At 67.1% G+C, this 56,969-nt stretch carries 50 protein-coding genes, 1 pseudogene and 1 riboswitch; of the genes and pseudogenes, 20 read left to right on the top strand and 31 right to left on the bottom strand.

Annotated features, from left to right (window positions below):
• Positions 1-370 precede the first annotated feature (370 nt).
• Positions 371-574, top strand: a complete 204-nt coding sequence (locus JYG37_RS20655) for a cold-shock protein (protein ID WP_006483056.1) — start codon at positions 371-373, stop codon at positions 572-574.
• Positions 575-1,038: 464 nt separating this feature from the next.
• Positions 1,039-1,302 carry a translation initiation factor IF-1 gene (gene infA, locus JYG37_RS20650; protein ID WP_006483034.1) on the top strand — a complete coding sequence of 88 codons (264 nt, stop codon included), beginning with the start codon at positions 1,039-1,041 and terminating at the stop codon, positions 1,300-1,302.
• 245 nt (positions 1,303-1,547) lie between these two features.
• On the opposite strand, the gene JYG37_RS20645 is transcribed toward infA, so the two are convergent.
• Together JYG37_RS20645 and JYG37_RS20640 are read right to left on the bottom strand one after the other, a co-directional pair.
• Complete coding sequence (locus JYG37_RS20645; RefSeq protein WP_213346307.1) at positions 1,548-1,796, bottom strand: hypothetical protein; 249 nt, start codon at positions 1,794-1,796, stop codon at positions 1,548-1,550.
• 12 nt (positions 1,797-1,808) lie between these two features.
• On the bottom strand, positions 1,809-3,179 hold the full coding sequence (locus JYG37_RS20640) for an MFS transporter (RefSeq protein ID WP_124630216.1): 1,371 nt from the start codon (positions 3,177-3,179) through the stop codon (positions 1,809-1,811).
• A 749-nt stretch (positions 3,180-3,928) separates the two neighbouring features.
• Here JYG37_RS20640 and JYG37_RS20635 point away from each other — a divergent pair.
• The gene (locus JYG37_RS20635) at positions 3,929-4,177 is read left to right on the top strand and encodes a hypothetical protein (protein ID WP_050014104.1); all 249 of its coding nucleotides are present in this window, start codon (positions 3,929-3,931) and stop codon (positions 4,175-4,177) included.
• Positions 4,178-4,241: 64 nt separating this feature from the next.
• Here JYG37_RS20635 and JYG37_RS35015 read toward each other — a convergent pair whose 3' ends face one another.
• Positions 4,242-4,370 carry a hypothetical protein gene (locus tag JYG37_RS35015; protein ID WP_256975775.1) on the bottom strand — a complete coding sequence of 43 codons (129 nt, stop codon included), beginning with the start codon at positions 4,368-4,370 and terminating at the stop codon, positions 4,242-4,244.
• A gap of 26 nt (positions 4,371-4,396) precedes the next feature.
• Here JYG37_RS35015 and JYG37_RS20630 point away from each other — a divergent pair, with 26 nt between their 5' ends.
• The 5 genes from JYG37_RS20630 to JYG37_RS20610 all read left to right on the top strand — a co-directional run bounded on the left by JYG37_RS20630 (position 4,397) and on the right by JYG37_RS20610 (position 8,052).
• Entirely contained in the window at positions 4,397-4,696 is a 300-nt protein-coding gene (locus JYG37_RS20630; RefSeq protein ID WP_124630217.1) for a hypothetical protein, read from the top strand.
• A 167-nt stretch (positions 4,697-4,863) separates the two neighbouring features.
• Positions 4,864-5,508, top strand: coding sequence for a DUF1326 domain-containing protein (locus JYG37_RS20625; RefSeq protein ID WP_050014102.1), 645 nt, complete (start codon positions 4,864-4,866; stop codon positions 5,506-5,508).
• On the top strand, positions 5,505-6,296 hold the full coding sequence (locus JYG37_RS20620; RefSeq protein ID WP_050014101.1) for a DUF2182 domain-containing protein: 792 nt from the start codon (positions 5,505-5,507) through the stop codon (positions 6,294-6,296). The genes JYG37_RS20625 and JYG37_RS20620 overlap by 4 nt, the downstream gene beginning before the upstream one ends.
• 53 nt (positions 6,297-6,349) lie before the next feature.
• On the top strand, positions 6,350-6,697 hold the full coding sequence (locus JYG37_RS20615) for a copper-binding protein (RefSeq protein ID WP_050014173.1): 348 nt from the start codon (positions 6,350-6,352) through the stop codon (positions 6,695-6,697).
• A gap of 263 nt (positions 6,698-6,960) precedes the next feature.
• Entirely contained in the window at positions 6,961-8,052 is a 1,092-nt protein-coding gene (locus tag JYG37_RS20610; RefSeq protein ID WP_213346306.1) for a collagen-like triple helix repeat-containing protein, read from the top strand.
• Between the two features lie 111 nt (positions 8,053-8,163).
• On the opposite strand, the gene JYG37_RS20605 is transcribed toward JYG37_RS20610, so the two are convergent.
• Positions 8,164-8,625 carry an Lrp/AsnC family transcriptional regulator gene (locus JYG37_RS20605; protein ID WP_050014099.1) on the bottom strand — a complete coding sequence of 154 codons (462 nt, stop codon included), beginning with the start codon at positions 8,623-8,625 and terminating at the stop codon, positions 8,164-8,166.
• Positions 8,626-8,742: 117 nt separating this feature from the next.
• Between JYG37_RS20605 and JYG37_RS20600 the strand changes: the two genes are divergently transcribed.
• Positions 8,743-9,375: a LysE family translocator gene (locus JYG37_RS20600; protein ID WP_050014098.1), complete on the top strand. Its 633-nt coding sequence runs from the start codon at positions 8,743-8,745 to the stop codon at positions 9,373-9,375.
• 70 nt (positions 9,376-9,445) lie between these two features.
• Here JYG37_RS20600 and JYG37_RS20595 read toward each other — a convergent pair whose 3' ends face one another.
• The 7 genes from JYG37_RS20595 to JYG37_RS20565 all read right to left on the bottom strand — a co-directional run bounded on the left by JYG37_RS20595 (position 9,446) and on the right by JYG37_RS20565 (position 16,246).
• A complete protein-coding gene (locus JYG37_RS20595) occupies positions 9,446-9,790 on the bottom strand; it encodes a DUF6331 family protein (RefSeq protein ID WP_249746063.1) in 345 nt (114 codons plus the stop codon).
• Positions 9,791-9,796: 6 nt separating this feature from the next.
• Positions 9,797-10,798: an alpha/beta hydrolase gene (locus JYG37_RS20590; RefSeq protein ID WP_213346305.1), complete on the bottom strand. Its 1,002-nt coding sequence runs from the start codon at positions 10,796-10,798 to the stop codon at positions 9,797-9,799.
• Positions 10,799-10,820: 22 nt separating this feature from the next.
• Positions 10,821-11,372: a TetR/AcrR family transcriptional regulator gene (locus JYG37_RS20585; RefSeq protein WP_249746062.1), complete on the bottom strand. Its 552-nt coding sequence runs from the start codon at positions 11,370-11,372 to the stop codon at positions 10,821-10,823.
• Between the two features lie 128 nt (positions 11,373-11,500).
• Complete coding sequence (locus tag JYG37_RS20580) at positions 11,501-13,429, bottom strand: TonB-dependent receptor domain-containing protein (protein ID WP_124630221.1); 1,929 nt, start codon at positions 13,427-13,429, stop codon at positions 11,501-11,503.
• 217 nt (positions 13,430-13,646) lie between these two features.
• Positions 13,647-13,839: riboswitch (cobalamin riboswitch) on the bottom strand.
• A 223-nt stretch (positions 13,840-14,062) separates the two neighbouring features.
• Positions 14,063-15,037: a threo-3-hydroxy-L-aspartate ammonia-lyase gene (locus JYG37_RS20575; protein ID WP_050014094.1), complete on the bottom strand. Its 975-nt coding sequence runs from the start codon at positions 15,035-15,037 to the stop codon at positions 14,063-14,065.
• Between the two features lie 52 nt (positions 15,038-15,089).
• The gene (locus JYG37_RS20570; protein WP_050014093.1) at positions 15,090-15,728 is read right to left on the bottom strand and encodes a helix-turn-helix transcriptional regulator; all 639 of its coding nucleotides are present in this window, start codon (positions 15,726-15,728) and stop codon (positions 15,090-15,092) included.
• A complete protein-coding gene (locus JYG37_RS20565) occupies positions 15,725-16,246 on the bottom strand; it encodes a YbaK/prolyl-tRNA synthetase associated domain-containing protein (protein ID WP_050014092.1) in 522 nt (173 codons plus the stop codon). Before JYG37_RS20565 ends, JYG37_RS20570 begins: the two co-directional genes overlap by 4 nt.
• A gap of 401 nt (positions 16,247-16,647) precedes the next feature.
• On the opposite strand from JYG37_RS20565, the gene JYG37_RS20560 reads away from it, so the two are divergent.
• A complete protein-coding gene (locus JYG37_RS20560; protein WP_124639816.1) occupies positions 16,648-18,231 on the top strand; it encodes an isocitrate lyase in 1,584 nt (527 codons plus the stop codon).
• Between the two features lie 788 nt (positions 18,232-19,019).
• A complete protein-coding gene (locus JYG37_RS20555; protein WP_124593388.1) occupies positions 19,020-20,885 on the top strand; it encodes a phosphoenolpyruvate carboxykinase (GTP) in 1,866 nt (621 codons plus the stop codon).
• 98 nt (positions 20,886-20,983) lie between these two features.
• On the opposite strand, the gene JYG37_RS20550 is transcribed toward JYG37_RS20555, so the two are convergent.
• A complete protein-coding gene (locus tag JYG37_RS20550; protein WP_213346302.1) occupies positions 20,984-22,648 on the bottom strand; it encodes an acid phosphatase in 1,665 nt (554 codons plus the stop codon).
• 457 nt (positions 22,649-23,105) lie between these two features.
• Here JYG37_RS20550 and ftsH point away from each other — a divergent pair, with 457 nt between their 5' ends.
• A complete protein-coding gene (gene ftsH / locus JYG37_RS20545) occupies positions 23,106-25,082 on the top strand; it encodes an ATP-dependent zinc metalloprotease FtsH (protein ID WP_089489748.1) in 1,977 nt (658 codons plus the stop codon).
• A gap of 157 nt (positions 25,083-25,239) precedes the next feature.
• On the opposite strand, the gene otsA is transcribed toward ftsH, so the two are convergent.
• Together otsA and JYG37_RS20535 are read right to left on the bottom strand one after the other, a co-directional pair.
• Positions 25,240-26,646, bottom strand: a complete 1,407-nt coding sequence (gene otsA, locus JYG37_RS20540; protein ID WP_089489390.1) for an alpha,alpha-trehalose-phosphate synthase (UDP-forming) — start codon at positions 26,644-26,646, stop codon at positions 25,240-25,242.
• Positions 26,647-27,168: 522 nt separating this feature from the next.
• Positions 27,169-29,253 carry a TonB-dependent receptor gene (locus tag JYG37_RS20535; RefSeq protein WP_124650746.1) on the bottom strand — a complete coding sequence of 695 codons (2,085 nt, stop codon included), beginning with the start codon at positions 29,251-29,253 and terminating at the stop codon, positions 27,169-27,171.
• 383 nt (positions 29,254-29,636) lie between these two features.
• Here JYG37_RS20535 and adhP point away from each other — a divergent pair, with 383 nt between their 5' ends.
• Positions 29,637-30,665, top strand: coding sequence for an alcohol dehydrogenase AdhP (adhP, locus tag JYG37_RS20530; protein ID WP_050014086.1), 1,029 nt, complete (start codon positions 29,637-29,639; stop codon positions 30,663-30,665).
• A gap of 70 nt (positions 30,666-30,735) precedes the next feature.
• On the opposite strand, the gene JYG37_RS20525 is transcribed toward adhP, so the two are convergent.
• The 3 genes from JYG37_RS20525 to JYG37_RS20515 form a co-directional block, all read right to left on the bottom strand.
• A complete protein-coding gene (locus JYG37_RS20525; protein WP_050014085.1) occupies positions 30,736-32,181 on the bottom strand; it encodes an exo-alpha-sialidase in 1,446 nt (481 codons plus the stop codon).
• A gap of 453 nt (positions 32,182-32,634) precedes the next feature.
• The gene (locus JYG37_RS20520; protein ID WP_050014084.1) at positions 32,635-33,066 is read right to left on the bottom strand and encodes a MarR family winged helix-turn-helix transcriptional regulator; all 432 of its coding nucleotides are present in this window, start codon (positions 33,064-33,066) and stop codon (positions 32,635-32,637) included.
• Positions 33,063-33,980, bottom strand: a complete 918-nt coding sequence (locus JYG37_RS20515) for an alpha/beta hydrolase family protein (protein WP_050014083.1) — start codon at positions 33,978-33,980, stop codon at positions 33,063-33,065. The genes JYG37_RS20520 and JYG37_RS20515 overlap by 4 nt, the downstream gene beginning before the upstream one ends.
• 306 nt (positions 33,981-34,286) lie before the next feature.
• Here JYG37_RS20515 and JYG37_RS20510 point away from each other — a divergent pair, with 306 nt between their 5' ends.
• Positions 34,287-35,246 (top strand): ABC transporter substrate-binding protein, encoded by a 960-nt coding sequence (locus tag JYG37_RS20510; protein WP_050014082.1) that lies wholly within the window; start codon positions 34,287-34,289, stop codon positions 35,244-35,246.
• Between the two features lie 70 nt (positions 35,247-35,316).
• Positions 35,317-36,411 (top strand): LLM class flavin-dependent oxidoreductase, encoded by a 1,095-nt coding sequence (locus JYG37_RS20505; RefSeq protein WP_213346300.1) that lies wholly within the window; start codon positions 35,317-35,319, stop codon positions 36,409-36,411.
• Positions 36,412-36,481: 70 nt separating this feature from the next.
• Here the strand turns inward: JYG37_RS20505 and JYG37_RS20500 are convergent, their stop codons facing one another.
• The 6 genes from JYG37_RS20500 to JYG37_RS20475 form a co-directional block, all read right to left on the bottom strand.
• Positions 36,482-37,414: an ABC transporter substrate-binding protein gene (locus JYG37_RS20500; protein WP_213346298.1), complete on the bottom strand. Its 933-nt coding sequence runs from the start codon at positions 37,412-37,414 to the stop codon at positions 36,482-36,484.
• Positions 37,415-37,448: 34 nt separating this feature from the next.
• Positions 37,449-39,239, bottom strand: coding sequence for an amino acid ABC transporter permease/ATP-binding protein (locus JYG37_RS20495; RefSeq protein WP_080334267.1), 1,791 nt, complete (start codon positions 39,237-39,239; stop codon positions 37,449-37,451).
• A gap of 68 nt (positions 39,240-39,307) precedes the next feature.
• Positions 39,308-40,660 (bottom strand): LLM class flavin-dependent oxidoreductase, encoded by a 1,353-nt coding sequence (locus JYG37_RS20490; RefSeq protein ID WP_089489386.1) that lies wholly within the window; start codon positions 40,658-40,660, stop codon positions 39,308-39,310.
• 10 nt (positions 40,661-40,670) lie between these two features.
• Positions 40,671-41,720, bottom strand: coding sequence for an LLM class flavin-dependent oxidoreductase (locus JYG37_RS20485; protein WP_213346297.1), 1,050 nt, complete (start codon positions 41,718-41,720; stop codon positions 40,671-40,673).
• 46 nt (positions 41,721-41,766) lie between these two features.
• Positions 41,767-42,720 (bottom strand): ABC transporter substrate-binding protein, encoded by a 954-nt coding sequence (locus JYG37_RS20480; protein ID WP_050014077.1) that lies wholly within the window; start codon positions 42,718-42,720, stop codon positions 41,767-41,769.
• Positions 42,721-42,777: 57 nt separating this feature from the next.
• Positions 42,778-43,338: a GNAT family N-acetyltransferase gene (locus JYG37_RS20475; protein WP_124593377.1), complete on the bottom strand. Its 561-nt coding sequence runs from the start codon at positions 43,336-43,338 to the stop codon at positions 42,778-42,780.
• A 95-nt stretch (positions 43,339-43,433) separates the two neighbouring features.
• Here JYG37_RS20475 and JYG37_RS20470 point away from each other — a divergent pair, with 95 nt between their 5' ends.
• Positions 43,434-43,685, top strand: coding sequence for a hypothetical protein (locus JYG37_RS20470; protein ID WP_124557144.1), 252 nt, complete (start codon positions 43,434-43,436; stop codon positions 43,683-43,685).
• Between the two features lie 125 nt (positions 43,686-43,810).
• Here JYG37_RS20470 and JYG37_RS20465 read toward each other — a convergent pair whose 3' ends face one another.
• The 5 genes and pseudogenes from JYG37_RS20465 to JYG37_RS20445 form a co-directional block, all read right to left on the bottom strand.
• Positions 43,811-44,734, bottom strand: a complete 924-nt coding sequence (locus JYG37_RS20465; RefSeq protein ID WP_050014075.1) for a recombination-associated protein RdgC — start codon at positions 44,732-44,734, stop codon at positions 43,811-43,813.
• A 208-nt stretch (positions 44,735-44,942) separates the two neighbouring features.
• Positions 44,943-45,386, bottom strand: a complete 444-nt coding sequence (locus tag JYG37_RS20460; RefSeq protein ID WP_235356226.1) for a putative quinol monooxygenase — start codon at positions 45,384-45,386, stop codon at positions 44,943-44,945.
• Between the two features lie 100 nt (positions 45,387-45,486).
• A complete protein-coding gene (locus tag JYG37_RS20455; RefSeq protein ID WP_050014074.1) occupies positions 45,487-46,512 on the bottom strand; it encodes an aldo/keto reductase in 1,026 nt (341 codons plus the stop codon).
• 132 nt (positions 46,513-46,644) lie between these two features.
• Positions 46,645-46,944, bottom strand: coding sequence for a hypothetical protein (locus JYG37_RS20450; protein ID WP_050014073.1), 300 nt, complete (start codon positions 46,942-46,944; stop codon positions 46,645-46,647).
• A pseudogene (locus JYG37_RS20445) lies at positions 46,941-47,111 on the bottom strand (flavodoxin family protein); the annotation flags it as partial. The pseudogene JYG37_RS20445 and the gene JYG37_RS20450, both read right to left, overlap by 4 nt.
• A gap of 201 nt (positions 47,112-47,312) precedes the next feature.
• On the opposite strand from JYG37_RS20445, the gene JYG37_RS20440 reads away from it, so the two are divergent.
• The gene (locus tag JYG37_RS20440; protein ID WP_050014071.1) at positions 47,313-48,269 is read left to right on the top strand and encodes a LysR family transcriptional regulator; all 957 of its coding nucleotides are present in this window, start codon (positions 47,313-47,315) and stop codon (positions 48,267-48,269) included.
• Positions 48,270-48,433: 164 nt separating this feature from the next.
• Complete coding sequence (locus JYG37_RS20435) at positions 48,434-49,501, top strand: hypothetical protein (protein ID WP_502776037.1); 1,068 nt, start codon at positions 48,434-48,436, stop codon at positions 49,499-49,501.
• Between the two features lie 61 nt (positions 49,502-49,562).
• Here JYG37_RS20435 and JYG37_RS20430 read toward each other — a convergent pair whose 3' ends face one another.
• From JYG37_RS20430 to JYG37_RS20420, 3 genes are all read right to left on the bottom strand, one after another.
• On the bottom strand, positions 49,563-50,597 hold the full coding sequence (locus JYG37_RS20430; protein ID WP_213346296.1) for a succinylglutamate desuccinylase/aspartoacylase domain-containing protein: 1,035 nt from the start codon (positions 50,595-50,597) through the stop codon (positions 49,563-49,565).
• A 248-nt stretch (positions 50,598-50,845) separates the two neighbouring features.
• Positions 50,846-51,121 (bottom strand): hypothetical protein, encoded by a 276-nt coding sequence (locus tag JYG37_RS20425; RefSeq protein WP_050014069.1) that lies wholly within the window; start codon positions 51,119-51,121, stop codon positions 50,846-50,848.
• Between the two features lie 253 nt (positions 51,122-51,374).
• Positions 51,375-52,931 carry a sensor domain-containing diguanylate cyclase gene (locus tag JYG37_RS20420; protein WP_050014068.1) on the bottom strand — a complete coding sequence of 519 codons (1,557 nt, stop codon included), beginning with the start codon at positions 52,929-52,931 and terminating at the stop codon, positions 51,375-51,377.
• Between the two features lie 454 nt (positions 52,932-53,385).
• Here JYG37_RS20420 and JYG37_RS20415 point away from each other — a divergent pair, with 454 nt between their 5' ends.
• Complete coding sequence (locus tag JYG37_RS20415; RefSeq protein ID WP_213346295.1) at positions 53,386-56,262, top strand: xanthine dehydrogenase family protein molybdopterin-binding subunit; 2,877 nt, start codon at positions 53,386-53,388, stop codon at positions 56,260-56,262.
• The gene (locus JYG37_RS20410) at positions 56,259-56,927 is read left to right on the top strand and encodes a (2Fe-2S)-binding protein (RefSeq protein WP_176015729.1); all 669 of its coding nucleotides are present in this window, start codon (positions 56,259-56,261) and stop codon (positions 56,925-56,927) included. The genes JYG37_RS20415 and JYG37_RS20410 overlap by 4 nt, the downstream gene beginning before the upstream one ends.
• The last annotated feature ends 42 nt before the right edge of the window (positions 56,928-56,969 follow it).

The following is a 56,969-nucleotide window of genomic DNA, read 5'->3' as shown; positions in this document are numbered from 1 at the left end:
CGACGCATTCGCTGTTCGCGCCGGGCACCATGGCGCTGTAGACCGACATGCTGGGTTTGTGGTGGTGACACGAATCGGAGCCGCAGTAAAAGCGGGCGGTCAGCAAAGAACGAGGGATGCATTCAAACGGGCTGTGTCGACTCAAAACCTCCGTCATGGAACGCGTCCGAAGCGCTCGTGCTTGTGCGCCGCATCAAAATAACTTGACGAAACGTCCGGTACCGCGTAGTGTCCGAGACCGAAGTCATCAAGAAGTCCGATTGCTCATCATTGGCCGTACACCGTGCGGCAGTCGTTGGTCTCTCCCTCTTTGATTCTTTCTGTGCCCGTCGCGGGCGCATGTTCAATTATTTGTATTAAGGAAGTATTTGTGGATACCGGTACCGTCAAGTGGTTCAACGAAACCAAGGGCTTTGGTTTCATTTCCCCGGACAACGGCGGCGACGATCTGTTCGCCCATTTCTCCGAAATTCGCGGCACGGGCTTCAAGACCCTGGCCGAAGGCCAGAAGGTCAGCTTCGAAGTGAAGCGCGGCCCGAAGGGTCTGCAAGCGTCGAACATCACGCCGCAGTAAGCCGCATCGGCAGCGGTCGCCAAGCGGCGGCCGATGCCGAATGGAGTATCGCGCGGGCGCCGCATGACGGCGGCCTGTGCGTTCCGATGCGCACGACCGATGCATCGCGACATTCACGATGCATCGGTCGTGACGCCTCCCTCATCGCATGCGTGAACCGCATGCGACGCAACGCCCTCGCGAAGCGCACGTCGTTTCGCGAGCGCATCACCGCTTCAACGCATCAACCCGAGCAGACCGCCGCCATGCCGTAGCTGGCGCGGTCCCGACTTGCGCGGCGCTGCTGGCGCCGCAGCCACCGACCGCCCGAACGTCGCAACGCGCCGGGCTCCGATCGCAAGACAGGCCCGAGGCCCGTCTGAACGAACCGATCCCGGCTGCCTGCCGGCCGCCGTCCCGTTTGCGGGAGCGGCGCCGGGCAGTTGCCGCGGCCGCGGTCAATCACCTTGTCTGGAGGAATTGGTTTGGCAAAAGAAGAACTGCTGGAACTGGACGGAATCGTCGACGAAGTGCTGCCGGACAGCAAATACCGTGTCACGCTGGAAAACGGCGTCGTGGTCGGCGCGTACGCGTCGGGCCGCATGCGCAAGAACCACATCCGCATTCTCGCGGGCGATCGCGTGACGCTGGAACTGTCGGTGTACGACCTCACCAAGGGCCGCATCAACTTCCGGCACAAGGACGCGAATTCCCCGCGTCCGCCGCGAAGCGGGCAGCCGCGCCGCTAAGCGGCCAGGACCGGTGCGCAGCAACGCGCACCGATCGCCAACTGTCCGGCCCCGTGGCCGGACGAACCGGATGAACGGCGCACGGTGCGCCGTTCGTCGGTCGCCAGCGGCGCCATCGCGCCGCGGCGGCTACTTCTACCTCTCCCGCCTTTGCCGGCGCCGCGCGTGTTCCTCGCTCAGGCGGCCGCGTCCCGCAGGCAATCCTCGATCGCCATCGCGAAATACAGCGAACATTCCGGCATCGGTTACTGCCCGCCATTCGGTATCGTCACGAGCCGCGCGTTCGGATCGCATGCGACAAACGTCGCCTGCATCGCTGAAACCGCACGGGCCGACGACCGACCGTGCACGCTGCGACGCCGTTCGCCCGCGGCTTTACGCGCGGGCTGGCGTGGCAGTACATCGAGGAACTGATGCCGGCGCTGCTGCAGAGACGCGCCGAGCACCGGACGCGCAAGTGTGGCGGGAAGCATCGTCGAGCGAAGGGCGAGCATGCAGTTGACGCGTCATGCGGCCCGCTGCACGCTGACTGCCGATACCATTGCGCCCGTCAGTTGAACCACCGCGCCGGCGAACATCGCCACGCGCAGGCTGGCCGCGCCGCCGTGCGCGGCTGCGAACGCCGTGCCGAGCACCGCGATCCCGAGCGTCGCGCCGGTCATGCGTGCGACGTTGACGAGTGCGCTCGCGGTGCCCGAGCGCGCGGCGTCGACCGCGCCCACCGCGACGGTCATCAAAGGACCCGTCGCGACCCCCATCCCGAGCCCCGTCAATGCGAGCCCGATCTCCGCGCCGAGCAGACTCGACGAACCGGCCGATGCGCCGATCGCGACGAGTCCGCTCGCGATCACCGCGACGCCGCCGGCCGTCGCCGCCCGCGTGCCGACGCGCTCCGACAACCGCCCGGAGCACGGCGACACGGCGACGAACAGGAGCGCCATCGGCAGCAATGCGAGGCCCGCGCCGGTCGAATCGAGGCGGCCGGTGCTCTGCCACGTCAGCGGCAGCAGGAACAGCACGCCATACATCCCGAACGTCATGCCGGTGGTCGCCGCGATCGCGCCGCGAAACGCGCTGATCCGGAAAATGTCGAGCGGCACCAGCGCGGATTCGCCGTGGCGGCGCTCGATCGCGACGAACGCAACGAACGACGCAACCGCGACGCAACCGGCGATCGAACATGCGACCGGCGCCTCGCGGAACACGATCGCCGCATACGCGAGCGCGCCGAGCGCGAGTGCGCCCGTGACTTGCGCCGCGCCGTCGAAATGCCGGCCGTGCGGATCGGACGACTCGGGCACGGCCGGGATCGCGAGCAGCATCGCGGCGATGCTCAGCGGCACGACGACGAAAAAGATGCTGCGCCAGCCGAAGTGCCGGATCAGCACGCCGCCGAGCGTCGGCCCGATCGCCATCGCCACGCCGTTGCACGCGGCCCAGATGCCGAGCGCGCGGCCGCGTTCCACCGGGTCGCGCCACACGACCCGCACGATCGCGAGCGACGCCGGCAGCAACAACGCCGCGCCGACGCCGGCCAGCGCGCGTGCGGCGATCAGCACCGACACCGACGGCGCGAGTGCGCACAGCAGCGACGCGATGGTGAAGACGGCCGTGCCCGCCAGGAAGACGCGGCGGCGGCCGTACAGGTCGGCGAGCAGTCCGCCGGTCAGCAACAGCACCGCGTACGTGAGGTTGTAGCTGTCGACCACCCATTGCAATGCGCCGACACCGGCATGGAAATAGGCGCCGATCGCGCGTGTGGCGAGATTGACGACGGCCGTGTCGATCTGGGCGACGAGCACGGCGAGGCACAGCGTGAGCAGGGTCACGCCGCGGCGTTCGAGGGCATGGTCGGCGAGTTCTCCGGTATGGGCCATGGCGACGTTCCTCGGCAGGCGATCGTGTGACCTTAAGCGTGGCCTGCTGCCAGCGTGATGTCAGCAGGCGTGAGCATCAGGCAAGGGCATCGGGCGACGCAAACGTCATGCCCGCATGCATGCGCGGGCCGGCACGTCCCGCGCCCGCGGCAGCTTGAGCAGCACGTCGGCGTTCATGTCCTACGGGCTGCCGGCGAGCCGCTGACGGGTCCTGTTCGACGGGAATGTCGCATGCCGGCATCCGCACTTCGGTTCCGCGCGCGTCACGAACAGCAGGAACGACGAGCGGGCGCCCGCATGGCCGGGCGGTAGCGCATCGCGGTCGAGGCGGGTCGGCGCGTCCAATGATCGGCCCGACGAGATCGCCGGCGGCGTTCGGAATCGCGAGCACGTCAACGTCTGTGTCGATCCTCACCCGGTTGCATGCCACGTCGAACCGTTCCAGTGGCATTGTTGTCCGCGTACTGCGGCAGGGCGTCGCGGAGCCCATCGACTGCCACGAATACCGATGCGCACTTGCCGTCGAGCACACGGCCGGTTCTTCAGCGAATTCCTCGACGTTCTTGAGCGCGACCGGGTCGATCGAGCGCGACGACACCGTTGCGACGATTCCGCCGTGCGGCGCGACCGGCTGCATGCGCGATGCCGCGTACACCAGCGGTCGACACCGGATCGATTGCGTCACGCATCGCCATTGGCTTAAGATCGTCGGGAGACCATCCCACGACCATCCCACGCCTTCAGCGTCAATGAAAAAGAGCCTAAGCCTGCGGGTCGCCGTCATCGCGTCGGCGGTTGCCGTGTACAGCATCTACATGCACGTCCAGCAGTTGATCAGCGGCTGCATGTGGGTCAGGGGCCATCAGCGCTGCAGCTTCGAAAACAGCACGAATTTCCAGGGCTGGATGGATCTGGACCTGATGATCACTTGTTGCTGGGTCGCCGCGGCGGTGGTCGGGTGGATTTCCGTTGCGCAGGGCACGAAGAAACCGGGTTAGCCACGTCATGCAGGTGCTGCCCGATTGAACGGGCACGAAATACCGCTCGGCCGGATCGAATCCGTCAATCCGTGACAACGCGCATTCGCTGACGAGTGGAGACGGTGCGCTCGATGCATTCGCGCCCCAAACGAACGCTGATTCCGCTGCCGGCGGACGAGATCATGCTGATCTCCGGCGACAGGCGTTGCATCGCGCGCTGCGCGAGGGGAGGTTCCCGTGCAATTTCCAGCAGGATCGGTGGTCGCGCTCAGCTCGGCCGCGGCGACGATGTTCTCGATCGGCATGCTGTTTCTCGGCTACTGGGGATGGCACGAAGCATTGCCCTGGCGGTTCGGCGACTACGTCGTGATCGTTCCCGCGCTGGCCGGGTTCGCGTGCCTCGCCAGCGTGCCGTTTCTCGCGACGTCGCCGATGAAAATGCCCGACGACGAGTCGCGAATGTTCGTCGCGCGACGCGTGTTTCTGTGCGGCGCGGGCGCGGTGTGGTGTGCAATCGTCGTGTCGCTGTTCGTGTGAGAACGGGGTGACCGGACGGTTGCCGGCACAACCGCGCGAACCCATCCCGAAACGTCTTACGTGAGGCCGAAACCCGCGGTTTTCATGCTGTCGTTATCGCTTTGCTTTCCCCGGTCGCGTGCACTAGATTCGAAGCGTTCGTCCGTTTCCGAGCGCGAGGTGAAGCCATGACGCCGTGGGAGATTCAGGGCACCGAAATGATCAGTTGCAATTGCTCATACGGTTGCCCTTGCCAGTTCAATGCGTTGCCGACCAACGGCAGCTGCGAAGCGATGGGCGCGATTTCGATCGACCGCGGCCACTACGGCGACGTGGTGCTCGACGGCGTCAGGATCGCGGTGGTATTTCAATGGCCGGGTGCGGTTCACGAAGGGAAAGGCAAGTGCCAGCCGATCGTCGACGAGCGCGCGAGTCCGGCGCAGCGCGACGCCGTGCTGAAAATCATGACCGGTCAGGATACCGATCCATTCGCGACGATGTTCTCGGTGTATGCGTCGACGCTCGAGCACGCGTTCGATCCGATCTTCACGACGATCGATTTCGACGTTGATGTCGACGCGCGGCGGGGCCGGATTCACGTGGACGGTGTGTTCGATGCCGCCGGCGAACCGATCCGCAATCCGGTGACGGGAGACGAGCACCGTGTGCGGATCGACCTGCCGCACGGTTTCGAATACGAGCTGGCCGAGATCGGTTCGGGAACGGGGCGCTCGCAGGGCAACATCGAGCTGAATCTCGACGGAACCTATGCGCAATTCGCTCGGCTGCATCTGAACAACCACGGGCTGATCCGGCATCGCGTCGCGGCATGACGCCGGTCGATACATGGCTCGCGCGCGAGCGCGCCGTCACGCTGCTCGGCATGGCCGCGCTCGTCGGCCTGTGCTGGTTTTACCTGTGGACCGGCGCGGGAACCGGCATGTCGGCACGGGAGATGACGACCGTCGCGCTGTTTCCGCATCGGCTGGCGGATGGCATGGGCAGCATGGATCCGTCTCTGCCGACCGTGATCGCGATGTGGTGGGTGATGATGATCGCGATGATGACGCCTGGCGCCGCGCCGCTCGTGATGCTGTACCGGCGCGTGCTGCGGCAGCACGGCAACGGAGCGGCGGGATCGGCGTTCACGTCGGTGGCGCTGCTGGCCGGCTATCTGACGACATGGCTCGCGTTCTCGATCGGCGCGGCGTTGCTTCAGGCGCTGCTGCAGCCGGCCGGGCTGATCTCCGCGATGATGCTGTGGTCGAAGAGCGCACTCCTTTCCGCCATCGTGCTGGCGCTGGCCGGGCTCTATCAATTCTCGCCGCTGAAACGCGCGTGTCTGCGGCAATGCCGTGCGCCGGCGGCGTTCCTGGTTGCGCACTGGCGTCCGGGCGTTGCCGGCAGTTTCCTGCTGGGCGCGCGGCACGGTGTGGTTTGCGTGGGCTGCTGCTGGTTGCTGATGGCGCTGCTGTTCGTCGGCGGCGTAATGAATGTCGTGTGGATCGTCGCGTTGTCGCTGTTCGTGTTCGTGGAAAAGGTCGTGCCCGGCGGCGATCGTATCGGCCGCGTGCTGGGTGTCGTGCTGATTGCGTGGGCCGGTGTGACGTTGATCGTGTGATGCGCGGCACCGGCTGGCGGCAGAAACACGCCGGGTGCGACGGGAGACGCTCGATGAAGATCCGCTTTCACACTGTCGCCATGTCGTTTGCGATGGCGGTCATTGCAATGCCGGCGCTCGCGGGCGGCGACATGTCGGGCATGAATTCAGGCGATGCGAGCATGTTGGCGCAGGATTCGAAAATGACCGATGCCGAAGTCAAGGAAATCGACGCCGGGCGCAGGCGCGTGACGCTGAAGCATGGCGCGCTCGACAACATCGGGATGCCGCCGATGACGATGGCATTCAGGGCCGGCGACGCGGCGATGATCCCGTCGCTGCATGTAGGCGACAAGGTTCGGGTTCGGGTGGAAAACGTCAACGGCACACTGACGATCGTGAAGCTGGTGAAGCGACCGTGACGACGATCCGGCGTGCGCACGGGTGGGCACCGTCGGTTTTTCCCTTCTTGTGCTACGTAACGCAGGGCCGGTGTTACGTCAGTGTTATCGGAATGCCTGCCCGGGCTGAGCCGGGCAGCACGATCCGCATCCGATGCGCGCTTCCCCGCCGCGCGGCGTGGACGTCCATTGCAAGGCGACTGTGAAACTGTGAAGGAGGCCGATGGAAATGGCACGGTAGATGCTTGGTGGAGTGATCGGCTGAATAGCGAACGGGGGCTTCCATGCAAGATCACTTCATCACGGCGAATGTTGAACTCGCCGCCGTTGCCGCTGCGTGTGCACTAGCGGGCTGCGGCGGTGGGGACGTTACGGCACCGACGCCGGCAGGTAACACTATCGGGACGAGTACGAGCGGAACCAGCGGGACTAGCGGGACTAGCGGGACTAGTGGGACTAGCGGAACGAGCGGAACCAGCGGAACCAGCGGAACCAGCGGAACCAGCGGCACACCCGGCACGAACGGCATCATCAGTTCCGCCGGCGCAGTCGTGCTGGCCGCAGGGGCGACGCTCGGCGATGTGACGTTGCCCGGGGTCGGCAAGGCCGCGACGGCCGGGCCGGCCGACACGGTCACCGGCGTCGGCACGATCATCCGCGATACGACGAATGCCGTGAGCAACGGTATCGGCCAGATCGGCTTCACGCCGAACCCTGTCGGCGGGACGGTCGCGGGCCTCGGCACCCTCGTCGGCTCGACCGGCAACCCGGTCAACGGCCTCAGCGAAACGGTGAAGGCGCTCGGCGCCGGCCCGCTGTCGCCGCTCGCGCCGTTCGCGACGCCCGTCGGCGGCCTGCTCGACACGGTGGCCGGCGGCCTGAAGTCGGGCGGCGCCATGCTCGGCTCGGCGCTGTCGTCGGGCCCGGTCCAGCAGGCGACGCAAGCGATCAGCACCGCGATCACGCCGGTCGTGACGACGGCGGGCCAACTCACGCAGCAGGTCGGCACCGCAACCGGCCTCGGGCAGCCGGTCGCGGGCCTGCTCGGACAGGTCGGCGGGGCGATCACGTCGGCCGGATGGCAGGTGACGTCCACGTCGCCTCAGCCGATCGTCGGCGCTGCCGGCAGTCTCGTCCGGGCGGTCGGCAACACGGTGACCAATGCGGGCGGCCTCGTGAACCCGAGCGGCGCGAATGGCGCGGCGCCGATTGCCGGTCTGGTGACGAGCGTGGTCGGCGGCATCCCGGCGACCGTGCACAACGGCTCCGCGACCAGTACGAGCGGCGGCGGCTCGTCGCTGGGCGGTCTCTCCAATCCGCTCGCGCCAGTGACGTCGCTGGTGGGCGGCCTGCTCGGCGGCGTGGCCGGAAAATAGCCGGCCCGTACCGCGTCATACGGGAACCCGGCCGAATGACCAGGGAAGGACCGCCATCGGCGCTCACGGGTCCCGCCCGGGACCATCGGACAATCCCGAAACCGTGGCCCGCTACCTGCGCGTGTCGCCGGGCTTCGACGCCGGCCGCGCGAGCCCGCGCGCCGGCAGCGGCGTCGACATCACGATCGACGTGCGCGTTTCGCCGTACAGGTTGATGCGTTCGATCAGCTGTTCGAGATGGGCCATGCTGACGGCGACCAACCGCATCACGTACGAATCCGCGCCCGTCACGTGATGGCATTCGACGACTTCGGGAATCGTCTCCAGCAGCTTGAGGAACTTCGCTTTCGCCGGTTGCTGCACCGTGATGCCGATCAGCGCGCTCACCGGATAGCCGGCCGCGGACGGATTGATCCGCGCGGTGTAGCCTTCGACCACGCCGGCTGCTTCGAGCCGCTTCACGCGTTCCGTCACGGCCGGCACCGACAGGTGGACCTGGCGCGCGAGCTCCGTATAGCTGAGGCGTCCGTTGTCCTGCAACAGCGCCAGTATCTTCCAGTCCAGATCGTCCATCGCGGCGGGAGTTTTTAAGGTAGAGCCGCCATTTTTCCTCAAAAACCGTATTCAGCGGGGCGCGGATTTTCCCTACGATGCCTGTTCGAGCCACTGGATGTGGGAAAGGAGCAGGCGATGTTGTTCATCAAATCCGTCGTGATGGGGCTGTCGATCGCGGTGCCGGTCGGCCCGATCGGCATGCTGTGCATTCAGCGCAGCCTGAGCCGCGGCTTCCGGGCCGGATTCGCGACCGGCATCGGTGCCGCGTGCGCCGATGCGATTTACGGGCTGCTCGGCGCGCTGGGCGTCGCGGGCATCGTCACCGCGTTCCCGATGCTGACCGTCGGCCTGAAGATCGGCGGCGGCGCGTTTCTCGTGTGGCTCGCATGGACCATCGCGCGCCAGCCGCCGGCCGCACCGGTGGGGCAGCGCGAGTTGCCGCGTACGACCGTTCTGCGCGATTTCCTGACGACGTTCGGACTCACGCTGTCGAACCCGATGACGATCGTGTCGTTCGTCGGGATCTTCGCGGCGCTCGGCCCGTTGCCGGGGGCGCGGGAAGGCGCGATGTGGGCGACCGTCGCGTGGATGGTGGCCGGGGTGTTCGTCGGCTCGGCCACGTGGTGGCTGTGCCTGAGCAGCGCGACCGCCGCGCTGCGCGCGAAGCTGTCGTTCGCGTTCATGCACGGGCTGTCGCGCATGTCGGCAGCGGTCGTCGCGGTATTCGGCGCGATCCAGCTGGTCGCGGGCGTACGTGGCTTGATCTAGGCGCGCGGGGCAGCGCGGGTCGAGCGGATCGCGTCGACCGTCGTCCGGATATGGGCGAGCAGCTCGAGCATCACCGTTTTTCGGAAGTACTGGTTGATCGCATGCTGACGACGATATCGGACGGCAGCGCCTCGATCGCGTGCCGAACCGACAGCAGATCGTCGACGAGCCGTGTCAATGCGTCGGGTTCCCATGTGTCGAGCGCAACGGCGATGTCGTCCGGCCAGAGGCCGAGCGCATCGATGCCGCAGCATCCGGCGACACAGTGGATCTCCAGCGCGTCGATCAACGGCATGACGGCCGCCAGATGCGGATCGACGTCGATCGCCTGCGCGTGGCCGCCGGCAAGATCGCCGCAGGCGATCCAGCGATCCGGGCCGATGCCGATGTCGTTCTTGTGTGCGTTGCCGTTCATCTTCGCTCAATTCGATGCGTGCAAATGCAAGTGCGCATGCACGAAGCGCGCGATTTCCTGGCTCAGCTCGATATCCTCCGGCGCGCCCATGAACCCGCCGTGCGGCATCCCTTCGAATATGTGCAGTTCGGTCGGCACCTGTGCGCGGCGCAACGCGCGATGCAGCCGCACGGCGTTCGACAGGAACAGGTCGCGCGTGCCGCTCTGGATGAAGGTCGGCGGGAAGCCGGCCGCGAAATCGCCGAACAGCGGCGACAGATACGGATGGGCGAGATCGGCGCCGTTCGCGTAGAGCAGGTTGTTCGCCATCAGCGGCGCCGGCAGCACGACATCGACGAGCCGGTTGGTTTCGAAGCTGTCGCCGGATTCGGTCAGGTCGGCTTCCGGCGACAGCAGCACCAGCGCGGCCGGCAGCGGCAGGCCCTCGTCGCGGGCGCGCAGCACCATCGCGGCCGCGAGATTGCCGCCGGCCGAACGGCCGCCGATGACGACGTTTTCCGGTGCGTAGTGCTTCAGCACGTAGGCATAGGTCGCGACGCAGTCGTCGAGCGCGGCGGGATACGGATGCTCGGGCGGCATCCGGTAGTCGACGCCGTAGCATCGAATGCCGAGCCGGTCGGCCTGCATTTGCGCGCCGGCACGGCACGCGGCGCCGCCGCCGACGATCAGCGCACCGCCGTGCAGGTCGATGATTGCGCATGCGCCGGACAGCGCCGCTTCGGGTGTCGCGACGTGCACGTCCGCAGCGCCGACCCGGATCGTCTCGACGCCCGAACGCAACGAGCCGGCGAACTGCGCGACAGCGGTCGCGTAATGCGCGTCGGCGCTGACCTTCACGCGCATCCATGCGTCGATGTCGTCGACGGCCGGCATCGCGTGCAGCGCGTTCAGCGGCACGCCGTCGTCGCCGGTCAGGCGTTGCAGCGCGGCGCGCGCTTCATCGCTGATCGAGGTCGGGAAGGGAACGACACGGCTCGGCAGCACGACGCCGTCGGGTTTGTCTTTCATCGCTTGGGTTCCGTGCGGGGCGTCATGCGGGCGAAGGCCAGTGGCGCAGCGTCGCGTCGAGCGCATCGAGGCTGCGCGACCACGACGCGTCGGCATCCGGTGCGCTGTGCGAGAAGCCGCCGGCGTTTTCGAGCGTCACGTAGCCCATGAAGAAGCCGCCGAGCAGGCGGATCGCATGCGCGTGCTCGGCATCCGGCAGGTCGTAGCTGCGCAGCACCGCCGACGTCATCCTGACGAGCTGCCCGCCCGCGCTCGCGGCGGCGCGCTCGGCGCTCACCGGATGGCGCGCGGCGGCGAAGCGGCCCGGATGCGCCCGTGCGTAGTCGCGATAGACGTTCGCGAGCGCGGCCAGCGCATCTTTGCCGGTGCGGCCGGCCAGCGCGTCGGCGGCGCGATCGGCTAGTTCCTGCAGCGCGAACAGCGCGATGCGGCTCTTGAGATCGTCGAAGCTCGGGATATGGGAATACAGGCTCGCCAGCTTCACGTCGAAATGCCGCGCGAGCGCCGCGCCGGTGATCTGCTCGAAACCGGCTTCATCGGCGAGTTGCGCGCCGGCTTCGACGAGTTTGTCCACGGTAAGGCCGGCACGCGCCATGACGAATGCTATGAAGATTAGTCAAAAACCTAATTCTATTAGCTTTCGTCGCGATGTCAATTTCATGCGCGTGCCGGCGTGGCGCGTTGCGCCGATGCGTGGGGCCGTCAGAACGTATAACTGACCTTGCCGAACGCGGTACGCCCGAGCGTGTTGTAACCGTACGCGGTCATGTACTGCCGGTCGAACAGGTTCGACAGCGATGCCGACACCGTCAGGTGCGAATTGATCCGGTACGACGCGCGCAGGTTTACCGTCAGGTACGACGCCAGATACTGCCGGTTGGCCGGATCGTCGAACGTCGAGCCGCCGTACAGCAGCGACGCGCCCGTGCTCAGCGCATGCAGCTTCAGTTCGTCCCACGTGTGATCGACGTTCAGGCTGACCGTTTGCCGCGGCCGGCGGCTCAGCCACGTCCGGTTCGTTTCGTCCTGCGGATTCAGGATACCGACCGCGACGCTGATCGGCGTCGAGCGGCCGATCGTGCCCTTGTACGACAGGTCGATGCCGCGAATATGCGAGCGGCCGATGTTCATCGGCGAGAACGTCGCCGGGTTGTACGCGATCAGGTTGTTGACGCGCGTGTCGTAGATCGCTGCGGTGAACGTGCCGTACGCGGTGTTCGCGTCGAGCGCGGCCTCGACCGACGTGCTGCGTTCCGGGCTGAGGTTCGGGTTGCCGTAGCCGGGGTAGTACAGGTCGTTGAACGTCGGCAGCCGGAACGCGTTGCCGTACGACATGCGCGCCGTGTAGACCGGCGTGATCGCCCACGACAGTGCGGCGTTGCCGGTGTTCACCGCTTGCCCGGCGATGATCTCGTGACGGCCGGCGACGAACATCGTTACGCTGCCGAGCGTCGCCGATTGGTGCAGCGAGAACGCGGAATCGTTGCGCGTCGGCACGCCGCCGGGAATGTCGACCGGCAGGAACGCCTGTTCGCGCGTGAAGTCGTACGCGAGCTTCGATTCGCCCGACAACGGCAGGCCGAACAGGTGGAATCCGTGCTCCTGATGAGTCAGCGACGTCGACGTGCTGATCCGCTGCGAATTGATCTGGTCGGTCGCGAGGGCCGGGTCGTCCGCGTAGATGAACTGGCGGTCGTTCGCATAGCCGAACGACTGGTCGAACTGCGTATCGGGCGTGATGTCGAGATGGAACGCAACGCCCGTCGTCAACTGGTGGTCGAGCTCGCGATTCGCGTAGCCGCTGTTGTCGTAGGACAGATCGGAGCGGTGATACAGCGCGAACGTCGAGATCGACCAGTTGTCGCGCGCATAGCCGAGCCGCGCGTCGAGATCCTGCGCGTGATACGGATTGCGGCCGTCTTCGTGGCCGTAGAAGAACGGCCGCGTCGCATCGATGCCGGCCGTGTTGTAGTCGTGCAGCCCGAGCGAATAGGTGAGGCCGCCGAGCGCGGCCAGCGGCCCGGTCGACGGCACCGTTCCCGACGTGCGGAACTGCGTGTCGAACGTCTTGTTCGAGCCGCCGCCGGCCGACACGGTGGTCCGGTTCGGCTGGTTGGCGGCGCGGCGCGTGATGAGTTGCACGACGCCGCCCATCGCGTTGTTGCCGAACGACGCGGCGGCCGGGCCGGAGATCACCTCGACGCGCTCGAACGCTTCGGTCGGCAGGTCGGCCCACGGCGCGATTCCGGTGGTCGGCGAGCCGATCCGGATGCCGTCGATGAACACGGCGACCTGACTCGCCGACGAGCCGCGGATGCTGACCGACGCGGACGAGCCGGGCCCGCCGTTCTGCGCGACGGTCACGCCCGGCAGCGTCGCGAGCGCCTGCGTGATGCTCGGGTCGGCGGGCGACAGCCGGTCGAGGTCCTCGCGCGTGAGCACCTGGGTCGACGCATAGCGTCGGTCGAACGATTCGGGCAGGTGCCGCGTGTCGGTCACGCTGATCGTCGGCAGGTCCGCGCCGGGCGCGGGCGCGGCGGGCTGCGCGAGCGCCGTTTCGCCGGCCGCGTGGGCGAGCGGGGAAAGCAGCGCGGTGGCGGCGGACGTGGCGAGCAGGTGACGAATGTTCATGAGGCGGCGGGACGAGGCGTGTGACGTGTACGGCGATCGCGGGCGGAGGGCGGGCAGGTGGCGCATGCCGACGGCGCGTCGGTGCGACGCTTCGGGTCGGGAAGCGGATTCGGGAACGATGGACATCTGACGGATCCTGAGGTCGGGTCGTCCATGCAACGGGCGACCGCCGGGGGCGGTGCCGCGCGCATCGGGACACCCCGCCCGGTGCGGCTGCGTGGACCTCGGGTCGATGGCAGGTCTCCTGGCTCGCGGGTCCTCATCCGTGCAGGCCTTCCCGGTTTCCCAGTGGCATGCGGTGGCACGGATTCGCCGCTCACAGTTGCGGGGGCAGCCGCAGATTCGGGGCGTTGCCCCTGCTGCGTTCCCTTTTGATCCCGTCTCCGGGAACCATCAGCGCGCAAGGGTAATGGCGGGCGGTCAGGGACGTCAATCGTCCGGCCGCGCGCGGGTGCGAAAAAACGTCATTGCCCGGCGGCGGCTTTCCGAATCCTTTCGTTCGAGGGGCGCGGGCCGTGTTTCAGGTCTGAAGAAACGGCCGGATTCGAACGCGTCCGGTCGCGCCGGAACCGGCGGCCGTCGTTCCGAAGGCCGACGGCCGGCGCGTGTCGTTATCGATGCGTGCCGCGACGCTCAGGCCGGTGCCGACACCAGCGCGCAGAAGTTCTCGAGATCGACGTTGCCGCCGCTGATCACCACGCCGACGCGCTTGCCCTGCAGCGCATCCTTCATTCGGCGCACGGCGGCGAACGACAGGCAGCCGGTCGGCTCGACGACGAGCTTCATACGCGTGGCGAAGAAGCGCATGCAGTCGACGAGTTCCGCGTCCGTCGCGGTGAGGATGTCGTCGACGTCGCGACGCAGGATCGGGAACGTGAGGTTGCCGAGGTGCTGCGTCTGCGCACCGTCGGCGATCGTGCGCGGGGTGTCGATGTGCACGATCGTGCCGGACCGGAACGATTGCTGTGCATCGTTGCCGGCTTCGGGCTCGACGCCGTACAGCTTCGCGTGCGGCGACAGCGCACGGGTGGCGAGCGCGGTGCCCGACAGCAGCCCGCCGCCGCCGAGCGGCGTGAACACCGCGTCGAGCGGGCCGACTTCGTCGAACAGTTCCTTGGCCGCGGTGCCCTGGCCGGCGATCACGTCCGGGTGATCGTAGGGCGGCACCAGCGTGAGCCCGTGCTTCTCGGCGAGATCGCGCCCGATCTGCTCGCGATCCTCGGTGTAGCGATCGTAGGTCACGACGTTGCCGCCGTAGCCGCGCGTCGCGGCCATCTTCGCGGCCGGCGCGTCCTGCGGCATCACGATCGTCGCGGGAATGCCGAGCATGCGCGCCGACAGCGCGATCGCCTGCGCATGGTTGCCCGACGAGAACGCGACGACGCCGTGGCGCCGCTGTTCCGCGTTGAAGCGCGACAGCGCGTTGAACGCGCCGCGGAACTTGAAGGCGCCCATGCGCTGCAGGTTCTCGCACTTGAAGAACACCTGCGCGCCGAGCGCGTCGTCGATCGTCCGCGACGTCATCACCGGCGTGCGGTGCGCGTGGCCTTCGAGCCGGGTCGCGGCGGCGGCGACGTCGTCATACGTGGGGAGAGCGGGAGAGTTCATGGTTGCTGGAGGATTGAAAAGTCAGTCGACTGGAATGCGGGGGCGCACCGGGTCACTTCGCATCGTTGTAGACGGTGGCGCGAGACACGCCGAGATGCTGCGACACGATCTCCATCGCGCGGCGCACCTCGAGGAAGCCGTCGGCCTTCAGCGTCTGCATCAGCTCGCGGCGCTGGTCGGTCTTCAACTCGCGCGGCGTCGTCGCAAGGCGCGTCGCGAAGGCGTCGATGCGCTGCCGGATCGCGTCCGCGCCGGCCGGGTCGAGCGTGTCGACGACGGCTTCGCCGTCCGTGCGGCAGAACTGGTTCAGCATGCCCTGGAAGCCGCGGAACAACGTGACGTCGGCATTCAGGCACAGCGCGGCCACATAGCGCCCGGTCGAATCCTTGATGCCGATCGACGTGCTTTTCGCGGTGCGGCCGTCGGCGAAGCGGTTCGGGTAGTTCGCGAGCACCTGCGGGAAATCGTCGTCCGCGATGCGCGCGAGGCCGAGTTCGGTCGCGGGATCGCCGACCGCGCGTCCGGACAGGTTGTTGTGGATCGCGAGGATCGCGTGCTCCGGCGTGCGCAGGTCGTGCACGACGACCTCGGTGAACGGCGCGAACATCTCGCCGAGTCCTTCGGCGATGCGCTGCACCTGTTCGATCAGCGATGCCTGCTCCGACAGCAGCGGTTTGCGGGTTGTACTCATGCGTGATCCTGGTGTGTCGGGGTGTCCGTCGTTTCCGGCCGCGTGATGTCGGCCAGCAGCGGGCGCGCGATCCGGACGTAGTCGGTCGCGTCGAGCACGACCGAGCGATCGAGGCGGCCCGCGTTGAACGCGATCTCGGCGTTGCGCTCGACCAGCGCGGGATCGACGACGAGCGCCACGTTCGTATCGAACACGAACGGCGGTACGGCGCCCATCACGCAGCGCGTGACGGCGGCCGCGACGTCGGGCGACGCGAGCGTCGCCTTGCGCCGGCCGACCGCATCGGCGACCTTGCGAAAGTCGATTTTCAGATGGCCGGGAATCACCGCGAGCGCGGCGCCGTCGCCGCCATCCTTGAACGTACAGAGCATCGCCTTCGCGCCCTGTTCGGGGCGGGTGCCGCGCAGCGCGGCGATCGCGTCGGATTTGCCTTCCGCCGGATGCTCGAGCACGCGAAAACGCGCGCCGGATGTCGTCAGCAGTTCGCAAAGCGTGTCGAAAACGGGAGAGTCGTTCATGTCGCTCCAGGCAGGCCCACGCGTCGAGGCGCACGGGTCAAATAATCGTCCAAGTATAGACGTTTTGTCATTGATATGACAAAGGGCGGCGGGCGTCGGGGCGCCAGTGTGCGCGAAGCGCGCCGATTCTTCAGCAGCCGAAAGGGAATTTCATATTGCGGGATGCAGGCCGAATTCCTGCCGCCGCGTTTTACCGCCGCTTGAAACCGTGTTTTGCATCGCAAAAACGACTGGCTATCTAATTGAAAAACAAGAGAAATTTATATCTTATGTCTTATATAAGACTTGGCCGAAAACGCGTGAGACAGGATTACTATTGAGTCCATGCAGTTCGCTTCGTCACACGCGGCGGGCACGCTGAACCCCTTTACTCAAATGCGCTTCGTTCCCAGGAGATAGACATGTCCCAATATCAAGACGACATCAAGGCAGTGGCTGGCTTGAAGGAAAACCACGGCAGCGCGTGGAATGCCATTAGCCCCGAGTATGCGGCCCGCATGCGTGCCCAGAACAAGTTCAAGACCGGCCTGGACATCGCGAAGTACACCGCGAAGATCATGCGCGCCGACATGGCCGCGTACGATGCCGATCCGTCCAAGTACACGCAGTCGCTGGGTTGCTGGCACGGCTTCATCGGCCAGCAGAAGATGATCTCCATCAAGAAGCACTTCAACAGCACCGAACGCCGCTACCTGTACCTGTCGGGCTGGATGGTCGCCGCGCTGCGCTCGGAGTTCGGCCCGCTGCCTGACCAGTCGATGCACGAAAAGACCTCGGTCAGCGCGCTGATCCGCGAGCTTTACACGTTCCTGCGCCAGGCCGACGCCCGCGAGCTGGGCGGCCTGTTCCGCGAGCTGGATGCCGCGAAGGACGCGACTGCGAAGGCCGCGATCCAGCAAAAGATCGACAACCACGTCACGCACGTCGTGCCGATCATCGCCGACATCGACGCCGGCTTCGGCAACGCGGAAGCGACCTACCTTCTGGCCAAGCAGTTCATCGAAGCGGGCGCGTGCTGCATCCAGATCGAAAACCAGGTGTCGGACGAGAAGCAGTGCGGCCACCAGGACGGCAAGGTCACGGTGCCGCACGAGGATTTCCTCGCGAAGATCCGCGCGATCCGCTACGCGTTCCTGGAACTGGGCGTGGACGACGGCATCATCGTCGCGCGGACCGATTCGCTGGGCGCGGGCCTGACCAAGCAGATCGCCGTGACGAACACGCCGGGCGACCTGGGCGATCAATACAACGCGTTCCTCGATTGCGAAGAACTGTCGGCCGACCAGCTGGGCAACGGTGACGTCGTCATCAAGCGCGACGGCAAGCTGCTGCGTCCGAAGCGCCTGCCGAGCAACCTGTTCCAGTTCCGCGCCGGCACGGGCGAGGCGCGCTGCGTGCTCGACTGCATCACGTCGCTGCAGAACGGCGCCGACCTGCTGTGGATCGAAACCGAAAAACCGCATATCGCGCAGATCGGCGGCATGGTCAGCGAGATCCGCAAGGTGATCCCGAACGCGAAGCTGGTGTACAACAACAGCCCGTCGTTCAACTGGACGCTGAACTTCCGCCAGCAGGCCTACGATGCGATGAAGGCCGAGGGCAAGGACGTGTCGGCTTACGACCGTGCGCAGTTGATGAGCGTCGAATACGACGAAACCGAACTGGCCAAGCTCGCCGACGAGAAGATCCGCACGTTCCAGGCCGATGCATCGCGTGAAGCAGGCATCTTCCACCACCTGATCACGCTGCCGACGTACCACACGGCTGCGCTGTCGACCGATAACCTGGCCAAGGAATACTTCGGCGACCAGGGCATGCTCGGCTACGTGGCGGGCGTGCAGCGCAAGGAAATCCGTCAGGGCATCGCGTGCGTGAAGCACCAGAACATGTCCGGTTCGGACATCGGCGACGATCACAAGGAATACTTCAGCGGCGACGCGGCGCTGAAGGCAGCGGGCAAGGACAACACGATGAACCAGTTCTGATCATCGTCAGATCCGCAGCACGACGCCAGCTCCTCGGGGCTGGCGTTTTTTTGTCTGCGCGATCGCCGTGCGTTACCCGTACATGGCCTTTACGACGTACTGCGTACTGGCTCGTCGACACCACGTCGATCGCTTCGAAATCGATGAAACGCCCGCGGCGGTTCATCATCTCGGCGCACATTGCGCTGGAATTTCTCGTCATTGCGAACGCGGTCGAACAGCGTGTGCACGTATTACCCCGGATTGCCGCGCGCACCGTTTTAAGCAGGGGCGTGCATCGGGTATTCGAACGGGATGTTTGTGTACACAACCTAATTCAGGGTTTGCCTGAGTAGCGAAAACGCTAACTCGCACGGCGCGGGTTCGCGTGGTTCGTGCGCACGGCCGGCAGGTTGAAATTGCCGTTCGTGCGAAACCCTTGCGGGGCGGTCGTCGCGCTCGTTTCGTCCCCAAAGCGCGCGGGACGACGCCGTAAAAAGCGCCCGTCTGCAACGCGCATGCCGGCACGTCGTCACAATTGTTTCTTGTTGCAACGCAACGCCTCGTCAATAACGGCGATGGTATGCTGGCCGGCATGGAGTTGTATGGCAGGTTGCTTGCATGGCGAAACTCGTGTTCGCACTTTCTAACGAGACTTCATCTTCTCTCGCCCGCATCGCGGCATCGACGCGCGCTCCGCTCGCGCGTCCCGTCCTGCGCGCCGCATCTTCCTGCGCTCCGCACGCATTCCCCATCTCGCGGGCTCGCCCCGCATCCCCATCCCCGCCCAATAATCTGGAGACATCTTCATGTCGCAAAACACTTTGGCCGAAGCGACACACGGCCCGCTGATCGCTCCGCCGGCCTTCGTCAAGCATCGCAAGCTGATCGACTGGGTCTCGCGCATCGCGGCGCTCACGGAGCCCGAGCGTGTCGTGTGGTGTGACGGATCGCAGGAAGAATACGACGCGCTGTGCCAGGCGATGGTCGACCAGGGCACGCTCACGCGCCTGAACCCGGCGAAGCGCCCGAACTCGTATCTCGCGCAATCCGATCCGTCGGACGTCGCGCGCGTCGAGGATCGCACGTTCATCTGCGCGGCGTCGCGCGACGACGTCGGCCCGACCAACAACTGGATCGAGCCGGCCGAAATGCGCGAGACGCTCAACGGGCTGTTCCGCGGCGCGATGCGCGGCCGCACGCTGTACGTCGTGCCGTTCTCGATGGGCCCGCTCGGCTCGCCGATCGCGCACGTCGGCGTCGAGTTGTCCGACAGCCCGTACGTCGCGGTGAACATGCGGATCATGACGCGCATGGGGCGCGACGTGTACGACGTGCTCGGCGAGGACGGCGATTTCGTGCCGTGCGTGCACAGCGTCGGTCATCCGCTCGAAGCCGGCCAGCAGGACGTGCCGTGGCCGTGCAATCCGGTCAAGTACATCGTGCACTTTCCGGAAACGCGCGAGATCTGGAGCTTCGGCTCGGGCTACGGCGGCAACGCGCTGCTCGGCAAGAAGTGTTTCGCACTGCGCATCGCGTCGACGATGGGGCGCGATCAGGGCTGGCTCGCGGAACACATGCTGATCCTCGGCGTGACGTCGCCGGCCGGCAAGAAGTATCACGTCGCGGCCGCGTTCCCGTCCGCGTGCGGCAAGACCAACTTCGCGATGCTGATCCCGCCGCAGGGCTTCGACGGCTGGAAGGTCACGACGATCGGCGACGACATCGCGTGGCTGAAGCCCGGCCGCGACGGCCGCCTGTATGCGATCAATCCGGAAGCCGGTTTCTTCGGCGTGGCGCCGGGCACGGGCGTGAAGACCAACCCGAACGCGATCGCCACGCTGAAGGAAAACGTGATCTTCACGAACGTCGCGCTGACGGAAGACGGCGACGTGTGGTGGGAAGGGCTGACCGACACGCCGCCCGCGAAGCTGACCGACTGGCAGGGCAATCCGTGGACGCCCGAGATTGGCAAGGAAACCGGCCGCAAGGCCGCGCATCCGAACTCGCGCTTTACCGCGCCGGCCGCGCAGTGCCCGTCGATCGACGACGACTGGGAAAACCCGGCCGGCGTGCCGATCGACGCGTTCATCTTCGGCGGCCGCCGCTCGACGACCGTGCCGCTCGTGACCGAAGCGCGCGACTGGGTCGAAGGCGTGTACATGGCCGCGACGATGGGCTCCGAGACGACCGCGGCCGCGGTCGGCCAGCAGGGCGTCGTGCGCCGCGATCCGTTCGCGATGCTGCCGTTCTGCGGCTACAACGTCAGCGATTATTTCGCGCACTGGCTCACACTCGGCAAGCAGCTCGAAGCCGCCGGCGCGAAGCTGCCGAAGTTCTATTGCGTCAACTGGTTCCGCAAGGACGCGAACGGCAAGTTCGTGTGGCCGGGCTTCGGCGAGAACATGCGCGTGCTGAAGTGGATGCTCGATCGTCTCGAAGGCACGGGCGGTGGCGGCGAGCATGCGTTCGGCGTGTCGCCCGCGTATGAAGATCTGCACTGGGACGGCCTCGATTTCACGCGCGATCAGTTCGATGCGGTGACGTCGATGAACGCCGACGAATGGCGCGAGGAACTGAAGCTGCACGCGGCGCTGTTCGATACGTTGAAGCTGCGCTTGCCGGCTGAAATGACCGAGACGATGAAGAAGATCGAGCGGCGTATCGGCGGCTGACGAGCGGCATCGACCTCACCACCTGAAAGCGGCATGAACGCCCCGGGCCATCCATCGCATGGCCCGGGGCGTCGTGGTTTCTGGCGCTCGGCCGGGTGTCAGCCGAGATCGAGCGCGTTCGTCAAATCGCCCGGCGGCGTCGCGCCGCGCGCGGCGAACGCGTTGTTGCGCAGGACCACGCCGTCGAGCGGCGCGAGGCCGTGCACGCGGCTGATGAAGCGCAGGATCGAGTTCGTGTCGTACAGCGTGTGATCGACGAAGCCCTTTTTCGCGAACGGCGAGATCACGAGTGCGGGAATCCGCGAGCCGGGGCCCCAGCGATCGCCGACCGGCGGCGCGACGTGATCCCACCAGCCGCCGTTCTCGTCGTGCGTCATCACGATCACGGTGTTTTCCCATTGCGGGCCGCGCCGGATATGGTCGATCACGGCCGCGATGTGGCGGTCGCCCGATTCGATGTCCGCATAGCCCGCATGCATGTTCAGGTTGCCTTGCGGCTTGTAGAACGTGACGGCCGGCAGGCGGCCCGCGTCGATGTCGGCGATGAAGTGGTTGGTCGACGGCTCGTCGCCGAGCCCCGCGTCGCGCAGATGCTTGCGGCGCGCTTCGGTGCCCGGCGCGTAGTTCACGAAGTAGTTGAACGGCTGGTGGTGGTACTGGAAGTCGGGCACCATGCCCGTGTCGCGATGCTCGAGCGCATACTGCCATGCACCGCTGTACCACGCCCAGTCGACATTCTTTTCCGACAGGCGGTCGCCGATCGTCGCGTAGCCCTGCGGCGGCATCACGCGATGGTCGGCCGGATCCGCATACGCGGCGTTGCCCGGATCGGGCGGCGGCACGTAGCTCGGCTGGTACGGCGGCGCCATCGTGTTCACACCGTAGCCGTCCGGCGTCAGCGGGCCGTCGACCGCGAATTTCGGCGGACCGTCGAGCGCGGACGCGGGCGAATCGTCGGCGAGCTTCAGGCGCGTGCCGGCCGGGTCGTCGCCTTCGACCTTCGACAGCAGTTTCGCCGCATGCGGATGCTTGTGCGCGTCCGGATACAGCGGCGGCTGCGCGGAAATCAGGAACATGTGGTTCATCCACGAACCGCCGAAGGCCGCCATGAAGAAGTTGTCGCACAGCGTGTATTGCCGCGCGAGATTCCACAGTCGCAGCGTGTCGGCCGAATTGCGGTAATGGCCCATCACGAGGCCGCCCGAATCGGCCCACGCGGCGAACTGGTTGTTGCGGCCGCCCGCGATCTGCATCTGGTTCTGGTAGAAGCGATGCCACAGGTCGCGCGTGATCACGCCGTTCGGCAGCGGCTTGCCTTGCGCGTCCGAAATCCGGAACGGCGCATTCGGCAGCTTGTCGATGTCGCGCTCGGCGATCGCGTAGCGCTTGCCGTCCACTTCCTGCGCTTGCGGCACGAGCCCGCCCCAGATCTTCGGCAGCGCCGGCAGCGGCGTCTTGCCGTCGCGATCGAGCTGCTGCGCGTGTTCGGGCCGCACTTCGCTCAGTGGATACCGCACGCCCGGGAAATCGCCGTACAGGTTCGCGAAGCTGCGGTTTTCCGCATAGATCACGACGATGTGGCGCACGCGCTGGCGCAGCGCTTCGTCGATGCGCAGGTCGGCGGCCGAACGCGGCGCGTTGCCCGCGGTGGTTTCGCAGCCGCTGAGCGCGACACCGGCGCCGAGTGCGGCGAGGCCGCCGAGCACACGGCGGCGGTCGGGATCGGCGGGTAGGTCGTCGGGGCGATCGGGGGTGTCGTTCACGTCGTGGGCTCCTCGGATGGGCGGGTGGGCATTGTCGTTCGATGCGCGCCGGCGCCGCACGGGCTGCCGCGACGCGGGACGGGATGAGACGGCCGGCCTCGCGCGCGGCGGCGCGAGGCGACTGTCACAAAAATGTCATGCACGCGACTATAACGCGGCAAGGGGGCGGATGAAAGCCGTTCGTCCGACGATTCGACGCTGCGCGGCGAGCGGCGCGACGCCCGCGCACGAACTAGACTGGAATCGAGGGCGGTGCGTCACGGCGTGCCGCCCGGGCGAGGATCGCCCGGCAATGCCGACGACGGTGTTGTCGAGGCGGCATCGATGCGACGAACGACGCGAGACGGCGAGGCGACGATGCGCGGATGCAAGTCGTTTTCGCATGGCGGCCGCGTACCGGTTGCGCGCGTGCCGGCGTGAGCGCACGCCGCGCAGCGGAGATGGCAGGCCCGATGCGATGGACAGGAAATTCGACTACCCGGGATTGCTGATCGCGGCGGGCTTCTTCGTGCTGTTCGCCGCGCAGTTGCTGATGCTGCACCCGACGTCGACGCCGATCGCGTACAGCGATTTCCACCGGCTCGTCGCCGCGCGGCTCGTCGACGATCTCGAGGTCGGCCCGGCGTCGATCTCGGGCGCGCTGAAGATGCCGCAGGCCGGCGCGATGCTGCCGGCGTCCGACGCGGCGGTCGTGCAGCAGGTTGGCGCGCCGTGGCGCTTCACGACCAGCCGCGTGACCGACGAACACCTGATCGACACGCTGACCGCCGCGGGCATCCGCTATCACGGCACGCCCGACACCGGCTGGATCGCGTCGCTCGCGTCGTGGCTGCTGCCGCTGATGCTGCTCGTGTTCGTGTGGAACATGATGCTGCGCAAGCGCGGCGGGCTGCAGGACTTCACCGGCATGGGCAAGAGCCGCGCGCGCGTGTACGTGCAGCAGGAGACCGGCATCACGTTCGATGACATCGCGGGCATCGACGAAGCGAAGGCCGAACTGCAGCAGCTCGTCGCGTTCCTGCGCAACCCCGATCGCTACCAGCGGCTCGGCGGCAAGATTCCGAAAGGCGTGCTCGTCGTCGGCGCGCCGGGCACGGGCAAGACGCTGCTCGCGCGCGCGGTGGCCGGCGAGGCGGCCGTGCCGTTCTTCTCGATCAGCGGCTCGGCGTTCGTCGAGATGTTCGTCGGCGTGGGCGCCGCGCGCGTGCGGGACCTGTTCGAGCAGGCGCAGCAGAAGGCGCCGTGCATCGTGTTCGTCGACGAGCTCGATGCGCTCGGCAAGGTGCGCGGCGTCGGCCCGATGTCGGGCAACGACGAGCGCGAACAGACGCTCAACCAGTTGCTGGTCGAGATGGATGGCTTCCAGGCCGGCTCCGGGGTGATCATCATGGCCGCGACGAACCGGCCCGAGATCCTCGATCCCGCGTTGCTGCGCCCGGGCCGTTTCGATCGTCACATCGCGATCGACCGGCCCGACGTAAACGGCCGCCGCCAGATCCTCGACGTGCACGTGAAGCGCGTGAAGCTCGCCGCCGACGTCGATCTCGGCGAGCTCGCGTCGCGCACGCCAGGCTTCGTCGGCGCCGATCTCGCGAACGTCGTCAACGAGGCCGCGCTGCATGCGGCCGAACTCGGCAAGCCGGCGGTCGCGATGGCGGACTTCGACGAGGCGATCGACCGCGCGCTGACGGGCCTCGAGCGCAAGAGCCGCGTAATGAACGAGCAGGAGAAGCTGACCATCGCGTATCACGAAGCCGGCCATGCGCTCGTCGCGGAAAGCCGCGCGCATTGCGATCCGGTGAAGAAGGTGTCGATCATTCCGCGCGGCGTCGCCGCACTCGGCTACACGCAGCAGGTGCCGACCGAGGATCGTTACGTCCTGCGCCGCAGCGAGCTGCTCGACCGGATCGATGCGCTGCTCGGCGGGCGCGTGGCGGAAGAACTCGTGTTCGGCGACGTGTCGACCGGTGCGCAGAACGACCTCGAACGCGCGACCGCGATGGCGCGCCACATGGTCATGCAGTACGGGATGAGCGAGAAAATCGGGCTCGCGACGTTCGACGACGGTGATGCGCGCCAGGGCCTGCCCGGCGCATGGCATGCGGGCGACGGCCGCTGCAGCGAGCACACCGCGCGGATGATCGACGACGAGGTGCGCACGCTGCTGGCCGATGCACATGCACGCGTCGCGGCGACGCTCGGCGAACGTCGCGACGCGCTCGAACGCATCGCGCGACGGCTGCTGCAATGCGAGGTGCTCGAACGCGACGCGCTGCAGGCGCTGATCGACGCGCGCATCGAACCGTCGTTGGCCGCGTCGGCCTCGTCGGGCGACGACGCCGGTGCGCGCGGCGGCGCGATCGAAACGGAGCAGGCGTCCACCGTCGAGCGCGATTTCGTCGCGTACGGACGGTCGCACGAATCCGATCGCTGAAGCCGCTGCGTGGACCGGCGCGCGCCGATATTCCGACGTCGCACGCTTTCTTTATGGTCTTTCCCACCACGACGTCGCGCTGAGCGACGCGCACGTATCAGTCGAACGGCGGCGCGCTCGAATGCATGACGACGGGGCGTAGGCGCGCGTCAGCGCGTCAGGATTCGGTCGCGGCCGCGACTTCGGCCGCTTCGGTGAGCGCTTCGAGAAAGCGCGTGCGCCACCAGTGCACGTCGGTCTTGCGCATGATCGCCATCAGCGCCGCGTGACGCTGGCGGCGCTCTTCGAGCGGCATCGTGAGCGCGCGCTGGATTGCCTGCGCGGTGCCTTGCGTGTCGTACGGATTGACGAGCAGCGCGGCCTTCAATTGCTCGGCCGCGCCCGCGAAGCGCGACAGCACGAGCACGCCCGGATCGGCCGCGTCCTGCGCGGCGAGGAACTCTTTCGCGACGAGGTTCATCCCGTCGCGCAGCGGCGTGACGAGGGCGACCCGGCTCGCGCGGTAGAGGCCCGGCAGGCGCTTGCGCGCGACGGTGCGGTGAATGTAGCGCATCGGCATCCATTCGAGCTCGCCGTAGTCGCCGTTGATCGCGCCGCACAGGCTGTCCATCTCGCGCCGCAGGTCGTCGTACGCGCCGAGATCCTCGCGGCTCGGCGCGGCGATCTGGATCAGCGTCGCACGGTCGCGGTTCTCCGGATACTGTTCGAGCAGCTCGCGGAACGCATGCACGCGCTGCGGCAGCCCTTTCGTGTAATCGAGCCGGTCGACGCCGACCAGCAACTGACGGCGCGAATACTCGTCGCGCATGCGTTCGAACATGTCGAGGCCGTCGCGATCGCGCGCGAGCGATTCGAACTCGTCGACGTTGATGCCGATCGGGAACGCGCCGGCCGACAACGTACGGCCGAACGCGCGCAGCCGGCCGTCCGGCAGCCGCGCCGCACCGGCTTCCGCTTCGACGTAATGCTCGAAGTGGAGCAGATCCGATTCGGTCTGGAAGCCGACGAGGTCGTACGCGAACAGCGAGCGCATCAGCCATTCGTGTTCCGGGATCGCGGCCATGATCGGCGGCGGCGGCATCGGAATGTGCAGGAAGAAGCCGATCGGATTCGTGCAGCCCATCGCGCGCAGCTCGGCCGCGAGCGGAATCAGCTGATAGTCGTGGACCCAGATGACGTCGTCGGGCCGCAGCAGCGTGCGCAGCTTGCGCGCGAACAGCTGGTTCACGCGCCGGTAGCCGTCGGCGAAGCGCCGGTCGAACTGCGCGAGATCGAGCCGGTAGTGAAATACCGGCCACAGCACGTTGTTCGAGTAGCCGAGATAGTAAGCGTCGTAGTCCTGCGGATCGAGATCGACCGTCGCGAGCTGAATGCCGCCGACGTTCTGGATCTGCACGTCGTCGCCATGCGTGGGGCGATCGTCGCCGCCGCGTAGCTTGCCGCTCCAGCCGAACCAGACGCCGCCGGTTTCCTGCAGGCTGTCCTTCACGGCGACGGCGAGCCCGCCGGCCGCGGCTTTACGGGGATCTGCAATGCGATTGGATACGACGACGAGTCGGCTCACCAGCTCTCCTGACGATTGTTGGGGAAAGGTTCGTGCGGCCAGGGCGCGACAGGCATACGCCGCCATCGGCGCGCGGCGCGCGATACGACGGGGCCGCATGGCGATCGGACGGGAGCCAGGGGCACGCGATTCGCCGTCCGGTCGAAAAGTGCTTTTTTAGGATACTCGTCATTCGTGCGTTTTAAAAGTCCGGGTCGACGAACGGCGCGCGCGAACCTGTCGCGCGGTATCCCATGACGGCGGTGCGGCAACGGGCGATGCCCGAGCGGGACCGAAATTTGCTGCACGCTGTGACGCAGTGGGCGCAAGGCTGTGCGGCGAGCGGCGCGAATGACGCGCGATCGTACCGACGCATGCGCATGCGTGCATGACGGCATGCGCATCGTCGTCTCCGTCGCGTATGCCGTCACGCGGAAGCCGGTCGCCGGTCGCCAGTGGCGCATGTCGGCTTCGTGCGCGTGCAGCCAGTTCGGATTCGCATCGGTAAGCGGCCCGCGGCGGGCGCCGCGAGCCGTACCGCGGTTAGAACGTCGTGCGCAATCCGGCCATCACGCTGCGGCCGCCTTGCGGTGCGAAGCCGCGCACGACCGACGTCGAGTAGCGGATTTCCTGATTCGTCAGGTTGTCGCCGCGCAGGTACGCGAGCCAGTGCGTCGGGCCGACGCGGAACTTATACGTCAGCATCACGCCGAGCGACGTGTAGCCGTCCGTCGAGAAGTCGTCGTCGGGCACCCGATGCTGCGACCACGCGTGCGTGACCTGCGCACGCGCACCGAACGGGCCGTAACCGTAGTCGGCCGCGAGCGTCGCGCGCAGCGGTGCGATGCGCGGCAGCGGCTGGCCCGTGTCGACGTTGCGCGCGTGCGTGTAGTCGGCCGTCAGTTCGAGATCGACTGTGTGGCCGCGCCGCGCGAACGCGCGCCATTTGCCGTCCAGCTCGATGCCGTAGAACTCGGCGCGCACGCCGCGATAGATCGCCTCGTTGAGCGAGCCGTCGGTGCCCGGCGCGACGGGCGCGCCGTCGTCGTCCACCACGCGGCCGGTGTTGTACTCGGTCAGGTAGTTCGAGAAGCGGTTGTAGAACACGCCGACGCTGCCGCGGTTCGGCCCGCTCGCATAGCGCAGCGACAGGTCGGTCGACACGGCTTTTTCCTTCGACGCGTTCGGGTTGCCGATCAGGAACTGGCCGGTCGCATCGTGCGGGCCATTCGAATACAGCTCGTAGAAGGTCGGCGCGCGTTCGGTGTACGCGACGTTCGCGGCGACGGACCAAACCGGCGTCAGCGAGAACAGCGCGCCGGCCGACAGGCTGCCCGCATTGAAGTCGCGCGGCTGCGCGCCCGCGAATTTCTCGATGCCGGCCGGATCGGGATCGACCTTCACGTGCTCGAAGCGGCCGCCTAGGCTCAGTTTCAGCGCGGGGACGACCTGCCATTCCTCGAGGCCGAACAGCGCGACGCTGTTGGTGCGCGTGGACGGCACGAGCATTTCGTCGCCGAGCGCCGAGAACGTGTTCTGGCCGAACTGCACGCCGATCGCGCCTTCGAACGGGCCGATCTTGCGATGGCGCGCCTCGATGCGCGCCTCGTAGCCGCGGTTGCGGAAGGTGGTCGCCGTCTCGCCGTTGTCGACTTCCTTGTGGCGATAGTCGGTGTACGCGAAATCGAATTTCAGCTTCGTGAACGGCCCGCTCAGGTTGCGCACCTCGGACGCGAACGCGAGGCGTTCCTGGCGCATCCGCAGCCGCACGTCGCTTTCCGCGACGGAGCCGTAGTTCGATTCGTAGCCGCTGTACGAGAGACCGGCGAAGCCGTCCGCCCACGTGTACGACGCGCCGACCGCGCCGCCGTGCACGCGCCCGTCGCTGTTCGGTACGTTGCCTTCCGGCTGCGGCGTGTCGGGGCCGTCGATCGCGCGTTGCTGGCTGCTGCGCGCGTAGCCGGGAATCCGCAGCTTGCTCGTTTCGCGGTCGAACGCGTCGACGTGGAACGCGAAGCGGCCGTTGCCGCCTTCGACTTGCGCGGCGCCCGCGCGCACCGAATTCGCGCCGCCGTAGCGCGCGTCGAGCGCGCCGGTCACGCCTTCGATCGCTTCGCGCGGAATCCGGTTGTCGATCGTGTTGACCACGCCGCCCACCGCGTTGCCGCCGTACAGCAGCGCGGCCGGGCCGCGCACGATCTCGACGCGCTCGATCGACAGCGGATCCTCGGGCACCGCATGGTCGTACGACAGCGACGACGCGTCATACGCCGCGACGCCGTTCTGCAGCAGCCGGATCCGGTCGCCGTCCATCCCGCGGATGATCGGACGGCCGACCATCGGCCCGTAGGTGGTGGTCGACACGCCGGGCAGCCCGTTGAGCGTTTCGCCGAGCGAATCGGCCTGGCGGCGCGTCAGCGCCTCGCCGGAAAGCTGGACGGTCGGCGCGATCAGTTCGGTGTCGCCGAGCGGGTTCGCGGTCACGAAGATCGGCGCGAGCGGCGCGGCGGCAGGCGTATGGGTGCCGGCCGCGGCGGGCACGTCGGTCTGCGCGTGAGCAGCGGCGGCGAACAGGATCAACGACAGGGACGAGAGCGGGCGAAGCGGTAAGCGAGGAAGGTCGCGCATGGTCGGTGAATCGGTTGGAATCGGATCGGATAACGAGCGATGCGGGTCACCGCTGGATACGATATATTGTTGCGTCATTGACGCGCAATGACCCGCTGGAACATGGCTCGGCGAGGCCCGGCCACCTGGGTTGAAACGGCGTCAGGCGGACGAGCACGCAAAATGATATGTTATATCATTTCAAATTCCAAGCTGAATGGCGGGACTCCGTCGGGTTTCTGTCGGATCGGTGAAATGGTCGCGTGAGCGGCGGGGCAGCGTGCGGCCGCCGGCTCGGGCTGTCGCGTCGACCGTCGCATCGTTCCGATGCGTTGACGCGTATCAACGTGCTCCGATACCGAAACCGGATACTGGTTTGCTCATCGACCAGACAGGAGCAACGCATGACCCAGACCATGAAAGCGGCCGTGGTACACGCGTTCGGCGAGCCGTTGCGCATCGAGGAAGTTCCGATTCCCGCACCGGGGCCGGGCCAGATTCTCGTCAACATCAAGGCGTCGGGCGTCTGCCATACCGATCTGCACGCGGCCGACGGCGACTGGCCCGTCAAGCCGTCGCTGCCGTTCATCCCGGGCCACGAAGGCGTCGGGATCGTCGCGGCGGTCGGCGCGGGCGTCACGCACGTGCGCGAGGGCGATCGCGTCGGCGTGCCGTGGCTCTACACGGCCTGCGGCCATTGCGAGTACTGCAGCACGGGCTGGGAAACGCTGTGCCATGGCCAGCAGAACACCGGCTATTCGGTGAACGGCAGCTACGCGGAATACGTGCTGGCCGATCCCGATTACGTCGGCCAGTTGCCCGCGCAGGTCGCGTTCGACGAGATCGCGCCGATCCTGTGCGCGGGCGTCACGGTCTACAAGGGCATTCGCGTCACCGACACGCGGCCGGGCCAGTGGCTCGCGATCTCCGGCATCGGCGGTCTCGGGCACGTGGCCGTCCAATATGCGCGTGCGATGGGCCTGCACGTCGCGGCCATCGACATCTCGCCCGACAAGCTCGCGCTGGCGCGGCAACTGGGCGCGCACCTGACGATCGATGCGTCGGTCGACGACCCCGCGAAAGTGATCCAGAAGGAAATCGGCGGCGCGCACGGCGTGCTCGTCACGGCCGTGTCGCGCAGCGCGTTCGCGCAGGCGCTCGGGATGGTCCGTCGCGGCGGCACGGTCGCGCTCAACGGCTTGCCGCCGGGCGATTTCCCGTTGCCGATCTTCTCGACCGTGCTGAACGGCATCACCGTGCGCGGGTCGATCGTCGGCACGCGGCGCGATCTGCAGGAGTCGCTCGATTTCGCGGCGGACGGCCTGGTGCGCGCGCACATCCATCGCGACCGGCTCGCCAACATCAACGACATCTTCGCGAAGCTGCGGGAAGGGAAGGTCGACGGCCGCATCGTGCTGACGGACATGCATTGATGCGGTGAACAGGCGCACGCCGCCGCGCGACGGATGGCGTCGCGGCGGCGGCGTGACGGTCATCCTCGTATCACGGCGCGAAGAATACGTCGGTGCGGTTCGTCAGGTTGCCTGCATTGGTCTGGACGAAGAACGGATGGAACGACGACGACGGGCGAACGTCGAGCCCCTGATAGTCGCCGATGAAGAACCCTTCGGCGTTGGGCGCGAGCTTCATGTCGAACGGGCCGCCGACGCGCCGCTCGTCGGCGAACGTGGCGCCGGCGTCGTGCGAGATCTTGCGCCAGAAGCCGGTCGGCAGCGTCGTCGTGTTGCCGGCCTGCAGGTCGCGGAAGTCGTAGTACGTGACCATCACCGCCCCCGTGTTGTCGACGCGCACCGACGGATTGAACGCGGGGCGCCCGGTCGGCGTGTTCACCTGTTGCGGCGCGCTCCAGGTCGCGCCGCCGTCCTTCGAGGTCGATAGCGCGATCTCGTCGTACGTGCCGCCGTTGAAGCGGCTGTCCTGCCACGCGACGTAGAGCTGGCCCGATGCCGGGTCGATCGCCGGCTCCGGAATGATGTCGCCGGTGCGCACGGGTTCGCCGGTGTTCGGATCCGTGACGCCGACCGTCTGCAGCCCCGCGATGATCCGCGGCTTGGTCCACGTCGCGCCGTCGTCGGTCGACTTGACGAACGCGACCTTGCCGGCCGCCTTGTTGAACGGCGGCTGGATCAGGTCGAAGAAATCGTAGAGCGTGCCGCTCTTCGGATCGACGACGATCTGGTTGCCGATCGTCTGCTGGCGCGACGGCACGTCGACGATGACCTTCGCGGCGCTCCACGTCTTGCCGCCGTCGGTCGTCTTCGAGAACAGCGTCGGCCCGCGGTACGCCGCCGTGTGCAGGTTCGCGTACGGATTGCCGTTCGGCAGCTCGAGGCGGTCCCATACCGCATACGCGGTGCCGGCCTTCACCGGGTTGGCGGTCACCGATTCCTTGTCGTTGAAGAACTGCGTCGTCGGTTCGTCGTTCGCGATCAGCACGGCCGGGCTGCTCCATGTCTGGCCGCCGTCGGTCGACACCGACGCGCCGACCGCGTTGGCGTTGTTCGACTGGTTGAACGAGATCGATACCGAATACGCGGTGCCGTCCGGCCCGAACGAGACCCACGGATCGGACGCGCGCTCGTACTTGAGCCCGCCCGGCGCGCAGGCGCTGAACGGCTGCGGCGTGCGCGCCCACGTTGCGCCCGCATCGAACGTGTAGCCGGCGACGAGCCCGTGGGCGCCGCCGTTCGACCAGCGGTCCTGCTGCCACACGCCGATCATGTTGTTCGGGTTCGCCGGGTTGACCGCGAGCCACGGTTCGACTTCTGCATTCACGTAGTTGGTGCCCGGGCCGCCGATGGTGCACGCGGCGAACGGGCTCGGGCCGGACACGACGACGGGGTCGGCGTGCGCGGCGGCAGCGGCGGCCAGCGCCATCGCGGCGGACAGGCGGGTGACAAGCGGATGGGACACGATCATGCGTCGCATGGACGACTCCTCGGTGAGGTGCGGGGGCGATGGCGGGGCACGACGAGGCAATGCGAACCGAAGCGCGGCCGATCGTGCCGCGCACGTCGTGACGTCCGGTTCAGCGTGCCGCTTCAGTCATCGCAATCCGCGTGCGCTGGATGCCGCCAGCGCTTCGGTTAAGACTCCTCTTCGTTTTCAATGCTTGTCGGGTGTGTCTGCGATGTCGACCCGACGGGAACGCCAGTCAGGGCATGCGACGAATGTGTCGAAGTGGATTGCAATGTAGGCGATTCGAATGTCGCGCGACAGGCGGTTTTTTGTAACAGGACGTAGCCGGAAAGCGTTGCCGGAAGCGGGTGGCCGGCATGCAAGATTTGCCGTTGCGGCGGCATGAAAATCGAATCGAAAACGCGAATCGCAATCGCTTGCGATGGATGCCGGCGCGAGCCGGTCGCCAGCGCGATGCGCTGCTCAGCGCTCTGCCGGAAACCGTTCCTGCAACGCGTGCAGCCAGCGCGCGACGACGTCGAGTTCGTCGTCGGAGAACCCGTCGCACAGCTTGCCGTTGAGTTCGCGCAGCAGCACGCGCGCACGCTTGAGCGCCGCGTGGCCTGCGTCGGTCAGATAGAGCCGCGTTGCGCGGCCGTCGTCCGAATCGGCGTGACGCGTGATGAGGCCGGCCTTCGCCATCCGGTCGGCGAGCCCCGTCATCGCGGACGGCGCGAGCTGCAGCGCGGCGCCAACTTCGCCGATCAGTGCGCCGTCCTGCTTCGCGAGGCAGAACAGCGCGCCGGCCTGCGCGGCGCTCGCGCGCGTGTCGGTTTCGGCGTTGCGGTCGATCCAGCGCTGCACGCGCCGCTGGCCGATGTTCAACATGAAAAACAGTCGTCGGTCTTCGCTCAAGCTGGGTTCCCGGCTGCAATGGAAAGGGACGGACGGCTCGCGCTGCGCGGCGTGTCGATTGCCTGCGCGAGCCAGTCGGCGACGTCGGGCCACAGCACGGCGCCGGGCCGGCTGCGAAAGAAGCCCATGTGCCCGACCGGGCCGCTGCCCGCCGCGCGCGGATCGATCTGACGGCGTTCGACCTTCGCGCGGGCCAGATAGCTTACCAGCAGGCCGATCGCGGCCGGGTTCGCCCACGGATCGTCGTCGAAGCCGAGCGCGAGGATCGGCAACTGCTGCTTCGAGAAGCGCTCGGCCGCGCCGAGCGTCGGATCGTCGAAGAAGTAGCGCGGCAGCGTCGTCCAGCGGCTCCATTCGCGGAACACGCCGGCCGGTAGATCCTCGCCGAGCCCGAGCCGCTTGCCGGGTACGTAGCCGAGCAGCGCGGACATCAGCGGGCCGAGCACGCGCAGGATGAGCCGGACCTTCACGCGTTCGGCCGCCTGCGCGATCAGCCGCGTGCTGCCCGCATGCGCGGCGACCAGCACGGCCGCGCGCAGATGCGGCGTCGCGCCGGACAGCCCGATCGCATGTCCGCCGACGCTATGGCCGACCGCCAGCAGCGGCAGCCCTTCGTAGGCGTGCCGGGCCCATGCGGTCGCGGCGCCCACGTCCAGCTCCATCCAGTCGCGCATGCGGGCCCGCAGCGCGCCCAGCCGCGCGGGCCGCGATGCGCCGATGCCGCGATAGTCGTAGGTCAGCGCCGCGAAACCGCGCTCGGTCAGGAAGCGTGCGAAGCCCGCATACAGCCGCTCGGGCACGGCCGTTGCCGGATGGATCAGGACCAGCGCGCGCGGCGTCGCGTCCGGCGACCACAGCGTGCCGTGCAGCACATAGCCGTCGGCCGCGGAAAACTCGATGGGTTGGGAGGTCATGGCCATCCTCGATCGGGCAGTTATTTCGTATGCGAAATATAGTTCATGATTTATTTCGTGTGCGAAATATATATCGAGGAATCGTTCGAAATTCACGAAGCGGCGGCCGGCGGCGAGCCCCGCTCATGGACGAATGCTTCATAAAACATTCGCATCTTTACATAGAAGAATATTGCGTTTGTGTCATGAAGTGGATCGACGTATCTTCACCGGTTCCATCCGTCTCGCCGGCGGTTTCGCACGGCGGACGAAACGGACAAAAGGGCGCCGCGGTCGCGCGGCTGCCCGCCAACCTTCCGGGAGATCATGTTGTTGAGCCGAATCGTCACGGCGCTCTTGCTGGCGCTCGCCGCGCAGCCGGGCATCGCCAAAGACACCGTCACGCTGCGCGTCGGTGAACAGAACTACTTCAACATCCAGGCGTCGATGGAAGCGTCCGGCGTGCTGAAGGACCTGCCTTACACGATCGAGTGGAAGCACTTCCAGGCCGCCGCGCCGGTGGCCGAAAGCCTGAACGGCAACGCGATCGACATCGGCTTCCTCGGCGATTCCGCGCTGCTCACGCTGGCCGCGCGCGGCGCGCCGGTCAAGGTCGTCGCGGTGTCGCGGCAGAGCCTCGACGGCGTCGCGATCCTCGTGCCGAAGAACTCGCCGGTGCGCACCGTGGCCGACCTGCAGGGCAAGACCATCGCGGTTTGGCGCGGCGCCTGGAGCCAGCAGCTCGTGCTGCGCGCGCTCGAACATGCGGGCCTGCGCGCCGATTCGGTGAAGTACGCGTACCTGATGCCGATCGACGCGACCAACGCGCTCGCGAACGGTTCGGTCGATGCGGTATCGCTGTGGGAACCGTTCGTCAGCACGCTCGCGTTGCGGCAGGGCGCGCGGCCCGTGACGACCGCGCAGGGGCTGATGCCCGCGCTGAGCTTCGTCGCCGCGAACGAGCAGGCCGCGTCGGGCAAGCGCGCCGAGATCACCGATTTCCTGCGGCGCGTGGTGGCCGCGCGCCAGTGGGTCGACAGTCATCCGCGCGAGTACGCGGACCTGTGGGCGAAACGCGCGAATCTCGAACCCGACGTCGCGTATCGCTGGCTCAACAATGCCAAACAGCGCGTCGGCCCGGTCGACGAAACGGCCGCGAAGGATGCGCAGAACACGGCCGACTTCCTGCACAAGTCCGGCGTGATTCCGGCCGCGTACGACACGTCGAAGCTGCTCGACCGCTCGTATGCGGGTGCGTTCGCGCAGAAGACGGCAGCCGCGCAGTGACCGTGCGGCCCGCTTCACGATTCCCGCGATTTCCGCGATTCCCGATCGACATACCCAAGGACACCCCGACATGCCAGTCGACATCATCGGCATGATCACCGCGACACCCGGCGCGGAGGTCGACGTACCGGGCGGCGCGGCCGTCCAGCCCGACTACGTGCGCCGCTTCGCGCAGGCGCACGAGGCGGCCGGCTTCGACCAGATCCTGGTCGGCCATTTCAGCAACGCGGCGGACGGCTTCATCGTCGCGTCGTTCGCGGCCGCCGCGACCGAACGCATCCGGCTGCTGCTCGCGCACCGGCCGGGCGTGATCGTGCCGTCGGCCGCCGCGCGGCAGATCGCGACGCTCGACGTGTTCAGCGGTGGCAGGCTCGCGCTGAACGTGGTGTCCGGCGGCGACGATGCGGATCTGCAGCGCGACGGCGATTTCGTGCCGCACGACGCGCGCTATCGCCGCACCGGCGAATATCTCGACGTGCTGAAACGGATCTGGCGGGCCGATGCGCCGGTCGATCACGACGGCGCGTTCTATCGGCTGCGCGGCGCGTCGCCGGTCGTGAAGGGCGCGCAGCGGCCGCACGTGCCGATCTATTTCGGCGGCTCGTCGCCGGCCGCGCTCGCGGTCGCCGGTGAGCATGCGGACGTCTACATGACGTGGGGCGAGCCGCTCGACGCGGTGCGCGAGCAGATCGCGCGCGTGCGTGCCGCTGCCGCGCCGTTCGGGCGGGCGCCGCGCATCAGCGTGTCGTTTCGGCCGATCATCGCCGATACCGAGGCAGCCGCGTGGGAAAAGGCCGAGGCGATCCGCGAGCGCGTGCGCGCGGCGCGGATCGCGAACGGCCAGCCGATCGCGGGTCACGCGCCGCAGAATGCGGGCTCGCAGCGGCTGATGGCGGCCGCCGCGCAGGGCGACGTGGTCGACGAGCGGCTGTGGATGGGCGTCGCGAACCTGACCGGCGCGCGCTGGAATTCGACCGCGCTGGTCGGCACGCCCGAGCAGGTCGCGCGGGCGCTGGGCGCGTATTATCGGCTCGGCGTATCGACGTTCCTGATTCGCGGTTTCGATCCGCTCGACGATGCGCTGGCTTACGGGCGCGAGCTGATTCCGGCGATTCATGCGCATGTCGCGGAACTGGACCGGTATCGGGACGCGGTGTCGGCGTAGGCGAACAAGCAGTGAGTCGAATCGCCCCGGCATCGCCGTCACGGCATGCCGGGGCGAGTGCATTGAACGCTCAAAACGACGGCAACCCCGGCGGATTGGTCTCCGCCCGCGCGATCGCCTCGCTCTGCAACCCCCAGCGCGCGAGCGCCTGTCCGTAGCGGCCGTTGCCGATCAGCGCATTGGTCGCGAGCGTCAGCGCGGGCGCGAGCCCGCTGCCGCGACGCGTCGCGATCGCCACATCCGCATTCGCCGGCCAGCCGGCATTGACGACGCCGACACGGCGAATTTTGCCGCTGCGCGCGGCCTCGTACGCGAGCGACGCGTTCGGGTTCAGCTCCGCATCCGCGCGGCCCGACAGCAGCGCGACGCGCGCGGTCGCATCGTCGTCGAAATAGAGCAGCTCGGCCGGCTTCAGCCCCTGCGCGACGTTGCGCTTGCTCCATTCGAACAGGATGCGCTCCTGGCTCGTGCCGGCGCCGGTGATGATCCTCAAACCCGCGACGTCCTTCGGCTCCGCGATCTTCGCGATCGGGCTGGCGGTGCGCACGTAGAAGCCGTGCAGCCCGAGCCGGTAGGTCGTGAAATCGTATTTCTCCTTGCGCTTCTCGGTCACGCCGACGTTCGAGATCACCGCGTCGTACTTGCCGGACGTCAGCCCGAGCGGCCAGTCGGCCCACGCGATCGGCACCAGCACGAGCGTGCGGCCGAGCGCGTCGGCGACGAGCTGCGCATAGTCGGGATCGGCGCCGACCACGGTGCGCGCGTCGGTCGCATAGGTCGACACCGGCGGTGCATGCGGCGAGATCGCGACCGTGAACGCACCGTCGCGTACCCAGCGATAGCCGCTTGCCGCGCGGATGGCCGCGTCGTCGGGGCCGGCGCGTGGGCGGCCGGCCTGGCGCGGATCAAGATCGGCGGTAGTGGCCGCCGCGCGCGCCGCATGCCGCGGCAGGCCCGATGCCGCGACCAGCGCGGCCGTGATGAATCGGCGTCGATCGGTCATCGCGCGGCACCTCGCAGGTGGGAAGCGGCGCGCATCACAGCACCCGCGACAGGAACGCACGGGTGCGCGAATGCGACGGCGCGTCGAGCACGACGGCGGGTGGCCCGGCCTCGACGATGCGCCCGCGTTCCATGAACAGCACGTTGTCCGCGACTTCGCGTGCGAAGCCGATCTCGTGCGTGACGATCACGAGCGTCGTGCCCGAGCGCGCGAGTTCCTTGATCACGTCGAGCACTTCGTTGACGAGTTCGGGATCGAGCGCCGACGTCGGTTCGTCGAACAGCAGCACCTTCGGTCGCAACGCGAGCGCCCGCGCGATCGCGACGCGTTGCTGCTGGCCGCCGGACAACTGGCGCGGGTACGCATCGGCCTTATCCGCGAGGCCGACCCGCGCGAGCAGCGTGCGCGCCGTGTGCTCGGCTGCGTCGTGCGTCACGCCCGCGACGGCGACCGGCGCTTCGACCAGGTTCTCGAGCACCGTCAGGTGCGGGAACAGGTTGAAGTTCTGAAACACCATGCCGACGGCCGTGCGCCGCTTCAGTACGTCGCGTTCGTTCAATTCGTGCAGCACGTCGCCGTCGCGGCGATAGCCGATCAGTTCGCCGTCGATGTCGATGAAACCGTCGTCGACGCGTTCGAGATGGTTGATCGTGCGCAGCAGCGTCGACTTGCCGGAGCCCGACGGCCCGACGATCACGGTCACGCTGCCGCGCGGCGCGACGAACGATACGTTGTCGAGCACGCGCTGCATGCCGAACTGCTTCGACACGCCATGCACGGCCACTTCGCCGCCGGTGCGCGACACCGCCGCCGCGGTATCGGCGCGGCGCTCGTCGACATGCGCGCTCGATACCGCACGACGCGACGCGACACGCCGCCACAGCCCGCCGATCCGCGCGAGCGCGAACGTGACCACGGACGGCGGCGGATTGCGCAGCGCGCCGCGCGCATAGTGCCGCTCGACCTGCACCTGGATCGCGGACAGCGCGGTCAGGATGATCAGGTACCAGACGGTCGCGACCATCAGCAGCGGAATCACTTCGAGGTTGCGGCGGTAGATCACCTGCACCGTGTAGAACAGCTCCGGCATCGCGAGCACGTACACCATCGACGTGCCTTTCGCGAGCGAGATCAGATCGTTGAACGCAGTCGGCAGGATCGCGCGCATCGCCTGCGGCAGCACGATCCGCGACGTCTGCCGGCCGCGCGGCAGCCCGAGCGCGGCGGCGGCTTCGAGCTGCCCCTGGTCGACCGCGAGAATGCCGCCGCGGATCACTTCCGCGGAAAACGCCGCGTGGTTCAGCGTGAGGCCGAGCACGGCCGCGAGGAACGGGCTGATCAGATCGGTGGTCGGCGTGTCGAACCACACGATGTCGGTGAACGGCACGCCGAGCCGCACATGCTCGTACAGGTAGCCGAGGTTGTTCAGGATCAGCAGCAGCACGATCAGCGGAATCGAGCGGAACAGCCACACGAAGGTCCAGGCGCTGGCGGACAGCAGGCGCGAACGCGACAGCCGGGCCAGCGCGACGAACGCGCCGAGCACGAAGCCGAACACCGCGCCGAGCAGCGTCAGCACCAGCGTGCGCGCGAGCCCCGACAGCACGGGCGGCGACAGGAACCATTCGGCGAACACAGGCCAGCCCCATTGCGGATTGCCGAGGATCGAATGCAGCGTGATCGCGATCAGCACGAGCGCGAGCACGGTGCCGGCCGTGCGCGACCGGTGGCGCGCGGGCACGATCCGCACATGCGTGCCGGGCTCGCGTGTGCCGGGGGAAGAGAGCGGCGGCAGCGCGCCGCCGAGGTGGGTCGTGTCGCTCATGTCGTGGGAATCCTCGAATCGATCGATCGGGCAGGTGCGCCGCGCCGCGCACGGGCGGCGCGGCGGCGTCAAGCGTGCGCTTCGGCGGCCGCTTCCTGTGCGGCGCCAGGCGTCGCGTAGCGGCTCGCCTTGCGCGGCAGACCGAGGTGGTCGCGCAGCGTGGCGCCGGGCAGGTCGCGGCTGTAGCGGCCGCGCGCCTCGAGCACCGGAATCACGAGCTCGATGAAATCGTCGACGCCCTGCGCCTGCACTGGAAAACCGAGGATGAAGCCGTCGCCGGCGCCCGCGTCGTGCCAGCGGATCAGTTCGTCGGCGACGTGCTCGGCCGTGCCGATGAAGTTCGGGCGCGGCGTCGCGACCGCGAGCGCCGTCTCGCGCAGCGTCAGGCCTTTCTGTTTCGCATCGGCCTTGATGCGGTCGGTGGTCGAGCGGAAGCTGTTGCGGCCGAGCTCGCCGAGTTCCGGGAACGGCGCGTCGAGCGCGTACTGCGTGAAATCGTGGTGATCGAAATAGCGGCCGAGGTACGCGAGCGCTTCGTCGATGGTCAGCAGGTCGCGGATCGCCTGGTACTTGTCCTCCGCTTCGGCGGCCGTGCGGCCGACGATCGGCCCGACGCCCGGGAAGATCTTCACGTCGCCGGCCTGCCGCCCGTGCTCGATGGCGCTCTGTTTCACGCGCCGCGTGAACGCGGCCGTTTCGTCGATCGACGGCGAATGCGTGAACACGGCATCCGCGTATTTGCCCGCGAGGCCGATGCCGGTATCGGACGAGCCGGCCTGGAAGATCACCGGCTGCCCCTGCGGCGAGCGCTGGATGTTCAGCGGGCCCGCGACCTGGAAGAAGCGGCCGTGGTGATCGAGCGTATGCAGCTTGTCGCGGTCGAAGAAGCGGCCGGTCGCGCGATCGCGCACGAATGCATCGTCGTCCCAGCTGTCCCACAGACCCTGCACGACGTCGAGATATTCGTCGGCGATCTCGTAGCGCAGTTCGTGATCCGGGTGCGCCTTGCCGTAATTCTTCGCAGTGCCTTCGAGCGGCGTCGTCACGACGTTCCAGCCCGCGCGCCCGCCGCTGATCGCGTCGAGCGACGCGAGCTGGCGCGCGACCGTGAACGGTTCGCTGTACGACGTCGAAATCGTGCCCGCGAGCCCGATCTTCTTCGTCGCGACCGCGAGCGCCGACAGCACGGTCAGCGGCTCGAAGCGGTTCAGGAAGTGCGGGATCGATTTCTCGTTGATGTAGAGGCCGTCCGCGACGAACGCGAACGCGACGCCGGCGGCTTCCGCCTTGCGCGCGACGCCGATCGCGAAGTCGAGGTTGATGCTTGCGTCGGGCGGATTGCTCGGATGCCGCCACGCATTCATGTGGCTGCCTGCGCCTTGCAGCATCAGGCCGAAAGGGATCGATCGTCGGGTCGTCATGATGAGAGCGTCACGCGTTCTGGTCAGGGGAGAGGGAGCGGTCGGCCGCGAAGGCCGCCTGCAACGGCGTGGTGGACAACGCGCCGCCGAGCCATTCGGCCGACGCGAGCCGCGCCGCATAGTCGGATACCGGCGAATCGATCACGAACGCGTCGACGTCGAGCCGCCGGCTCAGTGCGTCGAGCGCACGATGCACGCGCTCGGGCGTATCGGCCAGCACCGTCGGGCGCAACTCGTCGATCCGGTAGTCGGACGCGCCGCTTTGCCGCGCGAATTCCGCGGCGGCCTGCGCGCTGCCGAGATTGAAGCTCTGGCCGCCCGCGAACTGCAGCTTGAAGATCTTCAGCGGCCCGATCAGCCGCTCGGCCTCGTCGCGCGTCGGCGCGGCGATCGCGTACAGCGCGACGAGCGGCTTCTCGCCGCCCGCGCTGCGGTACGCGTCGAGCGAGCGTTCGAGATTCGCGTCGTCGCCGTTGAAATGGCCCGCGTAGCAGAAGCGCCAGCCGTTGCGCGCGGCGAGCGCGCCGCTATCCGGCGAGCCGCCGAGCAGGAGGCGTTCGGGCAACTGCGGCGGCACCGGCATCGCGACCGCGCCAGCGAGCGGATGATCTTCTGCCACGCCCCAGCCGAGAAACGCGTCGAGCTCCGCGAGCTGCCCCGCGAAATCGGGCTTGCGCGTCTTGTCGTGGAACCACTGCAGCGCGCGTGTGGTCAGCGGCAGCCCCCCGGGCGCCTTGCCGATGCCGAGATCGACGCGGCCCGGCGCGAGCGCGGCCAGCAGCTTGAACGTCTCGGCGACCTTGAACGGGCTGTAGTGCTGCAGCATCACGCCGCCCGAGCCGATGCGGATGCGCGACGTGTGCGCGAGCAGGTGCGCGACGACGATCTCCGGCGCCGAGCTCGCGAACCCCGGCGTGCCGTGATGCTCGGCGACCCAGAAGCGTTCGTAGCCGAGCTGTTCGGCGCGTTGCGCGAGCGTCGTGGTGAAGCGCAGCGCATCGGCGGCGTTCGCGCCGTCGGCGATCGGACTCTTGTCCAGCAACGAAAGCGAATAAGACATGGTGAGCGGCGTTCCTGCGTGAGCGTGGATGGACGGTTGCGGGCGCTCAGCTTTTCGGCAGCCCGGGCGGATTCGTGCGCGACTGGTCGATCGCTTCGGACGCGAGGTTCCAGCGGTCGAGCACCTGCTGATAGCGGCCATTCTTGATCAGCCCGTTCAGCGCGACGGTCAGCGGATCGGCGAGGCCGCTGCCGCGACGCGTCGCGATCGCGATGTCGGCCGTGCGCGGCCAGCCGCCGCTGATCGCGCCGACGAGCCGCGTCTTGCCTTGCTGCGCGCTTTGATACGCGAGCACCGAGTTCACGCTGAACACCACGTCGGCCCGGCCCGACTGCACGGCGACGATGCGCATCGCCTGGTCGTCGTAGTACTGGATCTGCACGGGTTTCAGCCCGTGCGCGACGTTGTCGCGGTCCCACGCGAGCAGGATCTTTTCCTGGTTGGTGCCGGCGTCGGTCACGACGCGCAGCCCCGCGACGTCCTTCGGCTCGCGGATCGACTGGATCTTGCTGTCGTTGCGCACGTAGAAGCCGACCTGATCCTTGCGGTAGGTCGAGAAATCGAACTTCTGCTTGCGTTCCTCGGTGACGGTCACGTTCGAGATCACCGCGTCGACTTTCCCGGATTCGAGCGCGAGCGGCCAGTCGGCCCACGCGAGCGCGACGATCTTCAGCTTGCGGCCGAGGCTGTCGGACACGAGCTGGCCGACGTCGGCATCGAAGCCGATCACCGTGCGTGCGTCGGTCGCATACGAACTGATCGGCGGCAGGCTCGGCGCGATGCCGATCGTCAGCGTGCCGGGCTCGGCGAACTTGAACGACGCGGGTACCGCGCGCTCGACCGCCGCATCGGCCGCGCCACGCGGGCGGCCGCGCTGCTCGGGGCTCAGGTCGAAGGTCGCGGCGGCCGCGGCCATCGCGGCGGCGAAGGCGCTCAGGCCGATCAGCGCGGCGGCCAGCGTGCGCACGGCACGGGATGAAAGCGGTACGGCTCGATGCATGAAAACGTCCTGTCGTGGAAGCGGGGAATCGTTGAAAGCGGAACGGGTGCCGTGCGATCAGCGCGGCAGTGCCGCTTCGGGCACGGGCGCCCACAGGTCGGCCAGCGTCGACGTGCGCGACGGATCGACGAGATCCTTGCCGAAACGCAGGTGGAAATACGCTTCGGGATCGATCGACGCATCGAACAGCCGCGTGTAGCCGGTGCGGTCGTACAGCGCCCACGCTTCGGGCTGGCGAAAGCCGGTCGTCAGGTAGAGACGGCGATAACCCTGCTGTGCGGCGCGCAGTTCGAGCGCTTCGACGATGCGCCGCGCGAGGCCCTGGCGGCGCAGGTCGATGCGCGTCCAGATGCGTTTCAGTTCGGCGGTCTGCGCGTCGTAGCGCTTGAACGCGCCGCCGCCGATCGTCTCGCCGTCGCGCAGCAACAGCACGAACGCGCCTTCGGGCGGCGCGAACAGTTCGGCCGGGTAGCGCGCGAGTTCGTCGCGGGCCGACGCGCGGCTGTCGGGGCGGTATGCGTCGTAACGGGTCGAATACTCGTCGATCAGCGCGTCGATCAGCGGCTGCGCGCGGACGTCGAGCGGCGTCGTGTCGATGATGCGGTCGTTCGTGGCCATGGGCATCGCGAAGGGCGCGCGATGCGGACGTTCCTGGCGGGGTGCGGGCACGCGGCCCGTCCGGTCTGTTCCGTTATCGCGACGCAGTTGTCGTGATGGCGGCGGCTGTCGTGCTTCGTGCGATGCATCGGGCGCGCCGCCGCCGTTTTGAACACGTTAGCGGCGCGGCCGGCAAAGACGAACGAAGCAATTTCGATAAGGATTTCGACGAAGGTGGAAGAAGGCTTGCAGGAGAAGTGGGGTGGGGCGAACGGGCGGGGTGGCGGCCATGCCCGTTCGAGGTGTGTAAGACGTGGATGATCGCCGAGGATTGGCGCGGTGTCGTCGTTTCGACGGCCGACTGGTGAGGCCGATTCGAGGCTGGCTCGTCAGGATCGCGAGCGCTCGGCCGAGGCCCGCCGCCAGCGTGGCGACGGGTTCTCCCCGAATTGTCGGGTCAGCGCGGGGCGACGATCGACGACGACGACGGCGTTCAGGCTGCCGCCGCCTGAGGAATCGCGTCCTGCCGATCGCCCCCCAGGATATCGACAAGACTGGTCAGCATCCGCGCCAATTCACCCGTCATCAGCGTGAAGTCCGAATCGAAGCGTTCATCGTCATTCTGCGCGGTCGGGTCCGCCGCCTCCTTGATCACGTCGAGCGGCGTGACGCGCTTGATCGTCAGCGACGGTGTCAGCACGAACGAGATCCGGTCATCCCAGGTCATCGCGAGGCGCATGCACTGTTTGCCGGCTTCGATGTGCCGGCGCATGTCGTTCGCTTCCAGCGCGTGGCCCACGTATCGCACCGTGGCGCCGCCTTCACCGGTCGAACGCAACTCGGCGTCCTGATCGACGGTGAATCCGCCCGGCGCGTCGCCGGACAGCAGCCAGTCCGTCATCGCGGCGACCGGCGAACGCGCCACCTGAACGCCGGCGAGCGGCAGTTGGTCGATCGATTTGACGAGCAGGCTGCGAACGTCGTCGGCAAGCGCCTGCGCAGCCGCATCGATGACGAGCCAGCCGTTCGCCGTGTCGATCCACACGCGGGTATCGCGGCGAATGCTGAACGCGCGCGGCAGCAGTTCGTCGGTCACCTGTTCCTTGAGTTCGCGCATTTGCTTGCGGCCGACCTTGAAGCCCTGCTGCTCCTCGATTTCGAGCGCACGCGCTTTGGTCACTTGATTGACGACCGACGCCGGCAGCAGCTTCTTTTCGGCACGAAACAGCAGCAGCATCTGCCGGTTGTTCGAATACACGAGCGCGCCGTCGTCACGCGGCGACGCCCATCCGGCGCGCTGCATTTCGACGCTGCTGCCCGGCTGGAACGCGTGGGGCGCCAGCCATTTTTCCATCTGGTCGGCGGTAACGGCCCAGGGTGCGGGAAGACGGTGAAGCTGAAGGTTCTTGAACCACATAGGCGTACGGGCAAAGCGCGTCATTCTATATGACGGGGAGGGTTGCCGGCCATGAACGGTCGTGAGCCTGCAGCGACAAGCCGCCTGGCGGGCCACTCGACCTCCGAAAGCGGACGGCCACGCACTGCAGGACCGCTCGTTCGTTTTTGAGCTTGACGCCGGCCTTACTCGAATTGCAATCCTTGCTTCCGGTCTGGCAAAGCATTCGTTACGGCCGACCGCTCATTTTCTTGAAGATCAGCGGCATTGCGTCCGCATCGAGCGCGGCCATGTCCACGAGTCGCAGCGACTTCACCATCTCCAGCGTCGAGCGCTTGTACTTCTGGAAATGCGGCGATTTGATATGCGCATCGTAAGCGTCGCGGCTGGCATAAATTTCCAGAATCCTGATGTGCGTCGGACTGTCCTTTTGAGCGGTCGGGAAAATGCACAGCACTCCCGGTTCCGCGCGTACCGACACCTCAGCCTCCTCGTTCAGAACGCGCTGATATTCGTCGAGATGCTGATTGAATATTTCGATTTCCGAGATTCGGACCAACATTTTCGGCTCCTGCGCGTGGACGTTACCGTGCTTGCCCAACCACAGCAGCACACACATCATCACGAGCACGAAGATGACAGGGCGGCGATATTCGATGAACGGGCGGTTCATAGATCGATCTGCGTTCGACGTTCGTCCACGGACGGCACTTCGGATGGCGGGGGCGCGTGCGCGACGTACCGCCATCCGTTTGCTTCGCCGGTCGGGACATTCAGTGCCGAGGCGACGAGATCGTCGGCGGATGGTCCGGAAGCGGCGGCACGATGCCATCAACCAGATGCGGGACATACGGCGCTTCGAGCGCAGCGATTTCGTCCTGCGTTAGTGCGAAGTCGAGCGCGCCGATTGCGGTGGCCAGATGCTCGGGCTTCGTCGCGCCGACGATCGGCGCCGTGATCCCGGGCTTCGCCAGTAGCCACGCCAGCGCAACGTGCGCCCGCGGAACGCCGCGAGCCTCGGCGATGCGCGCCACGACGTCGACCACCTTCCGGTCCTGGATTTCAGCGTTCCGATACATTGCCAGTGCAAAGGCATCGTTCTGCGTGCGGTGCGTGGTTTCGCTCCAATCGCGCGTCAGCCTGCCACGCGCCATCGGGCTCCATGGAATGACCCCGACGCCCTGGTCGGCGCAAAGCGGCAACATTTCGCGCTCCTCCTCCCGATAAAGGAGGTTGTACTGCGGCTGCATGGAGATGAAGCGTGTCCATCCGTTGCGCTCCGCGATGTGCTGCATCTTGGCGAAGCGCCATGCTTCCATGGACGATGCACCGATGTAGCGGGCCTTGCCCGACTTCACGATGTCGTGCAGCGCCTCCATCGTTTCTTCTATGGGCGTGCCGTGGTCGAAGCGGTGGATCTGGTAGAGGTCGACGTAATCCATCCCGAGCCGGCCGAGGCTGTCGTCGATCGACTGAAGCAGCGCCTTGCGCGACAGAAACCCGGTATTGGGCGCGTTACGCCACGGAAAGAAGGCCTTGGTCGCGACGACGATCTCTTCGCGCCGTGCCATGTCGTTGAGCGCCCGGCCCGTGATCTCTTCGGAACTTCCGCCCGAATAAATGTTGGCAGTGTCGAAGAAATTGATGCCCGCTTCGAGGGCCTGCCGAAAAAACGGACGAGAGGCCGCTTCATCCAGTGACCAAGGCTGGGGCAGGCGAGTCGGCTCGCCATAGCTCATGCATCCAAGGCAGAGACGAGAGACTTTCAGGCCCGTTCGGCCCAGATTGACATATTCCATATTCACCTTGAAGGGTTTGGGACGACACGGCACCACTGGACATACCGCGCAAAGCCTGTGGCTCGCGGTCGACCTTGCGCAATCACCACACGAAAAACACGGATCGACTTCGGGGTAGACGCTGCCGAATCGTCAAGCGTCGCGCGACGCAAACAGCGATTCCCAGCCGACGAACGGGCCGAGCGGAATGATCTCCCAGTCGATCAGGCCGACCTTGGCAAGCGGAAACTCGGCGAGCGCCTGCCTTGCAGCGTCCACCGAATCGCTCTCGGCAATGATGGCGACGCCCGGGCGATCCTGACGGAACGAGATTTCGCGCACGAAGCCGTTTTTATAGAGATGCCACGCATGGCGCGCTTCTTCGACGAGGTGAGGTTGATAGGCTTGCGGGCTGGCGCCGGGCAGCGGGACATCGAGGCAAAGTAATTTCATCGTGCGGCTCCTGACTTGAACTGGCCGGTCACTTCGGCGACGCGCTCGCCAAGATGGGCAGCCGTTTCCATATCGCTCTGGATGGGCGTGATGTCCGGCGACGCGTCATCCGATTGCGCCATGGCGCCGAGCCAACCGCCGACACGATTCTTCTCCTGCGGCTGCTTCGCGGTGTGGCCATAGCCACTGTCATAGAGGACGGTAATGAGCATTCAGGTCTCGCAAGGTTCGCGGCAGTGGCGATGCTCGGCATTGTCGCCACCGTCAATCGTTACGAGAAGTTCCGACAGGGTTGAACCACCCTCAACTGGAAGTTTAGAATCCTCCTGCGCAGCAACGACGAGCGCGATGACCGTCATGGAGAAAATGTGGATTCTTCGCAGCGTGTTCGAGCCATCATTTCCCTGGTCCAGGCCGTGGATGCGGGAAGTTTTGCGGCGGCGGGCCGGCAATTGGGCGTCACGTCAGCCGCCGTGAGCAAGAATGTGGCGGGCCTCGAAAAAGCATTGGGCGTGCGGTTGATGAATCGCACGACCCGTTCGCTCAAGCTGACTGAAGAAGGGGAGGCGTTTCTCCGCCACGCGCGCATCGCGCTCGAAACGCTGGATGCAGCGATCGATTCGGTTGCCGCGCAGCGCGCGGTGCCGACCGGGCGCGTTCGTATTTCGACAAGCGCGGCCTTCGGGCGCGACCATGTACTGCCGGCGTTGCCTGCGTTGCTCGCGCGTTATCCCGGCCTGTCGGTCGAAGTCGACTTTGACGATCGGGTCGTCGATCTTGTCCGGGACGGTTACGACATTGCGGTCAGAGGCGGCAACATCCCGGACTCCGCGCTGGTGACCCGCCCGGTTTGTCGCTTGAATACCGTGCTGGTTGCGTCTCCCGACTATCTGGCGCGCCATGGCGTGCCCGAGACACCGGATTCGTTGCGCGTGCACCGACTTATTGCACGGCGATTCCTGAGCGGTCAGGTCGCGTCGTGGAATTTCAACGGTGACGACAAAAGCATCACGACGCTCGATCCGTCCGGCAAAGCGACGCTGACGCTGTCCGCACCGGAATCCCTGGTCCAGGCGGCATGCGACGGCGTTGGCATTGCCGAGGTCGGCGTTCATCTTGCGTGGGATCGGTTGCGTTCCGGTTCGTTGAAGACAGTCCTCCAGCAGTTTCACCATCCCGGAACATACGAGATGGTGATGCAGTACCCGCACCGGGCACTCGTGGCGCCACGGGTGCAAGTCACCGTGAAACATCTGCTGGACGCACTCACGGCAGATAGCAAACTGCATGTGCCTATGGACGCGTTGGATGCCTACGCCGCATAGAGGTGAGCCGCGTTTCGTTGGTATCGAGGCGCGCGTTGTGCTCGTCGGCGCGAAACCGTGATGCTGCTGCACAGAATCGTGGCGGCGTCGAGCACGAGGCAATCGACGGTTGCATCAAGATTGATGACAATGGAAACCAGTCGAACAACGGGGAAAAAACAATGATGACTTCCGGCGACGGCCTGACCGGCCCGGCGCGGCTGCTGCGACTCGCGTCATGGGCGATTGCGATCATCTTCGCCGTCTTTCTGAACATGCTCGGCAGTCTCGTGATCCGCGACATGGCGTTCGCCCCGAGGGGCGGGCCGCCGGTCATCGAGCAATTCGCCGATGCGCCGGTGAAAGCGCGGCTGGACGCGGCGCGGCGCCAGTTGCGGGCGCAGCGCGACGCGCTTGCCGAGAAGGCCGACACGATGGAAGTGGCGCGCGGCCGCGCCGCGAAGGAATACGCGGCCGAGAAGGAAAGCTTCCGCAACTGGCTGGCCACCCGCGCGGTGACAGGTGACGGGACGAGGGACCCGGACATTCTGGCGAGAACGCGCACGCTCGATACGCTCCAGGCCGTGGTGGTCAACTGGCAGCATCAGATCGATGCGATCGGCGACCAGCAACGGGCACTGGCATCGCAGCAGGCTCAAGTCGACACGCAAATCGCCGAAGCGGACGCAGCCGCCGAACGGCGCTTCGACGACGCAACGCGGCGCTACGAGATGCAGGTGTTCGGGCTGCGACTGGCGCTGACGCTGCCGATCCTGCTGGTTGCGACCTGGCTGTTCATCCGCTACCGCAAGGCGCGCTACTGGCCGTTCGTGTACGGTTTCGGCCTGTTTGCATTGAGCGCGTTTTTCATTGAACTGGTGCCGTACCTGCCGAATTTCGGCGGCTATGTGCGGGTCGTGGTCGGTATCGTGCTGACGGTATTCGCCGGCCTTTACATGATGAAGGCCTTTCAGCGCTATGCCGAGCGCAAACGGCTCGAATTGCAGCAGGATCGAGGCGAACGCGCGCGGACGATCGGATACGAAAAAGCCGTCCGGTCGCTCGAGAAAAAGCGCTGCCCGTCGTGCGACAAACAATGGAATCTCGGCGGCGACGATTCCACGTTCTGCGTGCATTGCGGATTGAGGCTTTTCAACGTATGCGAATGCGGTGGCCGGAATTTCTTCTTTTTCCCGCATTGCCATCAATGCGGCGTTGCGCAGGGCAATGAGTCGCCGGTGTCATCCGACTGACGGTCCGCGTGTACGCACCGGCGTTGGCGTACGACGGTCCCGAACACGCGAGTCGCGTTCCTCACTCGATGACGCGCGGCGGCGTCGACAATTCCGCCAACTGAAACAGACAATCCCCGCGCTGGACCTGCGCGGGCACCCGCTTGCACACCACTTCGCCATCGCCGTTGAACCGGTGCAGCACCGGTTCGCGTAACGGCGTATCGGGGAAATGCACCCACGCGGCCGGCTGGCCGGCTTTCACCTGGTCGCCGAGTTCGACGAGCGGCTCGTACAGCCCGCGCTCGTACGCATAGAGGAAATGACGATCGCCGTCGACGCGCATGAAACGCGTGACGGTCGGCGGCGCGTCGGGCACGAGCGCGCCATGCAGCAGGCCGATATAGCCGAGGTAATGCAGCAGCCCGTGGCGGCCGAGCCGGATCAGCGACGGATCGGCCATGCCGGCGCCGCCGAGTTCGGTGACGATCGAGATCGCGCCTTGCCGACGCGCGGCCGATGCCGAATGCACGGGATTCGGCGCGTGCAGCAGCGCGTTCTGCAACCCGAACGCGACCAGCAGCCCGTTGAGCTTCTCGGCTTCGTCGGCATCGAGCGGATCGATCGCGAGCATGTTGCCGCCCTGGTACAGCAGCGAGCTGCCGCCCGAATGCAGATCGACCAGATACTGCGCGCGCGACAGCAGCGCGTGCTCGATGTAGTGGGCGATCATCTGCGTCGGCGTGCCGGTCGGGTCGCCGGGAAAACTGCGGTTCAGGTTGCCTTCGTCGAGCGGCGACACGCGCAGGCCCGCATCCGCCGCCGGGAAATTCGCCATCGGCAGCAGGATCAACTGGCCGCTGACCATGTCGGGTTCGATCTCGCGCATCAGCTGCGACACGATGATCTGGCCTTCGTACTCGTCGCCGTGGTTGCCGGCCATCACGAGCGCGACCGGGCCGTCGCCGTTGCGGATCGACGCGATCGGAATCGGCAGCCAGCCGTAGGCGGAGCGGTGCACGGAGTGCGGTAGCCGCAGGTAGCCCGCGTGCTTGCCTTGCGCGTCGAGATCGATTTCGCAGTGGATGGGATTTCGCGGAGAGGAAGAGGCGGTCATGGCGGTATCGTTCGATGAACGGAATCTGCCATCTTATAGGGGAAACCGGCCGCGCGCGGCGGGCGGGGCGGGATCGACCGCGAGACGCGCGGCCGCGGCCGGGCGCGTTGCCGTGCGTTGGCGGCCCTCCACGCGCGGCCGCGCGATGTTGCAGCGATGAACGCATGCCGGTGCGCCAGCCGGCTGCATTCGCGCGTCGCGTTTCGCGCCGATCCCTTGTCGCGACAGGGCCGGCGCGTACGACCGGCTTACCGGCCGGATGTTTCAGCTTCGAGACGTCCTTCTTCCCACAGTGCCCAGAAACGGCTGCCGGCGCGATACGGATTCGCACGCCGCGCGGCGTGATCGGCGACGCCCTGGCGAAACGCGCCGTACAGCGTGAGCGGCGGATTGTCGATGCATGCGGCATCGTACGCGGCCGGCATCCGGCGGTCGGACACGAGCCGGCGGATCAGCGATGCGCCGTCGATCACCGCCTGTTCGTCGATGATTTCGGTTCGCGCGAGGACGTCGACGGTATTCATGGCGAGCTCCCTGAAACGTTCTTTCCCCATCAAGGAGCAATAAGAATGCCAGCCGGTAAATACCGCGCTCGGCCTCGATCGTGCGGGCTTCTGCCGTCATCGTGCGGGGCGCCGGACGGCGATGTTACGGAACACGTCACGTGACATGCGAACGCGCGGCGTCACGTGCGAACCCGCAAAGCGTTTCGGAATTGAATCGTCGGGAGGCGGCGGCAGGCCGGGAAAGGGCGGAGGCGCGGCGCGCGTCGGCGGCTCAGGTCGTGGCGGCCGGCGCCATGCGGCGGCTGCCGCTGCCGCTCGAGTAAAAGCAGTAGATGCCCTTGCCGGCCGACTTCGCGTCGTACAGCGCGCTGTCGGCGTGCTGGATCAGCTCGTCGGGCGAGCCGTGCCCGTCGTCGAGCGCGATGCCGATGCTGATGCCGATGCAGACGGTCTCGCCGATCGACAGCGCGTACGGCGCGGAAATCTGCCGGATGATCCGCGCGGCGAGGATCGAGCACGCCTGCATCGTCGTGTCGTCGATCGCGACGACGAATTCGTCGCCGCCGATGCGTGCGGCGAGCTCGCCCGGCGGCAGCGTCTTGCCGAGCCGCTCGGCGACCTGGGTGAGCACTTCGTCGCCGGCCTGGTGGCCGAAGCGATCGTTGATCGACTTGAAGCCGTCGAGGTCGAGATACATGACGGCGAGCGCGGGGCTCGGCAGCCGCGGCCGGCGCGCGAGCATCCGCTTGAGCGCCGCATGCAGTTCGTGGCGGTTCGGCAACCCCGTCAGCGCGTCGTGCCGCGCGAGGTGCCGGATCTGTTGTTCGGTCTGGCGGCGCGCGGTGACGTCCTCGACGATGATCACCGCGTTGCCGTCCGGCACGCGGTGGCGCGTCAGTTCGAGCTGGCGGCCGTCGGCGAGCACGATGTCGAGCGGCCCGGACTCGGCGCGGTTCAGCCATGCATCGCACTGCGCGGCGAGGCCGGCGCCGCCGGGATCGGTCACGGCATGCGTGCCGAGCGCGGCGACCACGGCCGGCAGCGGCGTATCGAGCATGATCTCGCGCGGCGAGCCGAACAGTTGTGCGGTGCGCCGGTTCGCGACGATCACGCGGCTGTCGCCGTCGATCATGCACAGGCCGTGCGGCATGTAGGTGAGGGCGGCGTCGAAGCGCGCGACGAGTTCGGCGTTGCGCTGGCGCGCGGCGATCAGCGCGACGAGCACGCGGTAGTGACGCTGCACGACCGTACGCATCGCCGCCAGATAGATCGCGAGCGGCGGCACGAGCAGCCACGCGCCGGTTCGCGGCGCCAGCAGCGCGCCGACGCCGATCGGCAGCACGCCGAGCACGACCTGCGTCATCGCGAGCCGCGGCAGCGCCGAATTGCGCGACGCGATTCCGCCGAACACGCCGCCCGCGACCATCACGGACAGCGTGCCGAGCTCGACGTCGGCGGCCTGCACGCAGCCCATCACGCCCAGGCCGAGCACGAAGCACGCGACGAGCGACACCGGCGCATAGCGCATCGCCCAGTACTCGATGCGATCGTCGCCTGCGTCGCGCCGCACCGTGTAGGCTCGTACGATCGACAGGCGCGCAATGAGCAGGCCGACGTCCAGGACGAGCCACGCGAGGCACCACAGCTGCTGCAGCCGCATCAGTGCGACGGCCGCGACGAAACCGCTCCCGAGCCCGGACAGTGCCATCGGGCGGATGTCCTCGAACAGCGTCACGAGCATCGACGGACGCAGCGCGGCCGTCACGCGGTGGTTGCCGGAGGGGGGAGTGGCGAGAACGGAGTTCAGGAGAGACGCCCTGACTGCCATGATTGTCGACCTCGACACGATGTTGCGATGGCTGGCGGCTCCGCACGGCACGTGGCGGAAGCCCGGCCGAGCCGGATGCGCACGACATTACCACGAAAAACCGGCGTCGCGGGCCGGTTGGCGGCGCCGCGCATCGTCTCGTGCTCGGGTTGTCAGCCGCCGGCGGCGGGGGCTTGCGGAGGCGGCGGCGCGAACGCAGCGTTCGTTGCGAACGGAACGATGTGCGGCGGCCGCCGAAGCCGGCGCGACTGCCTCCGCCGCAAGCAAACCGCAAACGAATCGCCGCTGCGACCACCCGCCGCAGCCCGGCTGAAACCCGTTATAAGAATTCCAATAAGTATTTCATGCGGGAAATACTATAGGCGATATATCCAAAACAATGCCAGAATGCGCGCCGCTCCGGACGCCGCGACACCCGATCGCCGTCCGAGCCGCCTCAGGAGGTTCCCCCCAAATGAAAAACCACGGCCTGTCACGGCGGGGTTTTCTGAAAGCCAGCGTGCTGGCGGGCGTCGCGGTGTATGTCGCGCCCATCGGCAGCCGCGCGTTCGCGGCGCTCTTCGAAGAAAAACTCCTCACGCCCGTCAAATGGGATAGCGTCACCGGCATCCCCCAATTCCGCATCGACGGCATCGCGAAGGTCACGGGCTCGAAAGTGTTCGCCCGCGACGTGCGCGCGGCCGACATGCCGCACTGGCCGCAGCAGCAGTCGCACGCGCTGATCCTGCGCGTCACGCAGGCCGACCGCACGTACGAGGGCTTCGACCTGTCGCTGCTCGGCGACGAGCTGAAACCGGACCGCGTGGTCACGGCCGACGATCTCGCGCGCGACGGCGTCGCGTTCCCGGCGTTCTACGGCGACGACATGCTGTTGCCGGCCGGCAAGACGCCCGCGTATCTCGGCCATGCGGTCGCGATCCTGATCTATCACGACTTCGCGCGCTTTCGCTTCGCGAAGAACGCGCTGAAGTTCCGCGACGACGTGATCCGCTACGGCGCGGTCACGGGCCCGCTCGAGCGCGATCCGTGGGGCACCTTCCGCTACGTGCGCGTGGGCGGCAAGACGGCTTATGACGACGACGTCTATTCGAGCCTGAAGGACGCGCCGATCTTCCCGAGCATGATGCGCAAGCATCTGCCGGTCTGGCCGGACGGCAAGGAGCACGGCAAGCTAGACGAGCAGGGCATGTTCCTCGCCGGGCAGATCACCGCCGAACTCGACCAGCCGTCGGCCGACTGGCTCGTGTTCGACCGCGAATACAACACGCAGTCGGTCGACACGGCCGCGCTCGAGCCCGACAACGCGAACTGCTGGTACGACGCCGCGACGCAATCGCTGCATCTCGTCGTGCCGACCCAGTCGCCGCTGGAAGTGTCGGAGAACGCGGCCGCGATGGTCGCGAAATGCCGCTTCCCGGTGAAGAAGCTGTTCGTGCATCCGTGCTACACGGTCGGCTACGGCTCGAAGGATCACTTCAACGTGCCGTTCTACGGCCTCGTCTGCGCGCTGTACGCGGACGGCCGCCCGGTGCGTTTCGCGAACGATCGCTACGAGCAGTTCCAGACGTCGCTGAAGCGACACGCATTCAAGATGCATTACCGGATCGCGGTCGACCGCAACACGGGCCTGCTGCAGTCGTTCAAGGGCGACTTCGAGGCGAACGGCGGGGGGCGCTCGAACTTCTCGCCGTCGGTCGCGATGGTCGGCGCCACGGCCGCGCAATCGATCTACTACTTCCCGAAGAGCGACCTCGCGGCCGTCGCGATCGCGTCGCGCGCGATCGACGCCGGTTCCGCGCGCGGCTACGGCACGCTGCAGAGCATGGCCGCGACCGAGATGGCGGTCGACGAGATCGCCGCGCAATTGAACATCGACCCGATCGACTTCCGGCTGCGCAACGCGCTGCGTTCGGGAATGAAGAACACACAGGGGGCGATTCCCGCCGGCGCGCTGCGCGTCGACGAAGTGCTCGAGCGCGCGAAGCAGCATCCGCTGTGGACGCGCCGTGCCGCGCGCAAGGCCGAATTCGAGGCGGCGCATCCGGGCAAGCGCTACGGCGTCGGCTTCGCGTGCGTGCAGAAGGATTTCGGCACGGGTGCGGAAGCGTCGTTCGCGAAGGTCGAATTCGACGCGCACGGCAAGGTGTCGCTGCAACACACGGCGGCCGAGATCGGCACCGGGATGTCGACGTCTCAGGCCGTCGCGGTCGCGAAATGGCTCGGCCGTCCGGCGACCGACGTGCGCGTCGCGCTGACCGAATGGCCGGACCTGCCGGTCGAGACGAGCGGCGACCCGTACCTGATGTCGCAGGCCGATCAGGACCGCCTGAGCGCGAACCCGCGCTGGTCGCCCGGCTATGCGTCGCCGTCGAGCGCGACGAACTCCGCGTACTACTTCACGCACAGCACGCGCGAAGCCGCGCGCGCCGCGTTCCGCTACGGGCTGTGGCCGGCCGCGATGTCGATCTGGACACGCGGCCTCGGCGGCGGCCAGGCCGCGCCGTACACGATCCGCATCGAGGACGCGCGCTGGGTCGACGGCAAGCTGACCGCCGACGGCCTCGAGCCGCTGACGTTCGAGCAGCTCGCGAAGCAGGCGCATGCGCTCGGCCTGCCGACCGGCGCCGTCGTGCACGTGTTCAACCGCTGGCAGTGGACCGACGCCGAATTCGAAGTGGGCGGCGCGGTCGAGCGTCTGCCGATCGACGGGCTGTCGCTGCGCGTCGGCGCGCCGAAGACCGGCGACGACGGCCCGCTGCCGGGCACCGCCGCACCAGCCGGCGCGACCGCGCTGCGCGGCACGCTGCCGCCGACCGCGAACGGCTATCGCGTGCTCGATCGCAAGCGCGTGTTCATCCCGCCGACGAGCCGCAACAACGCGGCCGTCACGTACTACACGGCGGTGGGCACGCTCGTCGAGCTGGCCGTGCACGAAGCGACCGGCAAGGTCGAGCTGCTCACGCATCACTCGATCATGGAATGCGGGAACCAGATTTCGCCGCAACTCGTATCGGGCCAGTTGCAGGGCGGTCTCGCGATGGGCATCGGCCATGCGCTGCACGAGTATCTGCCGCTCTACGAGGACGGCCCCGGCAACGGCACGTGGAACTTCAACCGTTACCGGCTGCCGCGCGCGTCCGACGTCGCCGTATGGACGCAGACGGGCGACGTGCTGCCGCCGCTGTCCGAGACCGATCCGCCGAAGGGCGTCGCCGAAGTGGTGATGATTCCCGTCGTCGGCGCGATCGTGAACGGCATCGCGCACGCGATCGGCCATCGTTTCACCGACCTGCCGGTGACCCCGCAAAAGATTCAGGAGGTGCTCGCATGACGACCGCCCAAACCGCGGCTTCGGCCGCGAGCGCCGGCGCGGCTTCGGCCGCTTCGGCATCCGTGCCCGTCGCACCGGCTGCACTCGCTGCGGCGCCCGTCGAGCGTCCGCTCGTCCGGTTCCAGCAGAAGCCGCTGTCGCTCAACATCAACGGCAAGTCGGTCGGCCCGATGCAGGTGCCGGAAGGGCTGATGATGATCGAGTTCCTGCACGAGTACCTGGGCCTCACCGGTTCGCGGCTCGGCTGCGGGCAGGGCATCTGCCACGCGTGCGTCGTGATCGTCGACAAGCCGGACGGCACGAGCGACGAAATGCGCACGTGCATCACCGGCGCGCACTTCTTCCACGGCCGTTCGATCCGCACGATCGAAGGCCACGCGAAGCGCAATGAAGCCGGCGAGGTGGTCGAGCTGTCGCCGATCCAGCAGAAGTTCCTCGAACACTTCAGCTTCCAGTGCGGCTATTGCACGCCGGGCTTCGTCAACGCGGCGACCGTGCTGATCGAGCGCCTGAAGCGCGAGCCGATCGCGAAGGCCGACGTGGAACGCACGATCACCGACGCGCTCGACGCACACCTCTGTCGCTGCACGGGCTATGTCCGCTACTACGAAGCCGTCAAGGACGTGGTGCTGACGACGCCGGGACTCGTGAAGGAAGCGCAATGAAACGCACATTCGCTCATCGTGCCGCGCGGGCCGCGGGCCTGC

The sequence above is a fragment of the Burkholderia sp. LAS2 genome, assembly GCF_018417615.1.
Classification (GTDB): domain Bacteria; phylum Pseudomonadota; class Gammaproteobacteria; order Burkholderiales; family Burkholderiaceae; genus Burkholderia; species Burkholderia sola.
This window is presented reverse-complemented; position numbering and strand designations above follow the sequence as displayed.

Bases quoted from the DNA above. Each gene is read 5' to 3' on its own strand.
- JYG37_RS20645 (WP_213346307.1), bottom strand. From the start codon at position 1,796: ATGCTCGCCCTTCGCTCGACGATGCTTCCCGCCACACTTGCGCGTCCG.
- JYG37_RS20640 (WP_124630216.1), bottom strand. From the start codon at position 3,179: ATGGCCCATACCGGAGAACTCGCCGACCATGCCCTCGAACGCCGCGGC.
- JYG37_RS20635 (WP_050014104.1), top strand. From the start codon at position 3,929: ATGAAAAAGAGCCTAAGCCTGCGGGTCGCCGTCATCGCGTCGGCGGTT.
- JYG37_RS35015 (WP_256975775.1), bottom strand. From the start codon at position 4,370: ATGCAACGCCTGTCGCCGGAGATCAGCATGATCTCGTCCGCCGGCAGC.
- JYG37_RS20625 (WP_050014102.1), top strand. From the start codon at position 4,864: ATGACGCCGTGGGAGATTCAGGGCACCGAAATGATCAGTTGCAATTGC.
- JYG37_RS20620 (WP_050014101.1), top strand. From the start codon at position 5,505: ATGACGCCGGTCGATACATGGCTCGCGCGCGAGCGCGCCGTCACGCTG.
- JYG37_RS20615 (WP_050014173.1), top strand. From the start codon at position 6,350: ATGAAGATCCGCTTTCACACTGTCGCCATGTCGTTTGCGATGGCGGTC.
- JYG37_RS20610 (WP_213346306.1), top strand. From the start codon at position 6,961: ATGCAAGATCACTTCATCACGGCGAATGTTGAACTCGCCGCCGTTGCC.
- JYG37_RS20605 (WP_050014099.1), bottom strand. From the start codon at position 8,625: ATGGACGATCTGGACTGGAAGATACTGGCGCTGTTGCAGGACAACGGA.
- JYG37_RS20600 (WP_050014098.1), top strand. From the start codon at position 8,743: ATGTTGTTCATCAAATCCGTCGTGATGGGGCTGTCGATCGCGGTGCCG.
- JYG37_RS20595 (WP_249746063.1), bottom strand. From the start codon at position 9,790: ATGAACGGCAACGCACACAAGAACGACATCGGCATCGGCCCGGATCGC.
- JYG37_RS20590 (WP_213346305.1), bottom strand. From the start codon at position 10,798: ATGAAAGACAAACCCGACGGCGTCGTGCTGCCGAGCCGTGTCGTTCCC.
- JYG37_RS20580 (WP_124630221.1), bottom strand. From the start codon at position 13,429: ATGAACATTCGTCACCTGCTCGCCACGTCCGCCGCCACCGCGCTGCTT.
- JYG37_RS20575 (WP_050014094.1), bottom strand. From the start codon at position 15,037: ATGAACTCTCCCGCTCTCCCCACGTATGACGACGTCGCCGCCGCCGCG.
- JYG37_RS20570 (WP_050014093.1), bottom strand. From the start codon at position 15,728: ATGAGTACAACCCGCAAACCGCTGCTGTCGGAGCAGGCATCGCTGATC.
- JYG37_RS20565 (WP_050014092.1), bottom strand. From the start codon at position 16,246: ATGAACGACTCTCCCGTTTTCGACACGCTTTGCGAACTGCTGACGACA.
- JYG37_RS20560 (WP_124639816.1), top strand. From the start codon at position 16,648: ATGTCCCAATATCAAGACGACATCAAGGCAGTGGCTGGCTTGAAGGAA.
- JYG37_RS20555 (WP_124593388.1), top strand. From the start codon at position 19,020: ATGTCGCAAAACACTTTGGCCGAAGCGACACACGGCCCGCTGATCGCT.
- ftsH (WP_089489748.1), top strand. From the start codon at position 23,106: ATGGACAGGAAATTCGACTACCCGGGATTGCTGATCGCGGCGGGCTTC.
- JYG37_RS20535 (WP_124650746.1), bottom strand. From the start codon at position 29,253: ATGCGCGACCTTCCTCGCTTACCGCTTCGCCCGCTCTCGTCCCTGTCG.
- adhP (WP_050014086.1), top strand. From the start codon at position 29,637: ATGACCCAGACCATGAAAGCGGCCGTGGTACACGCGTTCGGCGAGCCG.
- JYG37_RS20525 (WP_050014085.1), bottom strand. From the start codon at position 32,181: ATGCGACGCATGATCGTGTCCCATCCGCTTGTCACCCGCCTGTCCGCC.
- JYG37_RS20515 (WP_050014083.1), bottom strand. From the start codon at position 33,980: ATGACCTCCCAACCCATCGAGTTTTCCGCGGCCGACGGCTATGTGCTG.
- JYG37_RS20510 (WP_050014082.1), top strand. From the start codon at position 34,287: ATGTTGTTGAGCCGAATCGTCACGGCGCTCTTGCTGGCGCTCGCCGCG.
- JYG37_RS20505 (WP_213346300.1), top strand. From the start codon at position 35,317: ATGCCAGTCGACATCATCGGCATGATCACCGCGACACCCGGCGCGGAG.
- JYG37_RS20500 (WP_213346298.1), bottom strand. From the start codon at position 37,414: ATGACCGATCGACGCCGATTCATCACGGCCGCGCTGGTCGCGGCATCG.
- JYG37_RS20495 (WP_080334267.1), bottom strand. From the start codon at position 39,239: ATGAGCGACACGACCCACCTCGGCGGCGCGCTGCCGCCGCTCTCTTCC.
- JYG37_RS20490 (WP_089489386.1), bottom strand. From the start codon at position 40,660: ATGACGACCCGACGATCGATCCCTTTCGGCCTGATGCTGCAAGGCGCA.
- JYG37_RS20485 (WP_213346297.1), bottom strand. From the start codon at position 41,720: ATGTCTTATTCGCTTTCGTTGCTGGACAAGAGTCCGATCGCCGACGGC.
- JYG37_RS20480 (WP_050014077.1), bottom strand. From the start codon at position 42,720: ATGCATCGAGCCGTACCGCTTTCATCCCGTGCCGTGCGCACGCTGGCC.
- JYG37_RS20475 (WP_124593377.1), bottom strand. From the start codon at position 43,338: ATGGCCACGAACGACCGCATCATCGACACGACGCCGCTCGACGTCCGC.
- JYG37_RS20470 (WP_124557144.1), top strand. From the start codon at position 43,434: ATGGCGGCGGCTGTCGTGCTTCGTGCGATGCATCGGGCGCGCCGCCGC.
- JYG37_RS20465 (WP_050014075.1), bottom strand. From the start codon at position 44,734: ATGTGGTTCAAGAACCTTCAGCTTCACCGTCTTCCCGCACCCTGGGCC.
- JYG37_RS20460 (WP_235356226.1), bottom strand. From the start codon at position 45,386: ATGAACCGCCCGTTCATCGAATATCGCCGCCCTGTCATCTTCGTGCTC.
- JYG37_RS20455 (WP_050014074.1), bottom strand. From the start codon at position 46,512: ATGGAATATGTCAATCTGGGCCGAACGGGCCTGAAAGTCTCTCGTCTC.
- JYG37_RS20450 (WP_050014073.1), bottom strand. From the start codon at position 46,944: ATGAAATTACTTTGCCTCGATGTCCCGCTGCCCGGCGCCAGCCCGCAA.
- JYG37_RS20435 (WP_502776037.1), top strand. From the start codon at position 48,434: ATGACTTCCGGCGACGGCCTGACCGGCCCGGCGCGGCTGCTGCGACTC.
- JYG37_RS20430 (WP_213346296.1), bottom strand. From the start codon at position 50,597: ATGACCGCCTCTTCCTCTCCGCGAAATCCCATCCACTGCGAAATCGAT.
- JYG37_RS20425 (WP_050014069.1), bottom strand. From the start codon at position 51,121: ATGAATACCGTCGACGTCCTCGCGCGAACCGAAATCATCGACGAACAG.
- JYG37_RS20420 (WP_050014068.1), bottom strand. From the start codon at position 52,931: ATGGCAGTCAGGGCGTCTCTCCTGAACTCCGTTCTCGCCACTCCCCCC.
- JYG37_RS20415 (WP_213346295.1), top strand. From the start codon at position 53,386: ATGAAAAACCACGGCCTGTCACGGCGGGGTTTTCTGAAAGCCAGCGTG.
- JYG37_RS20410 (WP_176015729.1), top strand. From the start codon at position 56,259: ATGACGACCGCCCAAACCGCGGCTTCGGCCGCGAGCGCCGGCGCGGCT.